At 63.9% G+C, this 53,081-nt stretch carries 63 protein-coding genes and 1 pseudogene (2 of these 64 cut by a window edge); 34 read left to right on the forward strand and 30 right to left on the reverse strand.

The features are described from left to right. From leuC to VIL88_RS09325, 3 genes are all read left to right on the forward strand, one after another. Positions 1-929: the 3' portion of a 3-isopropylmalate dehydratase large subunit gene (leuC, locus tag VIL88_RS09315; RefSeq protein ID WP_331988044.1), read on the forward strand. Its footprint begins 478 nt before the window's first position; the window shows 929 of its 1,407 coding nt (coding positions 479-1,407); the start codon falls outside the window, past its left edge; it ends in the stop codon at positions 927-929. A gap of 160 nt (positions 930-1,089) precedes the next feature. Beyond that, the gene (locus tag VIL88_RS09320) at positions 1,090-1,503 is read left to right on the forward strand and encodes a metallopeptidase family protein (RefSeq protein WP_331988046.1); all 414 of its coding nucleotides are present in this window, start codon (positions 1,090-1,092) and stop codon (positions 1,501-1,503) included. 161 nt (positions 1,504-1,664) lie between these two features. Continuing rightward, entirely contained in the window at positions 1,665-1,973 is a 309-nt protein-coding gene (locus tag VIL88_RS09325; protein ID WP_331988048.1) for a hypothetical protein, read from the forward strand. Between the two features lie 67 nt (positions 1,974-2,040). On the opposite strand, the gene VIL88_RS09330 is transcribed toward VIL88_RS09325, so the two are convergent. Beyond that, positions 2,041-2,448 carry a hypothetical protein gene (locus VIL88_RS09330; protein ID WP_331988050.1) on the reverse strand — a complete coding sequence of 136 codons (408 nt, stop codon included), beginning with the start codon at positions 2,446-2,448 and terminating at the stop codon, positions 2,041-2,043. A gap of 101 nt (positions 2,449-2,549) precedes the next feature. Here VIL88_RS09330 and rimM point away from each other — a divergent pair, with 101 nt between their 5' ends. The 4 genes from rimM (at position 2,550) to VIL88_RS09350 (ending at position 5,665) form a co-directional block, all read left to right on the forward strand. Continuing rightward, a complete protein-coding gene (rimM, locus tag VIL88_RS09335) occupies positions 2,550-3,083 on the forward strand; it encodes a ribosome maturation factor RimM (protein WP_331988054.1) in 534 nt (177 codons plus the stop codon). Next, a complete protein-coding gene (trmD, locus tag VIL88_RS09340; protein ID WP_331988056.1) occupies positions 3,080-3,760 on the forward strand; it encodes a tRNA (guanosine(37)-N1)-methyltransferase TrmD in 681 nt (226 codons plus the stop codon). The genes rimM and trmD overlap by 4 nt, the downstream gene beginning before the upstream one ends. Positions 3,761-4,045: 285 nt before the next feature. Then, entirely contained in the window at positions 4,046-4,597 is a 552-nt protein-coding gene (gene rplS / locus VIL88_RS09345) for a 50S ribosomal protein L19 (RefSeq protein ID WP_331988058.1), read from the forward strand. A 255-nt stretch (positions 4,598-4,852) separates the two neighbouring features. Next, positions 4,853-5,665 carry an exodeoxyribonuclease III gene (locus VIL88_RS09350; RefSeq protein ID WP_331988060.1) on the forward strand — a complete coding sequence of 271 codons (813 nt, stop codon included), beginning with the start codon at positions 4,853-4,855 and terminating at the stop codon, positions 5,663-5,665. A 156-nt stretch (positions 5,666-5,821) separates the two neighbouring features. Here VIL88_RS09350 and VIL88_RS09355 read toward each other — a convergent pair whose 3' ends face one another. From VIL88_RS09355 to VIL88_RS09365, 3 genes are all read right to left on the reverse strand, one after another. Then, a complete protein-coding gene (locus VIL88_RS09355; protein WP_331988063.1) occupies positions 5,822-6,274 on the reverse strand; it encodes a cyclic nucleotide-binding domain-containing protein in 453 nt (150 codons plus the stop codon). A gap of 96 nt (positions 6,275-6,370) precedes the next feature. Next, the gene (locus VIL88_RS09360) at positions 6,371-7,054 is read right to left on the reverse strand and encodes a response regulator transcription factor (protein ID WP_331988065.1); all 684 of its coding nucleotides are present in this window, start codon (positions 7,052-7,054) and stop codon (positions 6,371-6,373) included. 137 nt (positions 7,055-7,191) lie between these two features. After that, positions 7,192-7,872, reverse strand: coding sequence for a YggS family pyridoxal phosphate-dependent enzyme (locus tag VIL88_RS09365; RefSeq protein ID WP_331988067.1), 681 nt, complete (start codon positions 7,870-7,872; stop codon positions 7,192-7,194). Between the two features lie 129 nt (positions 7,873-8,001). Here VIL88_RS09365 and leuS point away from each other — a divergent pair, with 129 nt between their 5' ends. From leuS to holA, 3 genes are read left to right on the forward strand one after another with little or no spacing between them, the layout of a single operon-like run. Continuing rightward, positions 8,002-10,608 (forward strand): leucine--tRNA ligase, encoded by a 2,607-nt coding sequence (leuS, locus tag VIL88_RS09370; RefSeq protein ID WP_331988069.1) that lies wholly within the window; start codon positions 8,002-8,004, stop codon positions 10,606-10,608. Then, positions 10,595-11,101, forward strand: a complete 507-nt coding sequence (locus VIL88_RS09375) for a hypothetical protein (RefSeq protein WP_331988072.1) — start codon at positions 10,595-10,597, stop codon at positions 11,099-11,101. The genes leuS and VIL88_RS09375 overlap by 14 nt, the downstream gene beginning before the upstream one ends. Further along, positions 11,101-12,123 carry a DNA polymerase III subunit delta gene (gene holA / locus VIL88_RS09380; RefSeq protein ID WP_331988074.1) on the forward strand — a complete coding sequence of 341 codons (1,023 nt, stop codon included), beginning with the start codon at positions 11,101-11,103 and terminating at the stop codon, positions 12,121-12,123. The genes VIL88_RS09375 and holA overlap by 1 nt, the downstream gene beginning before the upstream one ends. Here holA and VIL88_RS09385 read toward each other — a convergent pair whose 3' ends face one another. The 8 genes from VIL88_RS09385 to hemE all read right to left on the reverse strand — a co-directional run bounded on the left by VIL88_RS09385 (position 12,124) and on the right by hemE (position 20,771). After that, positions 12,124-12,996: a ParB/RepB/Spo0J family partition protein gene (locus tag VIL88_RS09385; RefSeq protein WP_331988076.1), complete on the reverse strand. Its 873-nt coding sequence runs from the start codon at positions 12,994-12,996 to the stop codon at positions 12,124-12,126. It lies immediately after the preceding gene. Positions 12,997-13,005: 9 nt separating this feature from the next. Next, positions 13,006-13,806: a ParA family protein gene (locus tag VIL88_RS09390; RefSeq protein ID WP_331988078.1), complete on the reverse strand. Its 801-nt coding sequence runs from the start codon at positions 13,804-13,806 to the stop codon at positions 13,006-13,008. 24 nt (positions 13,807-13,830) lie between these two features. After that, positions 13,831-14,478 carry a 16S rRNA (guanine(527)-N(7))-methyltransferase RsmG gene (gene rsmG, locus VIL88_RS09395; RefSeq protein WP_331988080.1) on the reverse strand — a complete coding sequence of 216 codons (648 nt, stop codon included), beginning with the start codon at positions 14,476-14,478 and terminating at the stop codon, positions 13,831-13,833. Continuing rightward, on the reverse strand, positions 14,478-16,340 hold the full coding sequence (gene mnmG, locus VIL88_RS09400) for a tRNA uridine-5-carboxymethylaminomethyl(34) synthesis enzyme MnmG (protein ID WP_331988082.1): 1,863 nt from the start codon (positions 16,338-16,340) through the stop codon (positions 14,478-14,480). The genes rsmG and mnmG overlap by 1 nt, the downstream gene beginning before the upstream one ends. Before the next feature lie 82 nt (positions 16,341-16,422). Next, on the reverse strand, positions 16,423-17,709 hold the full coding sequence (gene mnmE / locus VIL88_RS09405) for a tRNA uridine-5-carboxymethylaminomethyl(34) synthesis GTPase MnmE (protein ID WP_331988084.1): 1,287 nt from the start codon (positions 17,707-17,709) through the stop codon (positions 16,423-16,425). A gap of 51 nt (positions 17,710-17,760) precedes the next feature. Then, positions 17,761-19,026 carry a transcription termination factor Rho gene (gene rho / locus VIL88_RS09410; RefSeq protein WP_331988086.1) on the reverse strand — a complete coding sequence of 422 codons (1,266 nt, stop codon included), beginning with the start codon at positions 19,024-19,026 and terminating at the stop codon, positions 17,761-17,763. A 263-nt stretch (positions 19,027-19,289) separates the two neighbouring features. After that, positions 19,290-19,712, reverse strand: coding sequence for a protoporphyrinogen oxidase HemJ (hemJ, locus tag VIL88_RS09415; RefSeq protein WP_331988088.1), 423 nt, complete (start codon positions 19,710-19,712; stop codon positions 19,290-19,292). 30 nt (positions 19,713-19,742) lie between these two features. Beyond that, the gene (hemE, locus tag VIL88_RS09420) at positions 19,743-20,771 is read right to left on the reverse strand and encodes a uroporphyrinogen decarboxylase (protein ID WP_331988090.1); all 1,029 of its coding nucleotides are present in this window, start codon (positions 20,769-20,771) and stop codon (positions 19,743-19,745) included. Positions 20,772-21,211: 440 nt separating this feature from the next. On the opposite strand from hemE, the gene VIL88_RS09425 reads away from it, so the two are divergent. The 4 genes from VIL88_RS09425 to dnaQ are packed head-to-tail and all read left to right on the forward strand — an operon-like array spanning position 21,212 to position 23,937. Continuing rightward, positions 21,212-21,805, forward strand: coding sequence for a Maf family protein (locus tag VIL88_RS09425; RefSeq protein WP_331988092.1), 594 nt, complete (start codon positions 21,212-21,214; stop codon positions 21,803-21,805). Next, a complete protein-coding gene (locus tag VIL88_RS09430) occupies positions 21,802-22,632 on the forward strand; it encodes a shikimate dehydrogenase (protein ID WP_331988094.1) in 831 nt (276 codons plus the stop codon). The genes VIL88_RS09425 and VIL88_RS09430 overlap by 4 nt, the downstream gene beginning before the upstream one ends. A 1-nt stretch (position 22,633) precedes the next feature. Further along, a complete protein-coding gene (coaE, locus tag VIL88_RS09435) occupies positions 22,634-23,230 on the forward strand; it encodes a dephospho-CoA kinase (protein ID WP_331988096.1) in 597 nt (198 codons plus the stop codon). Then, positions 23,227-23,937: a DNA polymerase III subunit epsilon gene (gene dnaQ, locus VIL88_RS09440; protein ID WP_331988098.1), complete on the forward strand. Its 711-nt coding sequence runs from the start codon at positions 23,227-23,229 to the stop codon at positions 23,935-23,937. Before coaE ends, dnaQ begins: the two co-directional genes overlap by 4 nt. Before the next feature lie 176 nt (positions 23,938-24,113). Here dnaQ and secB read toward each other — a convergent pair whose 3' ends face one another. Both secB and VIL88_RS18110 read right to left on the reverse strand, forming a co-directional pair. After that, positions 24,114-24,635, reverse strand: coding sequence for a protein-export chaperone SecB (gene secB / locus VIL88_RS09445; protein WP_331988100.1), 522 nt, complete (start codon positions 24,633-24,635; stop codon positions 24,114-24,116). Positions 24,636-24,880: 245 nt separating this feature from the next. Continuing rightward, positions 24,881-25,096 (reverse strand): annotated as a pseudogene (locus tag VIL88_RS18110) (FxsA family protein); the annotation flags it as partial. A 220-nt stretch (positions 25,097-25,316) separates the two neighbouring features. Between VIL88_RS18110 and VIL88_RS09455 the strand changes: the two are divergent. Genes VIL88_RS09455 through VIL88_RS09465 form a run of 3 tightly spaced genes read left to right on the forward strand, consistent with a single transcriptional unit; the run spans position 25,317 to position 27,005 of the window. After that, positions 25,317-26,027: a Tim44/TimA family putative adaptor protein gene (locus VIL88_RS09455; RefSeq protein ID WP_331988104.1), complete on the forward strand. Its 711-nt coding sequence runs from the start codon at positions 25,317-25,319 to the stop codon at positions 26,025-26,027. A 25-nt stretch (positions 26,028-26,052) separates the two neighbouring features. Further along, positions 26,053-26,637, forward strand: coding sequence for a Smr/MutS family protein (locus tag VIL88_RS09460; protein ID WP_331988106.1), 585 nt, complete (start codon positions 26,053-26,055; stop codon positions 26,635-26,637). Continuing rightward, on the forward strand, positions 26,634-27,005 hold the full coding sequence (locus VIL88_RS09465; protein WP_331988108.1) for a helix-turn-helix transcriptional regulator: 372 nt from the start codon (positions 26,634-26,636) through the stop codon (positions 27,003-27,005). The genes VIL88_RS09460 and VIL88_RS09465 overlap by 4 nt, the downstream gene beginning before the upstream one ends. A gap of 144 nt (positions 27,006-27,149) precedes the next feature. Here VIL88_RS09465 and hslU read toward each other — a convergent pair whose 3' ends face one another. The 3 genes from hslU to hslV are packed head-to-tail and all read right to left on the reverse strand — an operon-like array spanning position 27,150 to position 29,531. Further along, entirely contained in the window at positions 27,150-28,460 is a 1,311-nt protein-coding gene (gene hslU / locus VIL88_RS09470) for an ATP-dependent protease ATPase subunit HslU (RefSeq protein WP_331988110.1), read from the reverse strand. Further along, a complete protein-coding gene (locus VIL88_RS09475) occupies positions 28,453-28,974 on the reverse strand; it encodes a GNAT family N-acetyltransferase (RefSeq protein ID WP_331988112.1) in 522 nt (173 codons plus the stop codon). Before VIL88_RS09475 ends, hslU begins: the two co-directional genes overlap by 8 nt. Continuing rightward, entirely contained in the window at positions 28,971-29,531 is a 561-nt protein-coding gene (gene hslV / locus VIL88_RS09480) for an ATP-dependent protease subunit HslV (RefSeq protein WP_331988114.1), read from the reverse strand. The genes VIL88_RS09475 and hslV overlap by 4 nt, the downstream gene beginning before the upstream one ends. 282 nt (positions 29,532-29,813) lie before the next feature. Here hslV and hisB point away from each other — a divergent pair, with 282 nt between their 5' ends. From hisB to coaA, 8 genes are all read left to right on the forward strand, one after another. Beyond that, the gene (hisB, locus tag VIL88_RS09485) at positions 29,814-30,401 is read left to right on the forward strand and encodes an imidazoleglycerol-phosphate dehydratase HisB (RefSeq protein ID WP_331988116.1); all 588 of its coding nucleotides are present in this window, start codon (positions 29,814-29,816) and stop codon (positions 30,399-30,401) included. Positions 30,402-30,514: 113 nt separating this feature from the next. Further along, positions 30,515-30,862, forward strand: a complete 348-nt coding sequence (locus tag VIL88_RS09490) for a DUF2628 domain-containing protein (protein WP_331988118.1) — start codon at positions 30,515-30,517, stop codon at positions 30,860-30,862. After that, a complete protein-coding gene (gene hisH / locus VIL88_RS09495; protein WP_331988120.1) occupies positions 30,859-31,509 on the forward strand; it encodes an imidazole glycerol phosphate synthase subunit HisH in 651 nt (216 codons plus the stop codon). Before VIL88_RS09490 ends, hisH begins: the two co-directional genes overlap by 4 nt. Continuing rightward, entirely contained in the window at positions 31,506-32,237 is a 732-nt protein-coding gene (gene hisA, locus VIL88_RS09500; RefSeq protein WP_331988122.1) for a 1-(5-phosphoribosyl)-5-[(5-phosphoribosylamino)methylideneamino]imidazole-4-carboxamide isomerase, read from the forward strand. The genes hisH and hisA overlap by 4 nt, the downstream gene beginning before the upstream one ends. Further along, the gene (locus VIL88_RS09505) at positions 32,237-32,548 is read left to right on the forward strand and encodes a hypothetical protein (RefSeq protein ID WP_331988124.1); all 312 of its coding nucleotides are present in this window, start codon (positions 32,237-32,239) and stop codon (positions 32,546-32,548) included. Before hisA ends, VIL88_RS09505 begins: the two co-directional genes overlap by 1 nt. Next, positions 32,545-33,348: an imidazole glycerol phosphate synthase subunit HisF gene (gene hisF / locus VIL88_RS09510; RefSeq protein WP_331988126.1), complete on the forward strand. Its 804-nt coding sequence runs from the start codon at positions 32,545-32,547 to the stop codon at positions 33,346-33,348. The genes VIL88_RS09505 and hisF overlap by 4 nt, the downstream gene beginning before the upstream one ends. Beyond that, positions 33,345-33,662 carry a phosphoribosyl-ATP diphosphatase gene (locus tag VIL88_RS09515; RefSeq protein WP_331988128.1) on the forward strand — a complete coding sequence of 106 codons (318 nt, stop codon included), beginning with the start codon at positions 33,345-33,347 and terminating at the stop codon, positions 33,660-33,662. The genes hisF and VIL88_RS09515 overlap by 4 nt, the downstream gene beginning before the upstream one ends. Continuing rightward, positions 33,662-34,612, forward strand: a complete 951-nt coding sequence (gene coaA, locus VIL88_RS09520; RefSeq protein WP_331988130.1) for a type I pantothenate kinase — start codon at positions 33,662-33,664, stop codon at positions 34,610-34,612. The genes VIL88_RS09515 and coaA overlap by 1 nt, the downstream gene beginning before the upstream one ends. A gap of 3 nt (positions 34,613-34,615) precedes the next feature. Here coaA and VIL88_RS09525 read toward each other — a convergent pair whose 3' ends face one another. Then, the gene (locus tag VIL88_RS09525) at positions 34,616-34,966 is read right to left on the reverse strand and encodes a VOC family protein (protein WP_331988132.1); all 351 of its coding nucleotides are present in this window, start codon (positions 34,964-34,966) and stop codon (positions 34,616-34,618) included. A 114-nt stretch (positions 34,967-35,080) separates the two neighbouring features. Between VIL88_RS09525 and dapB the strand changes: the two genes are divergently transcribed. Both dapB and VIL88_RS09535 read left to right on the forward strand, forming a co-directional pair. Beyond that, positions 35,081-35,908 (forward strand): 4-hydroxy-tetrahydrodipicolinate reductase, encoded by an 828-nt coding sequence (gene dapB, locus VIL88_RS09530; protein WP_331988134.1) that lies wholly within the window; start codon positions 35,081-35,083, stop codon positions 35,906-35,908. A gap of 23 nt (positions 35,909-35,931) precedes the next feature. Next, positions 35,932-36,546, forward strand: a complete 615-nt coding sequence (locus tag VIL88_RS09535; protein WP_331988136.1) for a 2,3-bisphosphoglycerate-dependent phosphoglycerate mutase — start codon at positions 35,932-35,934, stop codon at positions 36,544-36,546. 162 nt (positions 36,547-36,708) lie between these two features. Here the strand turns inward: VIL88_RS09535 and VIL88_RS09540 are convergent, their stop codons facing one another. Together VIL88_RS09540 and VIL88_RS09545 are read right to left on the reverse strand one after the other, a co-directional pair. Further along, a complete protein-coding gene (locus VIL88_RS09540) occupies positions 36,709-37,578 on the reverse strand; it encodes a bifunctional helix-turn-helix domain-containing protein/methylated-DNA--[protein]-cysteine S-methyltransferase (RefSeq protein ID WP_331988138.1) in 870 nt (289 codons plus the stop codon). 74 nt (positions 37,579-37,652) lie between these two features. Beyond that, positions 37,653-38,138 (reverse strand): DUF2244 domain-containing protein, encoded by a 486-nt coding sequence (locus VIL88_RS09545; RefSeq protein WP_331988139.1) that lies wholly within the window; start codon positions 38,136-38,138, stop codon positions 37,653-37,655. Positions 38,139-38,186: 48 nt separating this feature from the next. Between VIL88_RS09545 and nth the strand changes: the two genes are divergently transcribed. Continuing rightward, positions 38,187-38,876 carry an endonuclease III gene (gene nth / locus VIL88_RS09550; RefSeq protein WP_331988141.1) on the forward strand — a complete coding sequence of 230 codons (690 nt, stop codon included), beginning with the start codon at positions 38,187-38,189 and terminating at the stop codon, positions 38,874-38,876. Between the two features lie 193 nt (positions 38,877-39,069). Here nth and VIL88_RS09555 read toward each other — a convergent pair whose 3' ends face one another. Continuing rightward, positions 39,070-39,519 (reverse strand): DUF2214 family protein, encoded by a 450-nt coding sequence (locus VIL88_RS09555; RefSeq protein WP_331988143.1) that lies wholly within the window; start codon positions 39,517-39,519, stop codon positions 39,070-39,072. Between the two features lie 60 nt (positions 39,520-39,579). Between VIL88_RS09555 and VIL88_RS09560 the strand changes: the two genes are divergently transcribed. The 3 genes from VIL88_RS09560 to VIL88_RS09570 all read left to right on the forward strand — a co-directional run bounded on the left by VIL88_RS09560 (position 39,580) and on the right by VIL88_RS09570 (position 41,687). Continuing rightward, a complete protein-coding gene (locus tag VIL88_RS09560; RefSeq protein WP_331988145.1) occupies positions 39,580-40,143 on the forward strand; it encodes a TetR/AcrR family transcriptional regulator in 564 nt (187 codons plus the stop codon). Positions 40,144-40,207: 64 nt separating this feature from the next. After that, the gene (locus tag VIL88_RS09565) at positions 40,208-41,212 is read left to right on the forward strand and encodes an adenosine kinase (RefSeq protein WP_331988147.1); all 1,005 of its coding nucleotides are present in this window, start codon (positions 40,208-40,210) and stop codon (positions 41,210-41,212) included. A 61-nt stretch (positions 41,213-41,273) separates the two neighbouring features. Further along, positions 41,274-41,687, forward strand: a complete 414-nt coding sequence (locus VIL88_RS09570; RefSeq protein ID WP_331988149.1) for a phage minor head protein — start codon at positions 41,274-41,276, stop codon at positions 41,685-41,687. 28 nt (positions 41,688-41,715) lie between these two features. Here the strand turns inward: VIL88_RS09570 and VIL88_RS09575 are convergent, their stop codons facing one another. After that, on the reverse strand, positions 41,716-42,582 hold the full coding sequence (locus VIL88_RS09575) for a hypothetical protein (RefSeq protein WP_331988151.1): 867 nt from the start codon (positions 42,580-42,582) through the stop codon (positions 41,716-41,718). 334 nt (positions 42,583-42,916) lie between these two features. Here VIL88_RS09575 and VIL88_RS09580 point away from each other — a divergent pair, with 334 nt between their 5' ends. Next, positions 42,917-43,669: a hypothetical protein gene (locus tag VIL88_RS09580; protein ID WP_331988153.1), complete on the forward strand. Its 753-nt coding sequence runs from the start codon at positions 42,917-42,919 to the stop codon at positions 43,667-43,669. Positions 43,670-43,672: 3 nt separating this feature from the next. Here VIL88_RS09580 and VIL88_RS09585 read toward each other — a convergent pair whose 3' ends face one another. The 4 genes from VIL88_RS09585 to VIL88_RS09600 are packed head-to-tail and all read right to left on the reverse strand — an operon-like array spanning position 43,673 to position 46,352. Beyond that, positions 43,673-44,440, reverse strand: a complete 768-nt coding sequence (locus VIL88_RS09585; RefSeq protein ID WP_331988155.1) for a hydroxypyruvate isomerase family protein — start codon at positions 44,438-44,440, stop codon at positions 43,673-43,675. After that, a complete protein-coding gene (pyrF, locus tag VIL88_RS09590; protein ID WP_331988157.1) occupies positions 44,437-45,135 on the reverse strand; it encodes an orotidine-5'-phosphate decarboxylase in 699 nt (232 codons plus the stop codon). The genes VIL88_RS09585 and pyrF overlap by 4 nt, the downstream gene beginning before the upstream one ends. Before the next feature lie 32 nt (positions 45,136-45,167). Beyond that, entirely contained in the window at positions 45,168-45,803 is a 636-nt protein-coding gene (locus tag VIL88_RS09595) for a histidine phosphatase family protein (protein WP_331988159.1), read from the reverse strand. After that, on the reverse strand, positions 45,804-46,352 hold the full coding sequence (locus VIL88_RS09600; RefSeq protein ID WP_331988161.1) for an NADPH-dependent FMN reductase: 549 nt from the start codon (positions 46,350-46,352) through the stop codon (positions 45,804-45,806). Between the two features lie 114 nt (positions 46,353-46,466). Between VIL88_RS09600 and VIL88_RS09605 the strand changes: the two genes are divergently transcribed. After that, on the forward strand, positions 46,467-46,874 hold the full coding sequence (locus VIL88_RS09605; RefSeq protein WP_331988163.1) for a VOC family protein: 408 nt from the start codon (positions 46,467-46,469) through the stop codon (positions 46,872-46,874). Positions 46,875-46,877: 3 nt separating this feature from the next. On the opposite strand, the gene VIL88_RS09610 is transcribed toward VIL88_RS09605, so the two are convergent. The 4 genes from VIL88_RS09610 to dnaK all read right to left on the reverse strand — a co-directional run bounded on the left by VIL88_RS09610 (position 46,878) and on the right by dnaK (position 52,494). Beyond that, the gene (locus VIL88_RS09610; protein WP_331988165.1) at positions 46,878-47,732 is read right to left on the reverse strand and encodes a glycosyltransferase family 8 protein; all 855 of its coding nucleotides are present in this window, start codon (positions 47,730-47,732) and stop codon (positions 46,878-46,880) included. Positions 47,733-47,831: 99 nt separating this feature from the next. Further along, complete coding sequence (gene dnaJ, locus VIL88_RS09615) at positions 47,832-48,968, reverse strand: molecular chaperone DnaJ (protein ID WP_331988167.1); 1,137 nt, start codon at positions 48,966-48,968, stop codon at positions 47,832-47,834. Between the two features lie 178 nt (positions 48,969-49,146). Then, complete coding sequence (locus tag VIL88_RS09620; protein WP_331988170.1) at positions 49,147-50,208, reverse strand: alpha/beta hydrolase; 1,062 nt, start codon at positions 50,206-50,208, stop codon at positions 49,147-49,149. 372 nt (positions 50,209-50,580) lie between these two features. Then, positions 50,581-52,494: a molecular chaperone DnaK gene (gene dnaK, locus VIL88_RS09625; RefSeq protein WP_331988172.1), complete on the reverse strand. Its 1,914-nt coding sequence runs from the start codon at positions 52,492-52,494 to the stop codon at positions 50,581-50,583. Positions 52,495-52,720: 226 nt separating this feature from the next. On the opposite strand from dnaK, the gene pabB reads away from it, so the two are divergent. Continuing rightward, positions 52,721-53,081 carry the 5' portion of an aminodeoxychorismate synthase component I gene (gene pabB / locus VIL88_RS09630; protein ID WP_331988174.1) on the forward strand. The gene runs 1,424 nt beyond the window's last position, so only the first 361 of its 1,785 coding nucleotides appear in the window; its start codon is at positions 52,721-52,723; its stop codon lies off the right edge, out of view.

Genomic DNA, 53,081 nt, shown 5'->3' on the forward strand with positions numbered 1-53,081 from the left:
TGATCCAGCAGAAGGCCAAGAACATGCTGGTGCGTGTGGATGGCAAGCTTCCGCCTCATGTCACCGCCAAGGATATCATCCTGGCGATCATCGGGGAGATCGGCACCGCCGGCGGCAATGGCCATGTGATCGAATTTGCCGGCGAAGCCATCCGCTCGCTTTCCATGGAAGGCCGCATGACGGTCTGCAACATGACCATCGAGGGCGGCGCCCGCGCCGGCCTGATCGCCCCCGACGAGACGACCTTCGAATACGTCAAGGGCCGCGAACGCGCGCCCAAGGGCAAAGCGTGGGACATGGCCGTCGACTACTGGAAGACGCTCTATACCGACGAAGGCGCAGTCTACGACAAGGTGGTCATCCTCGATGCCGCCAAGCTGCCGCCAATCGTGAGCTGGGGCTCCTCCCCCGAGGACGTGATCTCGGTAACCGGTGTCGTTCCCGATCCCGACGACATCCAGGACGAAAACAAGCGCGCTTCCAAGTGGCGGGCGCTCGACTATATGGGCCTCCAGCCCGGCACCAAGATCACCGACATCGCCGTTGATCGGGTGTTCATCGGTTCGTGCACCAATGGCCGCATCGAGGACCTGCGCGCTGCAGCCGCCGTAATCGGCGACCGCAAAGTGGCGCCGGGCGTCAATGCCATGGTGGTGCCCGGCTCGGGCCTGGTCAAGGATCAGGCCGAGGCTGAGGGTCTCGACGTGATCTTCAAGAATGCCGGTTTCGAATGGCGCGAACCGGGCTGCTCGATGTGCCTGGCCATGAACCCGGACAAGCTCAAGCCGCAGGAACGCTGCGCCTCGACCTCGAACCGCAACTTCGAGGGCCGCCAAGGCTTCAAGGGCCGCACCCATCTGGTCGCTCCGGCCATGGCCGCCGCTGCCGCGATCGCCGGCCACTTCGTCGATATCCGCGAGTGGCAGTAACGCACCCGGACCTCATCCTTCGACAAGCTCAGGATGAGGTCCTTGCGCGGTCTAACGCCCCTTTCAATCAAGACATCATCCCCGCGAAGGCAGGGATCCCCCTATGTCTTGGCAGGGAGATTCCCGCTTTCGCGGGAATGACGTGGGGGCTGGTCGTACCATGACCGACTGGACCAAAGCCTTCGCCCCTACACTCGACGACATCGAAGCCCTCGCCAGTCAGGCGCTGAGGGAACTACCCGAACCCTTCAAGTCGCTGGCAGCCAACGTCACCTGCTCGGTGGCCGAGTTTGCCGAGGACGATATCCTCCAGGGGTTTGGGATGGAGAGCCCTTTCGAGCTCATGGGGCTCTTTACCGGCATCGGCCTCACCGAAGACGGCGCCGTGCCTCAGACAGGGCAATTGCCCAACACTGTCTTCCTTTATCGCAGGGCAATTCTCGACTACTGGGCCGAGAACGACGACAACACGCTGGGTGAGGTCGTCACCCATGTGCTGATCCACGAACTGGGCCACCATTTCGGCTTTTCCGACGAAGACATGGAAGCCATCGAGGCCTCGGCGGACGACTGACGCCCGCCGTTATTGGTTCCCGGATCGGTAGAGCTTCGTAGCTGTTAAGGTAAACTCCCGGTAAACCTTGGGATTCCGCGTTAACTCGATATTACTTGCCCTTAATGCGATCCCGCCCGGCGGGAGACGAGCAGGGCAACATCGAATGTGGAAGAACAAGAATGACCACGCGGTCCAAGACAACGACACTGAAGATCGTGCAGCCGGAAATCGAGCAGGTCGAGGCAGTGCTGCAGGAAGCGGCCAAGCAGAGCGCCCCCATGGTACAGCGCCTGGCTACCCATCGCGACCGGATTGACCTCGCGGTCAAGGAACTGGAAAGCGAACGCTTTGACCTGATCTCGCGCCGCGACCTCTTGCGCCGCCAGGTGGAAGCGGTGGAACAGGGCCTTGCCATGCATATCGAAGATATCGAAGCGACCATCCGCCTCTATGAGACGGGCCTCAATACCCTGCCGGCCAGCGCCTGATGCCGGTTGCGTCCGCAGACGGCAGGGCAGAGCCAGTGTTCTGCCGCCGTCTGCCCGCTCTTTGCCGCTAGACAGCGTCCGGCGCGGCGCGATCCTTGCTGTCGGGGTTCTGGATGGTGATGACGGCAGGCTTTTGTGCCGCCCCTGTCGTGCCCTCGCCCTCTTCGCGTGAGGCAAGGTCGCGCGCCACGAACTCGAACTCGTTCTCGTTGCCGCCCGAGGGATCGTCGGAGACGCGGATGGCAAGGTTGTTTTCCTCGAGCGCTGCGAACCAATCGTCCCAGTCGGCGAGCTGGAAGCCAGTCAGCCGGTCGGGGCCTTCATTGTTTTCGCTGTTGAGCGCATGCTGGCCGAAGGTCAGCTGCAGCAGGGTGCGGGTTCCGGTGCCATCGGGCGTGTCCATCAGCATCGGGTAGCCGCTGCGCGCCTCCGTCCACTGGCGGATATCTTCGCGGTTGGTGAGGATCTTGGCCATTGTGGGCTCCTTGAGGGTGTGGGGGGACAATTGCCGCCCGCCGCCCTTGGTTCCCAAGCCCCGCAGGTCCTGCTAAGACGCTCCTTATTGCCGGAGCAAGCATGAGCAACAACAACAAGATCCTCGTCGGCCAGATTGGCGCTGCCCATGGCATCAAGGGGCATGTGCGGATCTCGGCCCATACCCAGGACCCGCTGGCCATCGGCAGCTATGGTCCGCTCGACACCGACCGGCCTGGTCTCACCGTGACCCTGAGCAAGCTGCGCATGCACAAGACGGTGGTCGTGGCGCAGGTCAAGGGCATCAACGACCGCACGGCGGCCGAGGCGCTCAACGGCGTCAACCTCTTTATCGACCGCGACAAGCTTCCTGAGCCCGAGGACGAGGACGATTTCTACCATGCCGACCTGATCGGGCTCGAGGCCCGGCTCGATACCGGCGTGGTGATCGGCAAGGTCTCGGCCCTGCCCAATTTCGGCGCCGGCGATCTCCTGGAAGTGCGCGATCCTCAGAGCGGCGACACTTTCCTCTACCCCTTCACCAAGGCCGTGGTGCCCGAGATCGACATTGCCGGCGGCTACCTGACCATTGTCGTGCCGCTCGATGCCGAAGAGGGCGAGGAAGAGCCCGATTGAGCTTTTCTGCCGCCGTCATCACGCTGTTTCCCGAGCTGTTCCCCGGGCCGCTCGGCGCGTCGGTGCTCGGCCGCGGGCTGGCCGAAGGCTTGTGGTCGCTCTCGGCGACGCAGCTGCGTGACTTCGCCAGTGATCGGCATCGGACAGTCGATGACACCCCGTCTGGGGGTGGCGCTGGCATGGTGCTCAAGCCCGATATCCTGGCCAAGGCCATCGACACCGTCGCGCCGCAGGGCGATCCCCGCCCGCGTATCCTGATGTCGCCCCGCGGCAGGCCGCTGACGCAGCAAAGGGCGCGCGAGCTGGCACTGGGCCCCGGCGCCGTCATCGTCTGCGGACGCTTCGAGGGGGTGGATCAACGGGTGATCGACGGGCGCGCGCTTGAGGAAATTTCCATAGGCGACTATGTGCTGGCCGGTGGCGAGGTCGCGGCCATGGTGCTGCTCGAAGCCGTGGTACGGCTGATCCCCGGCGTGCTGGGCAAGGCCGAGAGCCATGCCGATGAAAGCTTCGAGAACGGGCTGCTGGAATATCCGCACTATACGCGGCCACAGACTTTCGAGGGGGTCGATATCCCCCAGGTGCTGACCTCGGGCGATCACGGCAAGATCGTCAGGTGGCGCCAGGAGCAGAGCATGGAGCTCACGCGGCGGCGTAGGCCGGATCTGCTGAAGTAGCCCTCATGGTGAGCCTGTCGAACCACGAGGGCGTGGCACGCGAGATTCCGTGCGCCCGACCTCGTCCTTCGACAAGCTCAGGATGAGGTCTCATGAGGCCTCAAGCCGTCGCGGGCACTAGACTCCGCGCCTAAAATCCCCTATGGAGCCGCCACTACCGCGGCCGGGGCTTATCGGACTCTGTTCGCACCAACAAGAAGACTGCCAACCTCCGTTATAACCAAGACCGGGCGATCGCGCCTCAAAACGCGAACAGTCGCTCCTTTGAAAAGATCGAGACGGATCATGAATATCATCCAGCAGCTCAACGCTGCCCATGTCGAAGAACTGGCCGCCAAGCGCGAGCTTCCCGATTTCACCCATGGCGATACCGTCAAGGTGTGGGTCAAGATCCGCGAAGGCGAAAAAGAGCGCCTGCAGGCCTATGAAGGCGTCGTGATCGCGCTGAATGGCGGCGGCATCACCGCCTCGTTCACCGTGCGCAAGATTTCCTATGGTGAAGGCGTGGAACGCGTGTTCCCGCTCTATTCGCCCAACATCGCTTCGGTTGAAGTGCTCAAGCGCGGCAAGGTGCGTCGCGCCAAGCTCTACTACCTGCGTGACCGTCGCGGTAAGTCGGCTCGTATTTTCGAATCGACCAACTCGCGCACCAAGAAGATCGAAGCCGGCGAGCGCGAAGCCGCCCAGGCTGCTCGCGAAGCCCGCGAAGCCGAAAAGATTGCAGCCGCCGAGGCCTTTGCCGCCGAACAGGCCGCCAAGGACGCAGAAGCTGCAGCCGCTGCCAAGGCCGCCGAGGCCGCTGCTGCTGCCGCAGAAGAGGCACCCAAGGCCGAATAAGCCGAGGCCAGCGCTGAACACGAAAACCCGGTCGCAAGGCCGGGTTTTTGTTTGTCGCCCAGTCGCGATTGTCACCCTCGGGTCATGCCCGAGGGTGACGCCCGGTGGGTGGCAGCAGCCTCGATGATTCACGTGAAACCCGTTCGCCACCCCTGCGAATGCGTCAACACACTGCCAGCATCGAGGGCGTCACTTCCGGCTTGCAGCGCTGGACCGGCTTGGCGATAAGGAATGCCCCTCCAGCAAAGGCCGAAAATGCCCGTCTCCATCGTCACCTGGAACATCAACTCCATTCGCCTGCGCCTGCCCATGGTGCTCGATTTCATCGGCAAGCACGCGCCGGACGTGATCATGTTCCAGGAGATCAAGTGCACGGATGACCAGTTTCCGCGCAATGCCCTGCGCGACGCGGGCTATCCGCACCAGGCGGTGCATGGGCAGAAGGGCTATCATGGCGTCGCCATCGTCTCGAAGTTCCCGCTGACCGACATTTCCAGCAAGGTCTTCTGCGAAATCCCCGAGTCGCGGCATATCTCGGCACTCACCGATTTTGGCCATGGGCCGGTGACCCTGCATGACTTCTATATTCCGGCCGGCGGCGATGAGCCCGACCCGGAGATCAACCCCAAGTTCAAGCACAAGCTGGGCTTCCTCGACGAGCTTAAGGCCTGGTTCGGCGAGCCGATGTTCAGCCGCGCCCAGCTGATTGCCGGCGACTTCAACGTGGCGCCGCACGAAAACGACGTTTGGAGCCACAAGCAGCTGCTCAAAATCGTCAGCCACACGCCGGTGGAGACCGAGGCGCTGGACGCGCTGCTCAACGGAGGTCATGGCTGGGTTGACCTGGTGCGCAAGCACGTGCCGCATTCCGAGAAGCTTTATTCCTGGTGGAGCTATCGCAGCGCCAACTGGGAAGAGGCCAACAAGGGGCGGCGGCTCGACCATATCTGGGCCACCGCAGATGTCGCGGAACACTGCATCGGCACCGAAATCGTCAAGAGCTACCGCGGCTATGCCCCGCAGCCGAGCGACCATGTGCCGGTAATTGCGCGGTTTGCGGGGGTTTAGGTAACTAACCGCCGATCATGGGCTCCCTCCCCCCTTAAGGGGGGAGGGCTGGGGTGGGGGGATCAGGACCCTCCCCAGCTCTATGCCAGGGGAGAATGCAGAACCCCCACCCCCAGCCCCTCCCCTCAAGGGGGAGGGGAGCCAACGCCCCACTCGTTACTCGCCCTTCATGCGGCGGCGGATGGGTTCGAGGGCGCCGAGATAGTTGCCAAGGTCGCGCTCGATCCGGGCGACGGCGCGTTGCGCCAGGTCAGGGGATTGCTGCACGAGCTTGAGGAAGGCCGAGCGGGGCACGAACAGCGTGTCGCATTCGGTGACGGCGGAAACCGTGACGGGCCGCGGCTTGCTGAGGATCAGCGCCATGGCCGAAACGACACTGCCGGGGGTGGAGATGGCCGAGGGCTTGCCACCGCCATCGGGGAGCGACTTCAGCGTGCCCGAGATCAGGACAAAGGCGCCCTGCGGCACGTCGCCGGACTTGTAGAGCACTTCATCGGGCGCAAAACGGCGCAGGTCGCCGGCAAAGGCGAGCATGCCGCGCTGCTGGTCGTCGCAGATGTCGAAGAATTCGGCCTTTGCCAGCGCCTCGGCCGCTTCGTCCATAATCATTGTGGCAATCCGGATGCCTCGAAACCCGCAAGGGTGTTACACCCTATAGGGCATATTCGGGCGCTTTGTACCAGATTTTGCGACAGGGATCCGGCTTTACGGCACCAGGCGATAGCCGCCATCCTCGGTGACGAGGAGACGGGCATTGGACGGGTCGCGCTCGATCTTCTGCCGCAGCCGGTAGATATGGGTTTCAAGCGTGTGGGTGGTGACGCGGTTGTTGTAGCCCCATACCTCCTTGAGGAGGATGTCGCGGGTGATGGTCTTGGGGCCCTGCCGGTAGAGGAACTTGAGAATAGACGTTTCCTTGTCGGTCAGGCGGACCTTGTTGCCGTCATTGGCCTCGAGCAGCTTGGCCGAGGGCTGGAAGCTATAGGGGCCGATGGTGAAGACCACATCCTCGCTCTGATCGTGCTGGCGCAGGGCGGCATTGATGCGCGCCAGGAGCACCGGGAAGCGGAAAGGCTTGGTAAGGTAGTCGTTGGCGCCTGATTCGAGCCCCTGGATCTGGTCGGCATCGCTGTCATGGCCCGTCAGCATCAAGATGGGGCTCTTGAAGCCCTCCGAGCGCAGGACCTTGACCGCCTCGCGGCCATCCATGTCGGGCAGGCCCACATCGAGGATCATCAGGTCGACATTGTTGGCGCGCGTCGCCTTGAGCGCATCGTTGGCGCTGCCCGCCTCGATGATCTCGAACTCGGGATGGGTTTCCAGCTGCTCGACCAGGGTCTGGCGCAGATCAGCGTCGTCGTCCACCAGGAGGATGCGTCGCTTGTTCATTGTTGTCTCCAGTCCTTTCGCGGCACGGGCCGCGCCACCCGATGCGCCTGGTTTGGGGCCATGCCGCCATGTCGCTGAAGCAACGACGGTTTGCGCCGGAAGTTGCACCAAGCCGCCGCGTCGCGTGGAAATACTGATCAGGCGGGGGTGTTTGGCGGCCGATAACCGAACAGCGCCGAGCCGACACGCACAAAGCTGGCTCCCATGGCGATAGCCGTTTCGAAATCGCCGCTCATGCCCATGGAGAGGTGTTCCACCTTCGCCTCCCGGCCTAGAGCCACCATCTGCGCAAAATAGGGCCCCGGCGGCACGCCGTCTGGCGGGATGCACATCAGCCCGGAGACCGAGAGCCCATGTTCGGTGCGGCAGCGCTCGACAAAGGCTGCGGCTTCGACCGGCTCGATGCCGGCTTTTTGCGGCTCGAGGCCGATATTAATCTGGACAAAGCAGGGCAGCATCCGCCCTGCCCGCTGCATCTCGCTGCTGAGCACCGCCGCCAGCTTGTCGCGATCAACGGTTTCGATGACGTCGAACAGCGCCACGGCCTCACGGGCCTTGTTGGTCTGCAGCGGCCCGATCAGGTGGAGCGACAGGTCAGGATAACGCTCGCGCAAAGCCGGCCACTTCTCCTTGGCCTCCTGCACGCGGTTTTCGCCGAAGACGCGCTGCCCCGCCTGAAGGAATGGCTCGATCGCTTCGGTGCCAAAGGTCTTGGACACGGCGACCAGTTCCACCCGCTCTGGCGGCGGGCCGAAGCGGCGCTGCGCGGCGGCGATCCGCCCCTTGATTTCGGCAAGTCGCTCTGCGGCGGCGTCCATGCTTTCGCCCTGTTGCTGTTGACCTTGGCGGGGATTTCTGGTGATGGTCCGGTAGCCAAAATCCCCCATAAACGCAAGCTGTGCGCCGCCTTGGCGCCGCTTGGCGGCAAATCACCCAAGGACGAAACAGTGAGCGGCGAACGCTACAATCCGCGCGAAATGGAACCCCGGTGGCAAAAGGTCTGGGACGAGAACCAGAGCTTTGTGAGCCGCAACGATGATCCGCGCGAGCCCTACTATGTCCTCGAGATGTTCCCCTACCCTTCGGGACGCATTCATATGGGCCATGTGCGCAACTATGCCATGGGCGATGTCGTGGCCCGCTACCAGCGCGCCCGGGGCAAGAACGTGCTCCATCCCATGGGCTGGGACGCCTTTGGCCTGCCCGCGGAAAATGCGGCGATCGAACGCAAGACCCATCCCGGCACCTGGACTCGGCAGAACATCGCCGCCATGAAAGCGCAGCTCAAGTCGATGGGCCTGGCCATCGACTGGACGCGCGAAATCGCCACGTGCGAGCCCGAATATTACCAGCACCAGCAGTCGATGTTCATCGACATGATGGAAGCCGGTCTCGTCACGCGAAAGCAGAGCAAGGTCAATTGGGACCCGGTCGACATGACCGTGCTGGCCAACGAGCAGGTGGTCGACGGCCGCGGCTGGCGCTCCGGTGCCGTGGTGGAACAGCGCGAACTGACGCAGTGGTTCTTCAAGATTTCCGACATGGCCGAAGAGCTGCTGGCCGGTCTGGACGGGCTGACCGAATGGCCGGAAAAGGTGCGCGTCATGCAGCGCAACTGGATCGGCAAGTCGCAGGGGCTGGCCTTCGACTTCGGCGTCAATGGCGCGCCGCAGGGTTTTGAACGGCTGCCGGTCTATACCACCCGCCCCGACACCATGCGCGGTCCGACCTTTGCCGCCATCGCCGCCGACCACCCGCTGGCCAAGGCCCTGGCCGAAGGCAATGCGGAAATCGCCGCCTTTAACAAGCTCTGCCAGCAGACCGGCACGTCGGCCGAAGCGCTGGAAACGGCGGAAAAGCTTGGCTTCGACACCGGGCTGAAGGTAACGCACCCGGCCGATCCCAACTGGGAGCTGCCGCTCTTTATCGCCAACTTCGTTCTCATGGATTATGGTACCGGCGCCATCATCGGCTGCCCCGCGCATGACCAGCGCGACCTCGACTTCGCCCGCAAATACGGCCTGCCGGTGATCGACGTCTACAAGCCGCTCGACAGCGACGAGGGTGTCGCCGACGAGGCCTATTCGCCCCCCAAGACACAGACGGTGCGCTATGTGCAGTGGTTTGGCGAAACGGGTGCCGAGCTGACCGTCCAGGAAGCCATGGACCAGACGCTGGCGCTGTTTGAGGCCAATGGCTGGGGTCGCGCACAGACGCAGTACCGCCTGCGCGACTGGGGCGTGTCGCGCCAGCGCTATTGGGGTTGCCCCATTCCTGTGATCCATTGCGAGGTCTGCGGCACCATTCCCGTGCCCAAGAAGGACCTGCCCGTCGTGCTGCCCGAGGACGTGAGTTTCGACAAGCCCGGCAATGCACTCGACCACCACCCCACCTGGAAGCGCATCAACTGCCCGCAATGTGGCGGCGCGGCGCGGCGTGAAACCGACACCATGGATACATTTGTCGATTCGTCCTGGTACTATACCCGCTTCACCGCGCCCGATGCCGCGACGCCGACCATTCCGGACGTCGCCAATCGCTGGCTGCCGGTGGACCAGTATATCGGGGGCGTGGAGCACGCCATTCTGCACCTCCTCTACTCGCGCTATTTCACCCGCGCCATGAAGGCCACCGGCCACGTGTCCCATGAAGAGCCGTTCAAGGGCCTCTTCACCCAGGGCATGGTGACGCACGAGACCTACAAGGCGCCCACCGGCGAATGGGTGGCGCCGGCCGACATCCTGATCGAGACCACGGGCGACACGCGCACCGCCAGGCATATCCAGTCGGGGCAGCCGATCACCATCGGCTCCATCGAAAAGATGAGCAAGAGTAAGAAGAACGTGGTCGATCCCGACGAGATCGTCGCCACCTATGGCGCCGACACCGCGCGCTGGTTCATGCTTTCGGACTCGCCGCCGGAACGCGACGTGCAGTGGACCGAAGCGGGCGTCGAGGGCGCCAGCCGCTTCCAGCAGCGCGTCTGGCGCCTGGTGGGCGAGACGGCGGAGCTGCTCAAGCAGGGCGATGGCGCCAGTGGCACGGACGATGCCGAGGCGCTGGCCGTGCGCAAGGCGGTGCATCGCGCCGTCCACAATGTCGGTGCCGATATCGAGGGCCTGCGCTTCAACCGCGCCGTGGCGCAGATCTATGAGCTGACCAATACGCTGGTACGCGCCGCAGGCCTCGTTTCGGCAGCGCCGGCGCAGCGTCTTGCAGCGCTTGCCGAGGGCGTGGAGCGGCTGATCCAGCTCATCGCACCCATGATGCCCCACCTGGCCGAAACCTGCTGGGAAGCGCTCGGCAAGAGCGGGCTCGTGGCTGATGCGCCCTGGCCGGCGGTGGACGCTGCCCTCCTCGTCGACGACACCGTCACAATGCCCATCCAGGTCAATGGCAAGCGGCGCGGCGAGATCACCGTCTCCAAGGGCATGGAGGCCAAGGCCGTGGAGGCGCTGGTCTTGTCAATGGACGAGATTGCCCGCATGCTGGACGGCAAGTCGCCCAAAAAGATCGTCATCGTTCCGGACAGGATTGTGAATGTCGTGGTCTAGAAGCTCGCGCGCCATCATCCTTGCCGCCCTTCTCCTGGGCACAGGCGCCGCCCTCGGCGCCTGTAGCTTCCAGCCGGTCTATGGCGGCGCGCGCGCGGCCCAGACAAACCTGGCGCTCAACTACAGCAAGCCTAACAGCCGGCTTGAGCAGATCATCTATCAGGAACTGGCGCTCCGCCTGGGCAACTCCGACCTACCCTCGGCGCAGGTAGCGACGGTGTCGGTCGCCTCGGGCGGCAGCGGCGTCACCACCATGACGGCCAAGCCCGGTGCGGTGGACAATGTGGACGTCTCTTTGACAGCCACGCTGACCATTGCGCAGCCGGGTGCCACCACGCCGCCGCTGGTGCTGACACGGACAGCCACGGCGCAATACACCACCAGCAACCAGGTGCTCGCCAACACCGAGGCCGCAATCGAAGCCAGCGAACGCGCGGCCAGGGCCGTGGCCGAATCGCTCCGCCTGGCGGTGCTGGCAGCGCTCAGCCGGTAATGACGGCACTGAAGGCCCATGAAGTAGCGCGCTTTCTGGCGCGCCCCGATCTCGATGCCGGCATATTCCTTGCCTATGGCCCCGACGCCGGCCTGGTGCGCGAAACCGCGCAGCGGCTGATCCGCAAGCTCAGCGGCGATGATCCCGATTATGCCAGCGTCGTGACGCTGGACGGCTCGGAAGTGGACGCCGATCCCTCGATCCTCGCCGTGGAAGCCAAGACCATTTCCCTGTTCGGCGGCAAGCGCATCGTGCGGGTGCGTGGCGCCGGCAAGTCGCTGGTCATGCCGCTGAGCGAACTGCGCGACAATCCGGCGGGTGCCGCCATCGTGCTGGAAGCGGGCAATCTCACGCCCAAGGATGCGCTCAGGGCACTGGTGGAGGCGGCCAAGCTCGGCCGGGCCCTGCCCTGCTTCCCCGACAGCGATGAAACCCTCCAGGCGCTGATCAGCGAGAGCTTCAACAAGCAGGGCATTCGCGTCGACAGCGATGTGGTGACGACGCTGCGCGAAATTCTGGGCAATGACCGCGAGATCACCCGGCGCGAGCTCGAAAAGCTGACGCTTTACGCCGCCGCAAGCAAGGTGCTGACGCGCGAGGATGTGCTGCTCCTGTGCGCCGACAACGGCATGCTGGTGATCGACGCCATCCTCGATGCCGCGGGCAGCGGTCATGCCGAACGGCTGGAACTGGCGCTCAACCGCGCCCTGTCATCGGCCGTGGACCCGCAGCGCCTCCTGGCCATGGCGACGATCCACTTCGCCAACCTGCGGCGCTGGCGCACTGAAGTGGATGCCGGCAAGAGCCCGCGCCAGGTGCTGGAGGGCCTCCGCCCCAGGCCGCATTTTTCACGCGCTTCCACGTTGGAACAGCAACTGCGCCTCTGGTCCGACATGGCCCTCGCCGCTGCCTCCGAACGTATCCTCAACGCCACGGCTGAAAGCCGCCGCCGCCCGGCCCTGGCCGAAGCGACGCTGCGCCGGGCGCTGCTCGCCATCTGCATGATGGCGGCGGCGCACTAACTAATTAGCGTAGCCGGTGAGCTTGACGCAGATGCCGTCGAGCTGTTCCAGCGTCTTGTAGCGGATTTCGAGGCGCCCGCCGCGTTCGCTATGGGCGAGCGAAACCGAAAGCCCCAGGGCATCGGACAGGCGGCGCTCCAGCGCCACCGTGTCGGCATCGCGCATGGCCGGCTCGGCTGCCTTTTTCTTGACCGGCAGGTCGCGTTGCTGGCTGAGCGCTTCCGCTTCACGCACGGAAAGGCCGCCCGAAACGATCTGGCGCGCCAGCTGCGCGGGGTCTTCGGCAGTGATCAGGGTGCGGGCATGGCCGGCGGTCAGCGAGCCGCTGGCCACCATGCTGCGCACGTCTTCGGGTAGCTTGAGCAGGCGCAGCGTATTGGCGACATGCGAGCGGCTCTTGCCGATCACCTGCGCCAGATCCTGCTGCGTATAGTCGAACTGCTCGATCAGCTGGCCATAACCCATGGCTTCTTCGAGCGGGTTGAGATCGGCGCGCTGCACGTTCTCGATGATGGCGAGCTCAAGCGCTTCCTTGTCATCGACATCGCGCACGATGACCGGCACTTCGTGAAGCCCGGCCCGCTGTGCGGCGCGCCAGCGGCGCTCGCCGGCGATCAGCTCGAACATGTTGGGATCGTCGCTCGGGCGCACGAGCAGCGGCTGCATCACGCCCTTTTCGCGGATTGAATTGGTCAGGTCCTCGAGCTGCTCCTCATCGAAGCTCCGGCGCGGATTGGCGCGGTTGGCCATGATGAACTCGACGGGGAGCTTCTTGACGCCGCCCGATTCGGTGACGCGGGCGCCCTCGACGGTTGCCATGTCACCGATCAGCGCGGCCAGACCGCGGCCAAGTCGTGTGGGCTTGTCGTTCATCAACAACTCCTATGCCGCCGCGTTGAGCTGGCGCTCACGGCGGATAACTTCGGTGGCAAGCCGCAGATAGGCCTGGCTGCCGGCGCATTTGAGATCGTAGAGCAGCGCCGGCTTGCCATAGGACGGCGCCTCGCTCAGCCGGACATTGCGGGGAATGACGGTATCATAGACCAGCTCGCCCATTTCGCTGCGCACGTCCGCCAGCACCTGTTCGCTGAGATTGTTGCGCTTGTCGAACATGGTCATCACCACGCCCTGAATCGAGAGGTTAGGGTTGAGAGTCGAGCGGATCTGTTCGATGGTCTGCAGCAGCTGGCTGAGGCCCTCAAGAGCAAAGAACTCGCACTGCAGCGGCACCAGTACGGCATCGGCCGCTACCAGCGAGTTGACGGTCAGGAGGTTCAGCGAAGGCGGGCAGTCGATCAGGATATAGCTGACCGGCTTCTCGTTGATGGTCAGCTCATGCAGCTGCTTGAAGGCATTGCGCAGCTTGAAGGCGCGGTCCCCCTGCCCTGCAATGGTCAGCTCCACACCGAGCAGGTCCATGGTCGAGGGTACGATGGCGACGTTGGGCACCGAGGTCATGATGGCCGATTCGGCGACCGTCGCCTCGCCGACAAGGAGGTCATAGGACGACACTTCGCGATCGGTGCGCGAAATGCCGAGGCCCGTGGAGGCATTGCCCTGCGGATCGAGGTCCACGATAAGGACGCGCTCACCAATGGCCGCCAGGGCCGTGGCAAGGTTGATCGCGGTGGTGGTTTTGCCGACGCCACCCTTTTGGTTGGCCAGGGTCAAGATTCGGGGCAAGGCTTCGCCTCCAGCTAGTCGCCGCTAACGCGCTGATTTCTCACGCAAATTCGTGAGCGTGAGCAGGACACCGCTTGCGTCGGTATCACTGTTCTTAACTACCACGTCAAAGTCCCAACGCGTAGCGCTTTCCCGCAGTTCTTCAACATGTTCCCGTCCCTTATGCAAAATCGCTCGGGTGTGGGGCGCGAAAAACGGCTTCATCCAGGCACATAGTTGCGGCAGCGACGCCAGGGCTCGGGAGGTAATCACGTCCGGCGCTGGTGTTTCACGTGAATCAACCTGATCGCTGCGCGCACCTTCAACAGTGACCAGCAACCCCAGTTCGCGCGCGACGGTCCGTAGGAAACTGACCTTGCGACCGTTCGGCTCGATCAGCGTGAAGTGTGCTGGTGAACCCTTGAGTGCAATGGCCAACGGCAGCGCGGGAAAGCCGCCGCCGCTACCCAGATCGATGAATGACTGGTCGCCGGGTCCGAGCAGACTGAGCACCTGCAGGCTATCGGCAAAGTGACGCGACCACAGATCTGGCAGTGTTTCACGTGAAACAAGATTCTGCACCGGCTGCCACTTGTGCAGCAACTGAGCATAGGATTCCAGATCGGCGACGACGGCGTCAACCGGGCGGGCAAAGTCGTTGGCGTAGCGCGCGACAGCGGAATGGTCGGCCATCAGCTCGCCTTGCCGAACTCGCCGCGACGGATCACCGCAAGGATCAGCGTCAGCGCCGCCGGAGTCATGCCGTCCATCGCCTGCGCCTGGGCAATGGTCTGCGGGCGGTAGGCACTGAGCTTTTGCCGCAGTTCCATGGAGAGGCCGGGGATCGTCTGGTAGTCCAGGGCGTCCGGAATGGCCTTGTGCTCATCCCGGCGAACTGCCTCGATGTCGTCCCTCTGCCGATCAAGGTAGACGGCGTACTGAGCGTCAACCACCAGCTGCTCCAGGATCGGGGCTTCAAGAGCGCCGACCTCTGGCCACAGCTTGCTGATTTCTTGCGGAGCGACGTTGGGATAGGACAGCAGATCGAAGGCCGAGCGGGCCTTGCCATCCTCGTTCACGGCAATGCCGGCCTTCCGTGCAGCGCTTGGCGTGGTGACCAGGCTGTGCAGCAGGGTACGGCCGGCAGTCAGCGCCGCGGCCTTGTCGCTGAACAACTCGCGGCGCTCCTCGCCGACAAGACCGTGCGCCATGCCGAGCGGCGTCAGCCGCTGGTCTGCATTGTCTGCGCGCAGGTGCAGCCGGAACTCGGCGCGTGAGGTAAACATGCGGTATGGCTCGGACACGCCACGCGTGACGAGGTCGTCCACCATCACGCCGAGATAGCTTTCGGTGCGGGAAAGGATCAGCGGGTCTTGTCCAGAGGCCGCAAGTGCAGCGTTGGCGCCCGCCAGCAGCCCCTGCGCGCCCGCTTCCTCGTAGCCGGTGGTACCGTTGATCTGGCCAGCCAGGTAGAGGCCGGGTTGCCGCTTCACCTCGAGCGTCGGCCGCAGCTCGCGTGGATCGACATAGTCGTATTCGATGGCGTAACCAGGACGAATGATCCTGACATTTTCGAGCCCCGGCATGGAGCGGAGGAAGGCCTCCTGCACATCGGCGGGCAACGAGGTCGACAGGCCGTTCGGGTAAATGGTCTGATCATCCAGCCCTTCCGGCTCAAGGAAGATCTGGTGGCTGTCGCGATCGGCAAAGCGCACGACCTTGTCTTCGATGGAAGGGCAGTAGCGCGGGCCACGGCTCTGGATGCGGCCCGAATACATGGCGGAGCGATGAAGATTGTCGCTGATGATGCGGTGCGTTCCCGCCGTGGTGCGGGTGATGTGGCAGGAGACCTGCGGCGTGGTGATCGCACGCGTCAGCGCGGAGAACGCCTCCGGCGGATTGTCGCCCGGCTGTTCTTCGAGGCCGGAAAAATCAACGCTGGTCGCGTCGAGGCGCGCGGGCGTTCCGGTCTTCAAGCGCCCAAGCTGCAGCCCGAGCTGCTCAAGACGTATTGAGAGCCCCAGCACCGGCTTCTCGCCCAAGCGGCCGGCGGGCGTTGTCTCCTCGCCGCGATGGATCAGGCCGCGCAGAAAGGTGCCGGTGGTGAGGACAACGGCTTTGGTACCGATGCGGCGGCCGTCCAGGAGACGCACGCCGACGACGGCGCCATTCTCCACCTCAAGGTCGTCCACCTCACCTTCGATGACGTCGAGATTTGGCTGGTAAGTGATGGCATCCTGCATGGCCTGCCGGTAGAGCTTACGGTCTGCTTGGGCGCGCGGACCACGAACTGCCGGACCCTTGCGGCGGTTAAGGACGCGAAACTGGATGCCAGCCTGGTCGGCAACTCGGCCCATTAGACCATCCAGAGCGTCGATCTCGCGGACCAGATGACCCTTGCCCAACCCACCAATGGCGGGATTGCAGCTCATTTCGCCGATGGTGGCGAAGCGATGGGTTACCAGCGCGGTAGCAACCCCAATGCGCGCCGCGGCGGCCGCGGCTTCAGTGCCGGCATGGCCACCGCCCACAACGATAACAGCATAGTCGGTCATGATGTCAGCTCCAGGCGGGCTGTGTAGGGCAATGTTTCACGTGAATCAATTCACGGGTAGGTGGCTCGACGTTTCACGTGAATCATTTTCCGATGCAGAAGCTCGCAAACAGGCGGTCAAGCACGCGCTCGGCATCGAGCCGACCGACAAGACGCTCCAGTACTTGCGAGGCGATTCTCAGGCTTTCCGCTGCCAGTTCAGGCGAAGCAAGATGTGCCTCTGCCCGCGCCACAGCCTCTATTGCGCCTTGGAGCGCTGCGCGATCCCGTTCCCGGCTCAGCAGGGAGGGTTCGCCCTGCATCAGGTCGGTACCCTGCTCCTTAAGGAGCGCCATCAGTTGGCCAATACCCTCGCCTGTCTGGGCTGAGAGGCGGAGGTCAGCATCCGCAGTCGCCTCCAAGTCGGCCTTCGTGGCGATCCTGATGGCACCCGGTGGCGGCGCTTCCGCACTTTCGACATCGGGCGCCTGGAGCCAGAGGACGATATCGGACTGCTCAATAGCTGTACGGGCCCGGCGAACACCTTCGGCTTCAGCCTTGCTGTCAGTCTCGCGCAGGCCGGCCAGATCGAGGAGGATGAAGAGTTGCCCGTCCAGATCGAGCGGCACCTCGCGGACGTCGCGGGTCGTGCCGGCTTCATCGGTGACGATGGCGATATCGGATTTTGCGAGTGCATTGAGCAGACTGGACTTGCCTGCATTGGGCGCGCCGGCGAGAGCCACACGGATGCCTTCGCGGACTAGCCGTCCATGCTCAACAGAAGCCAGGGCGGCATCCAGGTCTTGCTTGAGGAGAGACAGATCCGCAGCAAAGCTTTGAGGAAGCGCCTCGTCCACATCGCCTTCATCGGAAAAGTCGAGCCGTGCTTCGATCTCGGCGCGGAGGTCTAGCAGTTGGTGGCGCCAGTCGTCGATACGTTGCGTCAGCCCGCCCTCGAACCGTGCCAGCGCCTGGCGGCGCTGGTTCTCGGTTTCGGCCTCAAGCAGGTCGCCAAGACCTTCAACTTCGACGAGGTCGAGCTTGCCGTTCTCGAAGGCGCGCCGGGTGAATTCACCGGCTTCGGCCAGGCGAGCGCCCTGCTGGACGAGGAGCTTCAGGATTGCCCGGACGCCAGCGGGAGAACCGTGCACCTGCAGCTCAGCGCAATCCTCGCCGGTGAAGCTGCGGGGCGCGGGAAACCATGCGACGAGGCCACGGTCGAGCGCGGAATCGATGCCAATCTGACGGAGGGTCAGGAGCCGCGGCTCCGGAAGGACGCCGGTCACAGCCTGAAGAATGTCCCGGGTCTTCGGACCGGAGAGCCGGATAACGGCTACGCCTGATGGCGGTGCGCCCGAGGACAGGGCGACAATGGTATCGCCTGACCGCATGGATCAGGCGACAAAAGCCGGCCGGAACTGGTGCGTCGGGCCGGCCATGACTCAGGTATTCATCGAGTCGAAGAAGTCTGAATTGGTCTTGGTCTGGCGGACCTTGTCCATCAGGAATTCCATGGCATCGATCGTCCCCATCGGGTTGAGGATACGGCGCAGGACATACATCTTCTTGAGAATATCGGGCTCGACCAGCAGCTCTTCCTTGCGGGTGCCGGACTTGGTGATGTCGAGCGCGGGGAAGATGCGCTTGTCGGCGACCTTGCGGTCGAGGATGATTTCGGAGTTGCCGGTGCCCTTGAACTCTTCGAAAATCACCTCGTCCATGCGCGATCCGGTATCGATCAGCGCGGTCGAGATGATGGTCAGCGAGCCGCCATCTTCGATATTGCGGGCGGCACCGAAGAAGCGCTTGGGGCGTTGAAGGGCATTGGCGTCCACGCCACCGGTAAGCACTTTGCCCGAGCTCGGCACCACAGTGTTGTAGGCGCGGCCGAGGCGCGTAATGGAGTCGAGGAGAATGACCACGTCGCGCTTGTGCTCGACCAGGCGCTTGGCCTTTTCGATCACCATTTCGGCGACCTGCACGTGGCGCGATGCCGGTTCGTCAAAGGTAGAGGAGATCACCTCGCCGCGCACCGAGCGCTGCATGTCGGTCACTTCTTCCGGGCGCTCGTCGATGAGGAGGACGATCAGGTAGCATTCGGGGTGATTGGTCGCGATCGACTGTGCAATATTTTGCAACAGTACCGTTTTACCAGTACGAGGCGGAGCAACGATCAGGGCGCGCTGGCCCTTGCCAAGGGGCGCCACCAGGTCGAGCAGACGGGCAGAACGATCCTTGAGCGTCGGATCCGGAAGTTCCATCCGCAGGCGCTCTTCGGGATAGAGCGGGGTCAGGTTGTCGAAGTTGACCTTGTGGCGAACCGCCTCGGGATCTTCGAAGTTGATGGTGTTTACTTTAAGCAGCGCGAAGTAGCGCTCGCCATCCTTGGGAGACCGGATCTGGCCTTCGACCGTATCGCCGGTCCTCAGACCAAAGCGACGTATCTGCGAGGGGCTGACATAGATGTCGTCCGGACCGGGCAGGTAGTTGGCGTCGGGCGAGCGCAGGAAGCCGAAGCCATCGGGCAGGACCTCGACCACGCCCTCGCCGGTAATGTCGACCTCCTGGGCCGCCAGTTCCTTGAGGATGGCAAACATCAATTCCTGTTTGCGCATGGTCGAAGCGTTTTCGACCGCGTGTTCTTCAGCGAACACCAGGAGTTCGGCCGGGGATTTGGCCTTGAGCTCGCTGAGCTTCATATTCTGCATGTAGCGGGAAACCCTATTGGGAAACTTTGATCGTCGTGGAAGGCGATAATTTGGGAGGGGTAGGCACCGCGCGGCGACCGGGGAGGTCAGCCAGAGATTGGGATGCGTTAAAGCCCATGTAACCCGATCCCGCGCCGGATTCAAGACTTCGATCCGGCGCCACGCGCAAAATCGCTGCAGCGGCGCGATTTTAGGTGAGAAGGCCATGAGGGCTGAGCCCGAATGGCTGTCTCAGCTCCCGGATTCACGTGAAACCGTGGTGCTCAGAAGGGTTTGACCACGACCAGAATGACGATGAGGATCATCAGCACGGTCGGCACTTCGTTGATGATGCGGAAGAACTTCTGCGGCTTTGTGTTCCTGTCCTCGGCAAAGAGGCGCGTATGTTTGGCCAGAATGCCATGACAGGCGGTAAGCAGCAGGACCAGCGCGATCTTGGCATGGAGCCAACCGTCGGACAGGCTGGCATAGCCCCCGACCACCAGCCAGATGCCGAAGATATAGGTGGCGATCATCGCCGGATTGATGATCGCCTTGAGGAGCCGCCGCTCCATGACCTTGAAGGTTTCCGACTGCGCCGAGCCGATCTCGGCCACCGAATGGTAGACGAACAGCCGCGGCAGATAGAGCATGCCCGCCATCCAGGCGATCACCGAGATGATATGCAGCGCCTTGACCCATTGCATGGGACCAACTCCTCAACAGTTGCGGCTGAACTAGCCATTCTTGATCCGCCTGACCAGTTGCTCGACATGCGCGATCGGGGTTTCCGGAACGATGCCATGGCCGAGATTGAAGATATGCGGCCGGTCGGCAAAGGCGGACACGATGGCGTCGATCCGCCGGTCGAGCTGTTCACCCCCCGCCACCAGGCGCAGGGGATCGAGATTGCCCTGAACCGGAAGCTGCGCCGGCAGGTGCTGGGCGGCAAAATCGAGCGGCGTGGCATAGTCGAGGCCCAGGGCGTTGACCCCGGTCCCTGCGGCATAGCGCGCAAGGTTGCCGGCCGCGCCGCGCGGAAAGCCGATGATCGGCGCGTTGGGAATTCGTGCCCGAACACCCTCGACGATGCGGCGATTGGGCTCGATCACTTGGGCAGCAAAGGCCTCGTCATCGAGGTTAAGCGCCCAGCTTTCAAACAGTTGCACCACATCGGCACCGGCCTGGAACTGGGCGACCAGGTACTCGATGCTGGTTTGGACCAGCACATCGATGAGCCTCGCGAAAGCCTCGGGGTGGCGCAGGGCAAAGAGGCGCGCCGCGGCTTGGTCCGACGAACCGCGGCCGCCGATCATATAGGTCGCAACCGTCCAGGGAGAGCCGCAAAAGCCGATCAGCGTCTTTTCGGCGGGCAGGGCCGCACGCAGGCGACGCACCGTTTCAAGCACCGGCGCCAGGTGATCGAGCGGCGCCCTCTCCTTCCCAAGCCCGGCGATGGTTTCCACCGTCACCGGCTCAAGGATCGGCCCCTCGCCCTGTTCGAAGCGCACGCTTTGTCCCAGGGCATCGGGAATGACCAGGATGTCGGAGAACAGGATTGCCGCGTCGAGATCGAACCGGCGCAGGGGCTGCAGCGTTACTTCGGTCGCCAGATCCGGCGAATAGCACAGATCAAGAAAGTTCTTCGCCCTGGTTCTGATCTCCCGGTACTCGGGAAGATAGCGGCCCGCCTGGCGCATGATCCAGACGGGTGGCCGGGCCTGCTTCTCGCCCAGAACGGTTGCCAAGAGAGGCTTGTGGGTCACGTCCTTCTTCCCTTCCAAACCCCTAAAGAGTCTTTCTTACTTCGTATCAGTATTATCATTGCGGTGTTTTGAGCCAATTCACGACCGTCCACAATGACCTCGTCGGCGGCAGAAGGGCGCAGCCAGAGGTAAACGAGAGGTTAATGCCTGCTGTGGACGACGTCCGGCAGCCGCTGACCCGAAATAGTTAACGCGGCGTTAACGCGCCGACTCCCGAGTCAACGATTCGAATCGGCATGTGCAAAAGCGCTTGGTGCAGCAAGATCGCCCACCAAGGGTTTTCCCCAGAGCTATCCCAAGGGCCCGCAGCCGCCTTGCCGGAGTCGAGCTGTTAATCTTTTGCTAACCAAGTCGAACAAGTCGGCGCCTCGGCCAAAGTCATGAGTCATTGTCACAAGCCGGGCTTGAGCTGGGGATGACAGTGTGGAAAACATGGGCCCATGTTGATCCTTGCCAGCCAAAGCACCACGCGCAAAGCCTTGCTCCAGCAGGCCGGATTGCGCTTTTCCGCCGAACCCGCCGTGCTCGACGAACGCCAGCTCGAAGAGGCGAGTCTTGCGGCCGGCGGCGATGGCCGCGACGTCGCCCTGCTCCTCGCCCAGCGCAAGGCCATGGCCGTTTCCGCACTCCATCCCGACGCCTGGGTGATCGGTGCCGACCAGACGCTGAGCCTGGGCACCGTGCTTTTGCACAAGCCCCTGTCGCGCCAGGACGCAGAGGCGCAGCTCGACCAGTTGCGCGGCAAGACCCATCGCCTCCATGCCGGCGTGGCGCTGGCCCGCGGTGGTGAGCTCATATGGTCCGACCTTCAGAGTGCCGAGCTCACCATGCGCGCCTTTACCGAAGCCGAGCGCGACGACGTGCTCGACCGCGAGGGCAACGACATCCTGAGCTCTGTGGGTGCCTACCGCCTGGAGGGCCCCTCCATCCGCTTGTTCGAAACGGTGACGGGCGACTATTTCACCATTCTGGGCCTGCCAGTGCTGCCCCTCCTCGCCGCCTTGCGCAGTTTTGCCCCCGAGACGCTTCAGTGACCACGAAGGCCTTTGTGATCGGTCATCCGATCAACCATTCCCGCTCCCCGCTGATCCACGGCACCTGGCTCAAGGAGCATGGCATCGATGGCAGCTACGAGGCGGTCGATGTGGCGCCGGGTGAGCTCCCGGCCTTTTTCGAGCGGCTCCGGCGGGGAGAGTTTGCCGGCGGCAATGTCACCATCCCGCACAAGGAGGCAGTGTTCGCGCTGTGCGACGCGGTCGATCCGCTGGCGCAAACCATTGGCGCGGTGAATACGCTGGTGGTCGAGAACGGCCGGGTGCTCGGACGCAACAGCGACTATCTGGGTTTTCTGGGCAATCTCGACGCCGAGGCGCCCGGTTGGCCGGAACAGCTTGAAGAAGCTTTGGTGATCGGGGCCGGCGGCGCCGCACGGGCCGTGCTGGTGGCGCTGCGCGAACGGGGTGTTGGCTGCATCCATGTGCTCAATCGCACCCTGGGCAATGCCGAAGCGATGGTCAGCCAGATCGAGGGCCCGTTCGAAGCGCATGGCTTTGACGCCTTTCCCGCCTTGGCCGCGAGGGCGGGCCTTGTGGTCAATACCAGTTCGGTGGGCATGCATGGCGGTCGCTTCGACTGGCTGGACATGGGGCTGCTGCCCCAAACGGCGCTTGTGACCGATATCGTCTATACCCCACTCCAGACGCCACTGCTGATCGATGCGGCGCGCTATGGCTTGAAGACCGTGGACGGCCTGGGCATGCTGCTGCATCAGGCGGTTCCGGGGTTCGAGGCTTGGTTTGGTGTCAAGCCAAGTGTCAGGCCCGCCCTGCGCCAGTGCATCGAAGCGACGCTGGATCACTAGGATGTGGCGGATCGGCATAACCGGCTCGATCGCCACGGGCAAATCTACGGTGCTGAAGGCCTTTGCCGATCTCGATGTGCCGGTTCTCTCAGCCGACGAGGCGGTGGCCGAACTCTATCGCGGCGAGGCCGTGGCTCCCGTGGAGGCGGCTTTCCCCGGCGTCACCCGCGATGGCCATATCGACCGCACCGTGCTGTCGCAGCGGCTGGCGGAGGATCCAACGGGCTTCAAGCGGCTCGAGGCCATCGTTCACCCGTTGGTGCGAGGACATATCGCAGAATTTCTCGCTGAAGCCGAGCGGGCGGGGCATGCGCTGGCGGTCGTCGAAGTGCCGCTGCTGTTTGAAAACGGCCACGACTATGGCTTCGATGCCGTGGCCGTCACCTGGGTCGATGAAGCGACGCAGCGCCAGCGGGCCCTGGCCCGGCCCGGCATGAATGTGGAAAAGCTCGACGCCATCCTTGCCCGGCAGATGCCACAGGCCGACAAGAAGGCGCGCGCCACCTATCTCTTCGACACCGGCGAGCCGCCGGAGACAATCGCGGAAATGGTTGGCGCCCTGGTAGACAGCATCCGAGCCAAAGGCCCCCGACAGTGAACCGCGAGATCGTGCTCGATACCGAAACCACCGGCCTCTCGCCCCAGCAGGGCGACCGGCTGGTCGAGATCGGCTGCGTCGAGCTGATCAACCACATCCCGTCCGGGCGGCACTACCACGTCTATATCAACCCCCAGCGCTCGATGCCGGAAGAGGCGTTTCGCGTCCATGGGTTGAGCGACGAGTTTTTGGCCGACAAGCCGCTGTTCAGCGCCGTTGCCGACGACTTCCGCAACTTCATCGGCGATGCCCAGCTGGTTATCCACAACGCACCCTTCGACATGGGATTTCTCAATGCCGAACTGGAAAAGGCCGGCAAGCCGCGGCTGACCAACCCGGTGCTCGATACAGTGATGCTCGCCCGCGAAAAGCATCCCGGCGCCCGCGTCAGCCTCGATGCGCTTTGCAAGCACTACGGCATCGACAATTCCCGCCGCACGCTCCATGGCGCCCTGCTCGACAGCGAGATTCTGGCCGAAGTCTATCTCGAGCTGCTGGGTGGCAAGCAGGTGAGCCTGGCGCTGATTGCCGAGACGCAGGTGTCGGGTGCGGCAGGTCTCGCGACGCGCATTCCGGTCGCCCCGCGTCCCGTGCCGCTCCGCCCGCGCCTGACCGATGCCGAGGCGGCAGCGCATGCGGCCTTGGTTGCCAAGATGGGCGGTGAGGCGATCTGGGCGCAGTACACAGTGGCAGAAGCGGCCGAGTAGCCCTCCCGGAACTCCGTCACGTCCACAGCGTCATTCCCGCGAAAGCAGGAATCTCCTTCGCCTCACGAAAGGTGGATTCCCGCCTGCGGGAACGACGTCGTGTGTCGGGCAGGATGACGCGGTGGGTGAAATCCACGTAAAAAGAGCCCCGGTCTCCCGGGGCTCTGTCGCCTCAACTAGTTGAGCTTTTCCGGCTCGGCCGAGGCAGCGCCGGGAGAGGCGGTGCCCTGCTGGGCGGCGAGCTTTTGCAGGTTCTGGCGATAGATCGCGGCGAAATCCACCGGCTCCATCATCAGCGGCGGGAAGCCGCCCTGCTGGGTAACGCTGGCCAGGACCTGGCGCGCGAACGGGAAGATCAGGCGCGGGCACTCGATCATCAGCAGTTGGCTGAGCTGCATGTCGGGCACGTTCTTGACGCGGAACACGCCGCCATAAACCAGCTCGACATTGAACAGCACCGTTTCGGCGCGGTTGGCCTTGGCGTTGAGCGTCAGTTCGACGGCATACATGTCGTCGGACTGCTTCTTGACGCCGACCGAGATCGAGACGTTGAAAGCGGGATTGCCGCCGCCGGCCATGATCGAGCCGGGTGCGCCCGGATTCTCGAAGCTGAGGTCGCGGATATACTGGCCGACCAAGTTCATCGAGGGCGGATTGGCAGCCTGCGGCGCAGCGCTGTCCTGGGTGTCGTCAGCCATGGGAGTATCGTCCTTTGCGAGGCATTTCTTGTGGGCTGGCTAGCATCTTTGCGCCGGAGCGACAAGGCTCGGGCCTAGCGCGGGCGGTAGTCGTCATCGTCCAGATCGATGGTGCCGCTGATCCGGCCCGCCGCCGGATCGTGCCGGCGATAGGTGGTGCTCGTGGTGCTGACCACCGTAACGCGCTTGGCAAGGTTGCCATAGATCCAGCTGCGCACCGGCGGCAGCAGCAGGGCCAAGGCAACAATGTCGCTCAGAAAGCCCGGCAGGACCAGGCACAGCGCCGCGACGCCGATCATCATTGCGTCGGCAATGTCGCGGGCCGGCATGCGCCCGGCGCTGATATTGCCGCGCAGCTGGCCCAGCACTGCCAGGCCCTGCTGGCGCAGCACCAGGCCCCCCAGCAGCGCCGCGCCGATGATCAAGGCCAAGGTGGGCAGGAGGCCGATGGTCTGCCCCACCTTGATGAAGATGGCGATTTCGATGATGGGCAGGGCGATGAGGCCGAAGGCGAGCAAGCGTGCCAAGGTGTATTCCTTTGTGCCACTAGGACAAAACGCCTCTTGCCCCCATCGTGAACTGGTTTCGGGGTGAGGCTTTCCCTATATATAGGTCAAACCAGTCGCTCAACGAGCGTCGTCGCGTCGATTTTCCGGCGCCCTCGCCAAGGTGCAATGCCCAATGGATGAATTCTTCGATCTGCCCACCCTCATCGTCATCGGCGTCGCCATCTTTGTCCTTTTCCGCCTGCGCTCCGTCCTGGGGACCCGCACGGGCCACGAACGGCCGCCGGTCGAGCGGCGCAGGCCCCAGGCGGCAACCGAGGAAACGGTGGTGCCGCTGCGCTCGCGGCCCGCGGCTCCCGTTGCTGACGCCGACAACGAATACCGTGCCCGCAAGGTAGAGGCCGAGATCGAACAATTCTCCAAGGGCAACGACACTCTCGCTTCGGGGCTGAAGGCAGTGGCCGAGGCCGACCCGACCTTCACCCCCAAGAGCTTCCTTGAAGGCGCCAAGCAGGCCTATGAGATGATCGTTACTGGCTATGCCTCGGGCGACCGGCAGACGCTCAAGAACCTCCTCGACAAGGAGGTCTATGACGGCTTCCACCGCGCCATCAGCGAGCGCGAGGGCCTCGGCCAGACTGTCGACTTCACCTTTGTCGGCCTGCCCAAGATCGAGATCACCGACGCCGAATACGACAAGAAGAACGTCCTGGTGACGGTGCGCTTCCAGGCCGAGGTGGTGTCGGCCACGCGCGACAAGGATGGCACGCTGGTGGAAGGCAATGCCGACCAGGTGCAGTTCATTGCCGATGAATGGACCTTTGCCCGCAATCCCAAGTCGCGCGATCCCAACTGGAAGGTTGTGACCACCAGCCAGCTCGACTGATCCCCGAACCGGTTGCGGCACCCTTATGTCCAAGCGTGACTTCAAGCGCCTGCCGCACGACTTCCACCTGTGGACCACCGTGGCCGCCACGGTGGATCCGCTGCGGCGCAAGAAGCTCCTGAAGATGGCCGCCGGGCCCTTGCCCCTGCCGCCCAGCGAGCCCGAACCCGCGCCGAACAAGGCGCCGCCGGGCAGGAAGCCCCCGCGCCAGCCCTTTCTGCCCCCCTACCAGGCGCCCCTGCCGCCCGCTGCCATGCAGGACAAGGCGGTGGACCCCGCCATTCGAAAAAAGGTCGGCCGTGGCCGCATCGAGATCGATGGCCGCATCGACCTTCATGGCATGACCCAGGTCGAGGCGCGGGCGGCGCTCCATCGCTTCATCCATGCGCGCTTTGCCCGCGGCGACCGCACCGTGCTGGTCATCACCGGCAAGGGTGCCAAGACCGACAGCGACTACATCGCCGCCATGACCGAGCGCGGGATCCTGCGAACCATGCTGCCGATCTGGCTCAACGAGCCGTCGCTGTCGCCAATGATTTCGGGCTGGAGCGTCGCTTCGCGCGGCCATGGCGGCGAGGGGGCGTGGTATGTCCGCCTGAGGCGCGCATGACCCCGCTTGGCGCCAAGATCCGTGAATTGCGCGAACAGCGCGGCGTCTCACTCAAGGAAATGGCGGCGGCGCTCAACGTCTCGAGCGCCTATCTTTCGGCGCTGGAGCACGGCAAACGCGGCCGGCCCACGGGGTTTCTCCTCCACCGCATCATCGCCTTCTTCAACGTCATTTGGGACGAAGCCGAGGAACTGCAGCGCCTGGCCGACATCAGCGATCCCAAGGTCACGATCGATACCGGCGGCCTCGTCCCCGAAGCCACCGAGCTCAGCAATCGCCTGGCCGCCGATATCGGCAAGCTGGAGGTGGAGGACCTGCGCTTCCTGCACGATGAGCTGGTCAGGCGGAGCGGGCGGAAGAAAGCTTAAGGTGGCCGCACTCACAAAGCGGCACCTCCCCCTCGACGGGGGAGGTTGGGAGGGGGTGTAGTTTAGCCCCGATATCGTGGCTTCCAAACCCCCACCCTTGATCCCTCCCCGCAAGGGGGAGGGAGACGACTGAAGGCTTAGCGCCTACAGCACGAACTTGCTCAAGTCCGTATCCTTGCTCAGCTCGCCCACCTTCTCGGCGACGAACTGCGCGTCGATGCGGATGGTCTGGCCCTGCTTGTCGGGCGCGTCGAAGCTGATGTCTTCCACCAGCCGCTCCATCACCGTCTGCAGGCGCCGGGCGCCGATATTTTCCACCGAACTGTTAACCCGCACCGCCGCGTCGGCAATCGCCTCGATGGCGTCCTGGGTGAAGTCCAGCGTTACGCCCTCGGTGCCCATCAGCGCCACATATTGCTTGATGAGGCTGGCATCGGTGTCGTTGAGGATGCGGATGAAATCCTCGCGCGTCAGGGCCTTGAGCTCCACCCGGATCGGCAGGCGGCCCTGGAGTTCGGGCAAGAGGTCTGAAGGCTTGCTGACATGGAAGGCGCCGGAGGCGATGAACAAGATATGGTCGGTCTTGACCGGACCATATTTGGTCGAAACCGTCGTGCCTTCGATCAACGGCAGGAGATCGCGCTGCACGCCCTCGCGCGACGGGCCGCCCTGGGCGCCGCCTTCGCGGTGGGCCACCTTGTCGATCTCGTCGATAAAGACGATGCCGTGGTTTTCTACCAGCTCGATGGCTTCACTCTTAAGCTGTTCCTGGTCCAGGAGCTTGTCGGCCTCTTCGGCGATCAGCGGCTCATAAGCGTCCTTGACCTTGATCTTGCGCTTGACGCCGCGTCCGCCCATCGCCTGCTTGAACATGTCGGACAGGTTGATCATGCCGATGCCACCATTGGGCATGCCGGGGATTTCGAACCCACCGGTATTGGCCGAGGGCTGCATCTCAAGCTCGATCTCGCTGTCGTCCAGCTCGTTGTTGCGGAGCTTCTTGCGGAACGAGTCGCGGGTCGACGGCGTGGCGGACGTGCCCACCAGCGCGTCAAGCACGCGGTTCTCGGCATTGGCATGAGCCTGCGCCTGCACATCGGCGCGGCGCTTGTCGCGCAGGACGGCGATACCGGCCTCGACCAGGTCGCGGATGATCTGTTCCACGTCGCGGCCGACATAGCCCACTTCGGTGAACTTGGTGGCTTCCACCTTGATGAAGGGCGCCTGGGCCAGACGCGCCAGGCGGCGCGAGATCTCGGTCTTGCCGACGCCGGTCGGCCCGATCATCAAAATGTTCTTGGGAGAAACCTCGCGGCGCAATTCGGGCGGCAGCTGCTGGCGGCGCCAGCGGTTGCGCAAAGCCACGGCCACGGCGCGCTTGGCGTCGTTCTGGCCCACAATGTTGCGGTCGAGTTCGCTGACGATCTCGCGCGGGGAGAAATTGGTCTCAGTCATGTTCCGTCTTTCCTGGTGCCTCGTCGAGAAAGCGCACCATCATGTGTTCGTCGATATAGCGACCGTTCACGTAGAGGGACCGCGGTTCGGTCCCGTAGATCTGGAAGCCGGCCTTTTCGTAGAGCCGGATGGCGGGCGCGTTATGCGCGCCGACGCCCAGATGCAGCTGCAGGACATGCCCACGGGCGTGGTCCACGACCGCTTCCATCAGCGCCAGGGCCGCGCCCGTGCCGCGCAGACGCGGGGCGACATAGACCTGGTAGACCCAGCCGATATGCTTTTGCCGCTCACCCTCGGTCTGGCCGAAGGCAACGATGCCGCCCAGCTGCCCATCGGCAAAGGCGCCGAAGAAGGCCATGCGGTCGAGCAGCGCGGCATTGTCGGCTCGGCCGGTCTGGGCGAAGCTTTTGGCCGAACTGCCATAGCTTTCCGGATGATCGCGCAGGGCTTCCAGCCGGACCAGGCGATAGGCATCGGCATCTGCCCCTGTCAGCCGCCGGATCGCGTAGCTCACCCGTCGATCTCAATGGTTTCGACGGTCACATTGCCATTGGTGTAGACGCAGATTTCCTCGGCGATCTTCATGGCGCGGCGGGCGACGTCCTCGGCATCGAGGTCGGTGGCCTGGTGCAGGGCCAGCGCGGCCGAATGGGCATAGTTGCCGCCCGAGCCGATCGCGATCACGCCATGGTCGGGAGTCAGGACGTCGCCATTGCCGGTCAGCACCAGGGTGTCGGTCTTGTCGGCCACGATCATCATGGCTTCGAGCTTGCGCAGGTAGCGGTCGGTACGCCAGTCCTTGGCGAGTTCGACGGCGGCGCGCATCAGCTGGTCGGGATATTGTTCGAGCTTGGCTTCGAGCCGCTCGAACAGGGTAAAGGCGTCAGCGGTGGAGCCGGCGAAGCCGCCGATCACCTTGCCGCCCGCCAGGCGTCGGACCTTTTTGGCGCCATGCTTCATTACTGTCTGGCCCATGGAGACCTGGCCATCGCCAGCCACCACGACCTTGTTGCCACGGCGCACGGACACGATCGTCGTTCCGTGCCAGCCGGGAAATGCACTATCACTCATAGGGGGAGGTACTCCGAACTGTTGAGTACTATTTAGGAGCGGTTGGGGGGATTGCAATGTCGCCACAGCCGCTGCGCCAAAGCCCCTCCCCCTTGAGGGGAGGGGTTGGGGTGGGGGTTCTGCGGCCTCCAAAAACTCGGTGTATGGGCGTGTTCAGAACCCCCACCCTCGATCCCTCCCCTCAAGGGGGAGGGAAGGACGACTGCACCACCTCGCCCCTAACCCAATCTTCACGCGGCCATGCCTATCTGCTAGGGAGCCGCCGACTTTCCGGAGACCGCCATGCGCAAAGCTACTATTGCCCGCAAGACCAACGAGACCGAGATCGCGGTCGCGATCGATCTCGACGGCACCGGCGCGCACAAGATGGCCACCGGCGTCGGTTTTTTCGACCACATGCTCGACCAGCTCTCGCGCCATTCGCTGATCGACATGGACATCTCCTGCAAGGGCGACCTTCACATCGACTTCCACCACACGGTGGAAGACGTCGGCATTGCGCTGGGCCAGGCAATCCGTGAGGCGATCGGCGACAAGAAGGGCATTCGCCGCTATGCCTCCTGCGACCTTCCGATGGACGGCACGCTAACCCGCGCCGCCGTCGACGTCTCGGGCCGCGCCTTCCTCGTCTTCAAGGCCGAGTTCTCTCAGGGCAAGATTGGCGAGATCGACACCGAGCTCTTCCGCGAGTTCTTCCAGGCGCTGGCTATCAATGCCGGCATCACGCTCCACATCGAGAACTTCTATTTCGACAACAACCACCATCTGGCCGAGTCGATGTTCAAGGCGGTAGCCCGCGCCCTGCGCGACGCGCTGGAGATCGATCCGCGCGCCGCCGACCGGGTGCCCAGCACCAAGGGCACGCTCTAGCTGTAGCCCTCTTGGTGAGCCTGTCGAACCGCTAGGACGTGGCACTTTCCCTTCCACCGGCAGCCAATTTCCTCTAAGTGCTGCCCGATCAGTGCCTATGGCAGGACGCCGCCATGACCCTTTACGCCATCTATGACCCACGTCCGGACCAGAGCGACCTGCCGGCCGCCGTGCCGGAGCGCTTTTCCTGGTTTGCGGTCCTGCTGCCGCCGGTCTTCCTTTTGACCCATGCCCTCTGGCTGGCACTGACCGGCTGGCTGGCGGCCATGCTCGTTCTGGTTACCCTGAGCGTCTTTCTCGGCGGTGGCGCGGCGCTGGCGCTTTATCTCCTGTCGGCCCTCTGGCTCGGTCTTGCCGCACCTTCCCTGCGTGGTGCAGCGCTTGGGCGGCGCGGCTGGCGCCACCGCGGCGACCGTGTCGCTTCCGGTCCCGATCTCGCACAACTGGCGGTGCTGCAATGAGCCTTCTGACCATCATCGACTATGGCGCCGGCAACCTTCACTCGGCCGCCAAGGCCTTTGAGCGCATGGCGCAGATCGTGGGCGACGTTTCGGTGGAAGTGACCGCCGACCCGGAACGAGTCCGTGACGCCGATCGCATCATGCTGCCCGGCGTTGGCGCCTTTGCCGATTGCAAGAGCGGGCTCGATGCCGTGGAGGGCATGGTGGACGTGCTCAACGAGCGGGTAATCGATGGGGGCACGCCCTTTATTGGCGTCTGCGTCGGCATGCAGCTGATGGCCGGCGAGGGCCGCGAAAAGGCCATCACTCCGGGTCTGGGCTGGATCCCCGGCGCCGTCGAGCGCATCCAGCCCTCCGATCCGGCGCTCAAGATCCCGCATATGGGTTGGAACACGCTGAGCTTCCGCACGGCGCATCCGGTGCTGGCCGGCATTCCCGATGGACCGGACGGGCTCCATGCCTATTTCGTCCACTCCTATCACCTGGTGCCCGAGGATCCCGCCATGCAGCTGGCGACCACCGACTATGGCGGCCCCCTCACCGCCTGCGTCGGCCGTGACAACATGTTCGGTGCCCAGTTCCACCCGGAAAAGTCGCAGGCCCTGGGGCTGAAGCTGATCGAAAACTTCCTGAGGTGGACGCCATGATCCTCTTCCCCGCCATTGACCTCAAGGACGGCCAGTGCGTTCGCCTCAAGCTCGGCGACATGGCACAAGCGACCGTGTTCAACGACGATCCCGCCGCCCAGGCCAAGGCGTTCGAGGACCAGGGCTTTGAATATCTCCACGTCGTCGACCTCAACGGCGCCTTTGCCGGCGAAAGCGTCAATGGCGCGGCCGTCGAAGCCATCCTCAAGACCGTCCAGTTCCCCGTGCAGCTCGGCGGCGGCATCCGCACCCTTGCCCATATCGAGTCCTGGCTGGGCAAGGGTTTGGCGCGGGTGATCCTGGGCACCGTGGCCGTGCGGAATCCGGCGCTGGTCAGGGAAGCCGCCCGGAAGTGGCCGGGACAGGTCGCCGTCGGCATCGACGCCCGCGCCGGCATGGTGGCCGTGGAAGGCTGGGCCGAAACCTCCGAGCTTTCGGTGATCGAGCTGGCCAAGCGTTTTGAAGGTGCCGGCGTTGCGGCCATCATCTATACCGACATCGACCGCGATGGCGTGCTGGCCGGCATCAACTGGCCGTCGACGCTGAGGCTCGCCCGCGCCACCTCCATCCCGGTGATCGCCTCGGGCGGCCTTGCCTCCATGGCCGATATCGAGCGGTTGACCCAACCGGATGCCCAGGTGCTGGAAGGCGCCATTTCGGGTCGCGCGCTCTATGACGGCCGCATTGATTCACGTGAAGCACTGGCCCTGCTCAAGGCCACAAGGTGATGGAGCGGCGGCGCTTCGGCATGAAGTGGTACTGGATCGCGCTGGTGGCGATCGTGCTTTTTGCCAGCTTTCCTTTCATCTCGGTGCTGATCGCCAGTTCTTTGGCGGAAAGCCATGGCTGCGTGCTCAACGAGGGCAGCGTTCACCCCTGCATCATCGCTGGTGCCGACTGGGGCTCGGCGCTTTATACGATGGGCGTGCTCGGCTGGCTGATGCTGGCCACCTTCCCCATCGGCTTTGTCCTCTTTCTTGTCTGGTTGGTCATCCTTGCCGTGCACCGCGCGGCGTGGGGCCGAAAGGAACGCGTATGACGCTCAAGACCCGTCTCATCCCCTGCCTCGACGTCATGAATGGCCGCGTGGTCAAGGGCGTGCAGTTTGTCGACCTGCGCGACGCCGGCGATCCGGTGGAGGCCGCCATGGCCTATGACGTGGCCGGCGCCGACGAACTAACCTTTCTCGATATCACCGCCAGCCACGAAGGCCGCGACACCATCTTCGACGTGGTGGCGCGTACAGCTGAGCACTGCTTCATGCCTGTCACCGTCGGCGGCGGCGTCCGTACCATCGAGGACATCCGCAAGCTCCTCCTGGCCGGCGCCGACAAGGTGGCGATCAACTCCGCTGCCGTGAACGACCCCGATTTCATCTCCCGCGCCGCCGACAAGTTCGGCAACCAGTGCATCGTCGTTTCGGTCGACGCCAAGCAGCGGCTGACCGAGGCAGTGGGTGGCGATAATCGCTCCGAGTGGGAAATCTTCACCCATGGCGGCCGCATTCCGTCGGGTCTCGACGCGGTGGAATTTGCCGCCCGCATGGTGGAGCGTGGCGCCGGCGAGCTGCTGGTCACCTCCATGGACCGCGACGGCACCAAGTCGGGCTTCGACCTCAAGCTCACCCGCGCCATTGCCGATGCGGTAGAAGTTCCCGTCATCGCCTCTGGCGGTGTCGGCTCCTTGCAGGACCTGGTCGATGGCGTGACCGAAGGTCATGCCAGCGCCGTCCTCGCCGCCTCGATCTTTCACTTCGGCACCTTCACCATTCCCCAGGCCAAACAGTACATGCGCGAGCATGGCGTGGCGGTCAGAATGGATGCGGAGATTGCAGCATGACCCTGGACGACCTCGAACAGCGCATCGCGCAACGCGCCGCTGCTTCGCCCGATGAAAGCTACACGGCCAAACTGATCAGCCGGGGCATGGAGAAATGTGCGCAGAAGGTCGGTGAAGAAGCGACCGAAGCCGTGATCGCCGCTGTCACCGGCAATCGGGCCGAACTGGTCAAGGAATCGGCCGACCTCCTCTACCACCTCCTGGTCGTGCTCAAGGCTGCCGATATTCCCTTAGGCGAGATCATGGCTGAGCTCGATCAGCGGACGGGACAATCGGGCTTGGCCGAAAAGGCTGCACGCAAGGAACAGAACTGATGGCCAAGAGCAAGTCGGTCCTGGCGCCGTATCATTCCTTCACCAAGGCGCAGTGGAGTGCCCTGCGCGCCGACGAGCCCATGACCCTGACGCGCGAGGACATCGCCCGGCTGCGGACGCTGAGCGATCCCATTTCGCTGGAGGAAGCCGAGGAGGTCTACCTGCCGCTGACCCGCCTCCTGAGCTTTTACGTGGAGGCGATACAGGGCCTCCACAATGTCTCGACGCGTTTTCTTGAAACACCCGACCAGCGCGTGCCTTTCATCATCGGCGTGGCCGGGTCGGTAGCGGTGGGCAAATCCACCACGGCGCGTATCCTCCAGGCGCTGCTGCAGCGCTGGCCGTCGAGCCCCAAGGTCGACCTCGTCACCACCGATGGCTTCCTTTATCCCAATGCCGTTCTGGCCCAGCGCGGCATCATGGAGCGCAAGGGTTTCCCCGAAAGCTATGACCGGGCGCGCTTCGTCCAGTTCCTCTCCGATATCAAGTCGGGCAAGGGGCAGATGCCGGTGCCGGTCTATTCCCACCTCGTCTATGACGTGGTGCCCGGCAGCGAAGTGGTGATCGACCGCCCCGACATCCTGATCGTCGAGGGGCTCAACATCCTCCAGCCCGGCGAACTGCCGCGCGACGGCAAGCCCATTCTCTTTGCGTCGGACTTCATCGACTTCTCGATCTATATCGACGCCGAAACGGACGATCTCGAAGCCTGGTTCATGGAGCGCTTCTTCCGCCTGCGCGAAACTGCCTTCAAGGACCCCACGTCCTTCTTCCGGCGCTTTGCCGAGATGAGCGAAACGGAGGCGGGTGAATTCGGCCGCATGGTCTGGCGCACCATCAACCTGCCCAACCTCATCGACAATGTCCTGCCCACCCGCGGCCGCGCCGACCTGATCCTCAAAAAGGGCAAGAGCCACCTGATCGAGGACGTGCGCCTGCGGCGAGTCTAGGGACTAATACGTCCCCGGCTGCGGCTGGCTGAGCACGATCTGGTTGCCGTCCGGGTCGCGGAACTTGGCCGTCTTGAAGAAATCGCCGATCGCCTTGGCGACGGGCTTGAGGCCATAAAGGTCGAGCCGCGCCAGTTCGGTCGCCAGCTCGTCCACCACCAGGGTCAGCGATGACGCGCCGGCGCGGTCGGCATCGGTGGCCACATGCACCCAGCCGCCACCGGGTAGCTTCCATTCGGCTACATCATTCATCGGCCGCGCATCGGCGGGCCGCCCGAACAGCCGTTCATAGAAATCGATAGCCTCGTTGATGTCATCGACCGCGATGCCTGCCAGCGCATTGGTGATGGTCAAATCAGCCCCCCATTCTCCGCGATAGCTCAACCTAGCATGTTGACGGCAATGGGGCACCGCTGTTGGCACTTGCCCGAAGCGCTGCTATAGCCCACCTGAATAAGGGGACGGGCGATGGCAGATCTCAAGGTCGTGGTGGCAGGCGCGGGCGGACGCATGGGCGTCGCCAATATCCGCGCGGTTGCCGGGCTCAAGGGCGTCGCTCTCCATGGCGCGGTGGCGCGCCTCCATGCGGCGGTGGATCGCCCCGGCTCCGCCGCCATCGGCCAGGATGCCGGTCTCTTTGCCGGCATCGAGGCGCTGGGCATTGCCATCACCGATGACATTGACGCCGCCCTCGTGGGCGCCGATGCCATCATCGATTTCACCGCCCCCGCGGTCAGCGTCGCGCTGGCGCGCAAGGCGGCGGCGCAAGGCCTTGTCCACGTCATCGGCACCACCGGCTGCTCGGCGGAACAGGACGAAGAGATCGCCGCTGCCGCCAGGGCCGGCGCGCGTATCGTCAAGTCCGGCAACTTCTCCATGGGCATGGTCGTCCTCGCCAATCTCGTCGAAAAGGCCGCAGCGGCGCTGGCCGACTACGACATCGAAATTCTTGAAATGCACCACAACCAGAAGGTCGACGCGCCCTCGGGCACCGCACTGCTTCTGGGTGAGGCCGCCGCCAAGGGTCGCGACATCGTCCTTCAGGACCATTCGGTCCGCGTCCGCGATGGCCATACCGGCCCCCGCCAGCCCGGTACGATCGGCTTTGCCACCCTGCGCGGCGGCAATGTCATCGGCGACCACATGGTGATCCTGGCCGGTCAATCGGAGCGCATCGAGCTCACCCACCGGGCGCAGGACCGCACCATCTATGCCAATGGCGCCGCGCGTGCCGCGCTCTGGGCCGCAGCGCAGCCTGCCGGCCTTTATTCCATGGTCGACGTGCTCGGCCTCTGACCCATCAAGCAAGGACTGCAACCATGACCGGGACCCTGATCCTCGTGCGCCACGGCGAAAGCGAGTGGAACCTCAAGAACCTCTTCACCGGCTGGCGCAATCCGGACCTGACCGAGAAGGGCATCGGCGAAGCCCGCGCCACCGGCAAGGCGCTCAAGGCCAGGGGCATCGTGCCCGACCTCTACTACACCTCGGCCCTTCGTCGCGCCCAGCACACGCTCGACCTGATGCTCGAAGAAATGGGCATTACCGACGTCACCATCGTCCGCAACCAGGCGCTCAACGAGCGTGACTATGGCGACCTGTCCGGTCTCAACAAGGATGATGCCCGCGAGAAGTGGGGCGAGGAGCAGGTGCTGATCTGGCGCCGCTCCTATGACGTGCCGCCGCCGGGCGGTGAGTCGCTCAAGGACACCGCCGCGCGCACCCTGCCCTATTACGAGCGCGAAATCCTGCCCCAGCTCAAGGCCGGCAAGACCGTGCTGATTGCCGCCCATGGCAATTCCCTGCGAGCCCTGGTCATGGCCATCGAGGGCCTGACGCCGGAAGAAATCCTCAAGCGCGAAATCGCCACCGGCCAGCCGACGGTCTACAATATCGGGACCGAAGGCCAGCTCGAAGCGCGCATCGAGCTTTAGGCTGCAGCTACCACCCCCCAGCCGTCATCCTCGAACTTGACCCGAGGACACTGCACTTGGGAGCGTGCAGCAAGTGCAACCCCCTCGGGTCAAGCCCGAGGGTGACGCCCGGCTAGAGCCGCAAGTTCCCGATTCACGTGAAACTTCGAACCCGCCAGGGCTTCACCCCTGCCGGGCCAAAACCCCCGCTTCCCAGCCCAGGATCGCCCGCTTGCGCGGCACGCCCCAGTGGTAGCCGGTCAACGCCCCTGATGCCCCCACCACGCGGTGGCAGGGCACGACGAAGCTGATCGGGTTCTTGCCCACCGCCGCGCCCACCGCGCGCGAGGCGCTCGGCCGGCCGATATCCTGGGCGACCTTCTGGTAGGTCGTGGCCTGCCCCACCGGGATCTTGAGCAACGTTTCCCAGACCTTGACCTCGAAGTCGGTACCGATCAGCACCACCCGTACCGGACGCTCGGGCGACCAGTGCGCCGGGTCGAACGCTTCTGTGATCATCGGCGCCAGCCGCGTGTCGTTGCGGCTGAAGCGCGCATTGGGCCAACGCTGGGCCAGATCCGCGAAAGCCTGTTCAACCGTCGTATGCTCGTCGGCAAAGCCAAGGCCCGAGATCCCGTAGTCGGTCGCCGTCGCCACGGCGAGGCCGAACGGCGATGGTGCCACGCCCCAGTCCATGTCGAGCCCGGCGCCTCCCGAGCGGAACAGGCCCGGCGGCATGGCTTCATAGGTGACAAAGAGGTCGTGCAACCGGGACGTGGAGCTCAGCCCCACTTCATAGGTGGTATCGAGCACGCTTTGCTGCGCCCGCAGCAGCCGCTTGGCATGGTCCAGCGCCACCGCCTGGGCAAAGCTCTTGGGGCTGAGGCCGCACCAGCGGCGGAACAGGTCCGTCAGCTGCCGCTCACTGCGGCCCAGGGCGCGGGCGAAGCCGGGCAGGTCGAGCACATCCGGCCCATTCTCCGAAAGGTAGCGGATCGCGGCCTGGATGGCGTCGTAGTCGCTCTGCGGCGTGAGTTTGGCAATCTGGTTCATGGGACAACCCATCGTCTGCTGGGGGATAGTCCTAGCCTCTCCCACACGTGGGCGCGACCCGCTTTTGACGCTGGTCAGTCGGTACGGCGGGCCCGGCGCAGCGCCGTGCCGAAAGCCTTGGCAAAGCTTGCCCTGTCCTCGACGCTCAGAAAGGCGCCGATCTCCAGCTCGCTCTGTCCCTGCCGCAGGCGCATGGCCACGGCTTTTTCGTTGCTGTCGCGCTCGAGCACCAGGCGCACCGTCTTGGGATCGAAGCGGCGCAGCTTGCGCTCGCCCTTGCCGTGGCTGGTAACCACTTCCAGCTGGTCGGGCCAGAGCGTCACCTGCTGCCGCATGCTGCGCCGGCGCGACTGCCGCACCGAAAGCGCCGTCATCCCGGCCGAGCCCGCGAGGAACGCGGTACCGGCCGGCAGGAGCACCTCGGGCACCAGAACGGCGAACGGTAGGGCCATAAGCGTTGCGGCTCCAAGGCCGACCCAGCCGCCCACGATGCCCGGCGCCCGGTCGGGCCGGAGCGCAGCGGAAAACAGCGGCGTTGTGGTTGTGGCTTGCATCGGCATGGCGAACTCTTCGACACTGACTATAGGCGCAGAATCAGCGGAGAGAGAATGGCCCCGCCCGAAAAAGTGAAGAGCCTGCCAAGGGCCGATGTGGAGGCGATCTTTCGCCGTTTCCACGAGATCGAACCCGAGCCCAAGGGCGAGCTCGACTACAGCAACGCCTTCACGCTTCTTGTGGCGGTGGTGCTGTCGGCGCAGGCGACAGATGTGGGCGTCAACAAGGCCACCAAACACCTCTTCGCCCTCGCCACCACGCCCGCCGAGATGGTGGCGCTCGGTCTCGATCGCATAACCGAGCTGATCAAGACCATCGGCCTTTATCGCGGCAAGGCCAAGAACGTCTTGGCGCTAAGCCAGATTCTCCTGGACCAGCATGGCGGCGAGGTGCCTTCAGACCGTGAGTCACTTGAAGCCCTGCCCGGTGTCGGCCGCAAGACCGCCAATGTGGTGCTCAATATCTGGTTTGGGCAGCCCGCCATCGCCGTCGACACCCACCTGTTCCGCGTTGGCAACCGCACCGGCCTCGCGCCCGGCAAGACCCCCCTGGCGGTCGAGGAAACCCTCCTTCGGGTGATCCCCGAGCAATACCTGCTCCACGCCCACCACTGGCTCATTCTCCATGGCCGGTACGTGTGCAAGGCGCGCAAGCCCGAATGCTGGCGCTGCGTCATCCGCCCATGGTGCCGCTTTGAACCCAAGACCCCGGCGCCGGATGGAACGGTGAAGCAGCGGGCCTGATGGCGCATCGCGTCCACCCGGTCCAATGCCAACGCCCAAGCTCGCGCCATCCACGACGTCATTCCCGCGAAAGCGGGAATCCACCTTTCCACGCGCCGAAGCAAAGAATGATTCCCGCCTTCGCGGGAATGACGCCGTAGGTAGCACCGTGGAAATGTGAACACCACTCCTATGGGCAGGGTCATATGGGAGCTCAGCTCCCATAGCCCCGCGCCATCGCGGCGGCGAAGACCGGAATGAACACGAACACCCCGGCCTGGAGATGAAGAAAGCGCCGGCTCGCCGCAATCTCGGCCACGGGAACTTGATAGGCGGGTTCCGCCGCAGACTTGAGCCACCGCCGCATGGCCAGGGTCGGCGGAACGGTCAGGAGTCCCATGATGGCAAAGGCGATCATCTTGCCCCAGAAGGCAAAGTTGCCGACGTAATATTCCCAACCCATCGCACCGAACACCACGCGCACGATGCCCACCACCACCACCAGCCCCGCCACGCCGCCATAGGCCGCATCAATCCGCGCCAACTGCCCGATCCGGGCTGTCTCCAATCCCGGCCGCAGCAGCGCAAGCTCGGCGGCAAACAGGGCCAGCAGGGTAAACACCGCCAGATGATGGGCAATCGCCAGCGCCAGATCGATATCCATTTGCCTGCTGTCCCTTGGTGATGTAACCCCTGCTTACATATCAGCATGGCAGTGTAAGCAGTGTCAACATCTACCCCGAACGCGCCCTATCATCACGGCAACCTGCGCCAGGCGCTGCTGGAGGCAGCTTTGGTGATCCTTGAGCAGCAGGGGGAAGCTGGACTTGGCCTGCGCGACGTGGCCCGCGCCGTTGGCGTTTCCCCGGCCGCGCCCTATCGCCATTTCGACAGCCGCGCCGCCCTGCTCGAAGCGTTGGCGGTGACGGGCTACCAGCGCTTCACCGCGGCCATGGAAGCCGTCGCCGCCGGCGACGTGCTCGACCCGCTTGCGGCCATGGGCAAGACCTATGTCAAGTTCGCACTGGACAATCCCAACCTGTTCCGGCTGATGTTTTCGCCGCAACTGCGCCGCGACAACCGCCCGGGCCTGCGCATGGCGGCCGATGCCGCTTTTGGAACGCTGCGCCGGGTCACCGGTGGCGACACCGGCACCGGGCGCCTCGCTGCCCTCTCCGCCTGGGCCCATGTCCATGGCCTCGCCATCCTCCTCCTCGACGGGCAGATCGCGCTTCGGGCCGGCGAGGACATGGAGGCGCTGGTCGCCGATATCATCGAAGGGCACTAGCTTGGTTGCCTCCGCTGGGGTGATCCTCTAAACCGGCTGGCGGTTTCAACCGCCGGACCCTCTCATGACCCAGACCCGCTTCGACGTCCTCACCATCGGCAATGCGATTGTCGACATCATCGCGCCGGTGGAAAAGGGCTTCATCGAAGCCGAGGGCATGAAGGAGGGCATCATGCACCTGATCGATACCGATCGGGCCGAAGACCTCTATCGCAAGATGCCCCCCGGCCGGCAGCAGATCTCGGGTGGTTCGGCCGCCAATACCGCGGCCGGCGTCGCCTCGCTGGGCGGCCGCGCCGCCTTTGTCGGCAAGGTGGCAGATGACCCGCTGGGCGATGTCTTCGAGAACGACCTCAACGATATCGGCGTCCACTACAGCACCTCGCGCCTCAAGAACGGGGCGCTGACCGCCCGCTCCATGATCTTCCTTTCCGAAGACGGTGAGCGCACCATGAACACCTATCTCGGCGCCTGCCACCAGCTGACCGAGCAGGACATCAAGCCCGACGAGATCGGCGGCGCTGCCATCACCTATATGGAAGGCTTCCTCTGGGATCCCGTCGAGGCCAAGAAGGCTTTTGTCCTGGCTGCCCACTATGCCCACAAGAACGAGCGCGCCGCGGCCTTTACCCTTTCCGATCCCTTCTGCGTCGATCGCTATCGCGCCGAATTCCTTGACCTCATGCGCTCAAAGACCATCGACTATGTCTTTGCCAATGTGCATGAGCTGAAGTCGCTCTACGAGACCGATGACCTGGGCGAAGCCGTGCGCCAGGTCGCCAAGGACACCGAACTGGCCGCCATCACCATGGGCGCCGACGGCGCTATGGCCATCTACAACGGCGAAGTGACTTCGGTCCCTGCCTTCCACATCGACAAGGTCGTGGACGCCACCGGCGCCGGCGACCTCTTTGCCGCCGGCTTCCTCCTCGGCATGGCCCGCGGCCAGACCCTGGAGTCCGCCCTTAAGACCGGCTGCCTCGCCGCCTCGGAAGTCATCTCGCACATCGGCGCTCGCCCGCAGCTCGATCTGGAAGACCTGAGCCGCCAGCACGGACTGGTGGGGTAGCACTTATCCCCGTGCTCTGAAGCAGTGAGACAATCGCCTCCGATATCATTCGGAGCGGAACATGGATTCTCGGTCAGGCACGTCCGATCTGTTGGCGACTGCGCGCCAACGGTCGTTTGAAACCTATCTGCGCTTTGGCCGACACCCGGCCACCGGCGCGTCGGCCTTTAACCAAAAGGCGCTCGAACCGCTGGCGCCGCTGCCCCCTGAAGCTAGGCGCCCGACGCGCTTCTATGTCTGGCGCACGGCTGACGATGCCCGCGTTCGCCACAGCCATGCCGCACGGGATGGCAAGATCTTCGGCTGGGCCGAAGCACCTGGCGGTGGTCACCCCGGCAGCGAACCCAACTGCCGCTGCTGGGCAGAACCCTACTACGGCGACCCTTTGATACCCGATGCGCTTGTCCTAAGCGGGCCTTGTTCAGATGCGAGCCGCGAGTGGCGCTTTGGAGAAAGAGGTGAACATCCGGAATAAACTAAGTCGGGAAAGTTCACGGCGGCCTTTATGCTGCGATGCCTGGCTGCGATAGGGGTGGCGCACCTTGCGCTAGAATAGTGACTTTCGATCCCGCCCAAGCAATTCCTGGGATCGTCCGCGGCTCCTCCCAAGTCTCCACTTGAACGAGCACGTGGTAAGGGTCTGGCCTGCTGCTCTTTAGCTGTATCAGCATCTGGTAAGTGCCAGCCTGACCAAAGATTTGCTGATACTCAAAGGGCAGTCCATGAGCCTCCCGGAACACCCACATACATCCATTGGGATGTACCAAGCTAATGAAGATGCGCTTGCGCTCACCGGCGTCCAGTTGCTCTGCAAAGCTCGGGCGGGAGAGATCGCTGCTCCAGCTCAACTCAATTGCTTCGTACACCTCTAGGCGCTTCATGCCTTCGGGTCCTTTGCGCCAAGCAGCCATTAGCTTCGCACTACAAGGCCAAAGGCTATCGAGCCCCGTGTTCTCACACAGCAGCCCGACTACCTGATAGCCTCGGCGCGACACAGACTGCCGAGTTCCTGCCAGTGAAGTGGTAGTTGTGCCTTCTAATAGATGGAACGGCTTGTCGCCTTCCAACGAAACCTTGAAGTGCGGTTCTTGCCGTTGCTCAAGCAGCCGCGCCTTTTGCCTCTCCTCATGGTAGAGATGATAGGGCGCAACAATTAGCCCGAACAGAACCGTCGCAACGAAGATGGTCAAGAAGAACCAAAGAGGAAGCGAGGCGACCAACTTGTCGCCCTCGCGGTTAATCGGCCAGAACAATGCGAAAAGGCCAGCGAGAACGCTCAGCCCTCCTGACAATCGCTCCGCCTTCCAGAACTTGCCGCTGAAAGCGCGGCGGATGCACATCCAATAGAATCTGAGCAGTTCTTTGAGCATGCATTGATGAGAGCAGGAATAAGCATTTGAGTGGTGGAGTCACTTAATGACTCCATCCACATATCCGCGCCAATCTTGGTGCGTTTGAGACATGAGGCCGCGGCAATGAAGAGGCGGTACCCTACGGCACTAAGGGATCAAGCCGGCTAGATATTCTGGAGGATCGTAGAAGCGACATGGGTGCAATTTGCGTCTATGACTTGAAGACTGGGATGGAGGGGCTAACTCTCAGGCGCCTTGCGCGCATTGGCAGGTTGGTTACGAGCGTTTTTCCAGGCGCAGCCGCGTTCTACGTTACTCAGGTGGGGCCGATGGCCGGCGGCGGCGCCTCGCGGTGACAACAGCGGCCGAAATCCGCAAGTGGACGCGTGCCATTGCCTCCAGCCGCGACGACGTGGTGTTGCGGGGCCGGTTCTTGTTTATGATCCCGATACGGCATGTGATCCGCGGCGTTGCCTTCCCTGGTTCTTGGGACAAGACGCTGCCGCGACCCTATTGGTTTGTCGCTACGACTGTGACCCCGCCTGCCGGTAGCTTTGGCGGCAAGTGGCGGGGCAACCTGGACGTAGGGAGATCAAATGAGCCAGGTTTCTCAGAGATCCTGGATTTTCATCTGAACCGCGCTATCGAAGAAGAGTTGGCGCCGCTTGAAACCATCGAGGCGTTCTATGCCGCTGCCGCCACGCGAAATCGCCCCGCTCCTGTCCATGGCAACTGGGAACGGTTGCAGCATTTCCCTGCCAACCATGCCGCTGTGCTGGCGGCATTAGGTCGGCTTGAGGAGGCCGGCTCCGAAGCTTCCGCCTTCGTTGATAAGTACGAGCTGCTCTGGCAGCAGCGCCTCCTCACAGGTGAGGCAATGATGGCAAGCCGGAGGACGCGCGGCATGGGCCGGGATGAGGTGGAGTTTGCGAGCCATCAACTGGCTCTGGTTGATTACGCGAAATCCCTGGCGAGTCTTGCCGCCAGCGGGAAAAAGGCTGAAGTCGTTTCGCTGCTGCGTGATTGGGAGCGAACAAATATCCACCGCTGGAAACTTGAACTGGCCTGGGAGCCGACCCCTTTCCCGCTCGAGCGGGACCTCTGAGGCTCAGCGCAAACTCCCCCGCATTACCCGCAGCGCATCGGTAGTCGTGCCCGTCGGCCGGAATTCCAGCCCCACCGCGCCTCGGTAGCCCTGCGCCTCCAGCCATCGGAGCTTCTGCTTGAGCGGCAGCCGCCCGCTGCCCGGTTCGTTGCGGCCGGGATGGTCGGCGATGTGGACATGGGCAATGTGGCCGATCCGGCGCGCCACCACCTGCTCGGGCTCCTCGTCCATCACCATGGAATGGTAGAGGTCATAGGTGATGCCGATTTCGGGCCGGTTCACCCGGTCCATGATGTCGAGTGCTTCCGCCGTGCTGGTCAGAAAATAGCCGGGATGGTCGACCCGGTCGTTGAGCGGCTCCAGCGCCAGGCGCACGCCCGAGCCGTTGAGCACATCCGCCGAACGGCTCATCGCCCGCGTCAGCGCCTCGTACTGGCTGGCGCGATCCACTCCCGCCAGCAGCGGGCCCGACTGGCAGATCAGCACCGGCGCGCTGAGGCGAAGCGCCACGTCGCGGCTCCGTTCCAAGCCGGCCAGGAAGCGCTCGTGGTCGCTTGGGCGCGTCAGCTCGGCGAAGGGCTCGGCGACGATACCGGCCAGCTTCACCCCCGTTTCCCCCAGCGCCCGCTCCACCGCATCGAGGTCCTTGTTCGACCACATCCAGAACTCGACCAACTCGAACCCGGCCGCCTTGGCCAGATGGATGCGCTGGGCAAAGTCCGCTGTTTCGGGCGCGAACAGCATCTCGATGCAGGCGGAAAAGCGGTTCATGCCAGGCGCGCTCCGCCGTTCATTTCGGCAAGGATTGCCCGCGCCGCCGCGGCCGGATCGGTGGCCTCGATGATCGGGCGCGCCACGACGAGGTGGCTGGCCCCCGCGGCAAGGGCCTCGGCCGGACCCATGATCCGCTTCTGGTCGCCGGCGGCGCTGCCCGCTGGGCGGATGCCCGGCGTCACGATGGCCAGGCGCGGCCCCACAATGGTGCGCACCATTTCCGCCTCGTGCGGCGAGGCCACCACGCCACCGATCCCTGCATCGCGCGCCTGCTGCGCCCGCAGCGCCACGAGGCCCGCGGCATCGCGCTCGTAGCCGGCTTCCTTGACGTCGGCGTCGTCCATCGAGGTCAGCACGGTGACACCGAGTACAGTCAGCCCCGAACCCGCGGCTGCCTTGGCCGCAGCGCGCATGGTCTTGGGATAGGCATGGACCGTCAGCATCTGGGCGCCGGTCTCGGCAAAGGCGGCAACGCCCTTTTCGACCGTATTGTCGATATCGAGGAGCTTGAGGTCGAAGAACACCTTCTTGCCTGCCGCAATCAGCGCCTTGCCCAGGGCAAAGCCATCGGCGCCGTAAAAGCACTGATAGCCGATCTTGAAGAAGTCGACGCTGTCGCCCAAGAGCGCCACGATCTCCTCGGCCCGCGCGCGTGTGGAAACGTCGAGGCCCACGATCAACTGGCCAGCCATGAGTGTTCTCCCGATGTTGGTATCGCTTCGAACTAGAGCAATTGTCCGGGCGCGGCAACCGGCGCGACAAACCAGTCGGGCGCAAAGGCCTCCATCAGCGTCCACTCGCTGCCCAGCTGCTTGCGAAAGAGATCGAAACTGAAGCAGTTGCCGCCCCCGCTATGGGCCTGGCGCCGCTGGTCCTCGCCGCGATGGATCGGCCTACCCGCCACATGGCACTTGAGCAGGGTACCCACCGCGCCATGCCCGCAAAAAACCACCGGCACGTCATCGGGCACGTTGCCCAGCGCCGCCGCGACAGCGCGGACGATGCGGCTTTGCGCGTCAATTGCTCGCTCCCAGCCGCCGACGCTCACCTCGGGCGCGGCGAAGAAGCAGTCGGCATGCGCCTCGAACTCGGCGGGTGGAAGAAAGCCCGTGGCGCTCCGGTCATTCTCGCCCATCAGCGGATCGGTGCGCACCACGCCGCCGATGGTTGCAGCCAAGATATCCGCCAGCTCCATCGCCTTGCGTTCGTCGGAAGAAAAGATCCAGGCGCCCTCCGGCACCACGCCTCGTGCAGCAAGGGCCTCCGCCCGGCCCCTACCCTCCCCGCTCAGGCCCCACTGCGGCACCGGAACATCGGGGTCGAGCTGCACCTGGGGATGGGTGACATACAGCGCGCGCATTCACGGGCCCCGGCTGAACTGGGTCATCTCGCCCACGATCTGATCGACCTTGCGGATGATCGCCGGTTCCACCGGCCTGCCTTCCCCATCGAAGGCCGTGTCCGCCGGGCCGATGCCCAGCAGCGTCGGCACCACCAGCGCGCCAATCTTGCTCAGCGAGTCGCGCAGGTGGCTGAGCGCGAAGATGGTGCCATACTTACCCGAGCTGACGCCGCCAATGCCGAAGACCGGCTGGCGGAACGGGCTCGGCTTCTGCCGGCTGAGCCAGGTGATGGTGTTGACCAGAAGCGGCGGCAGGCCGCCATTATATTCGGGCGTGGCGATGAAGACGATGTCGTGCCGCCGCCACAGCTCGGCCAGCCGCCCAGCCGCCTCCGGCGCGCCATCGGCTTCCAGGTCCTCGCTAAAGATCGGCAGTGGGAAGTCCGCGAGTGTGATCGCGGTGACCGCCACACCAGCCGCCTCGAGTTTTCGGCCCATATGGGCCTGGAGCATCTGGTTAACCGAGCCCCGCCGGATCGATCCCGAAAGCGTCAGTGCGGTCTTCATGCTGTCTCCGTGCTCAACTATGTCGAAAAGTGCGATGCTCGTGCGTCGGGGTAGCAGGATCGGCCTCAAGACGCCAATCTTCAAGAATCGAAAACAGTGCTTAGGGAGACAGCCATGGCCACCTCAATCTTCATCAACCTGCCCATTCGCGATCTCGACGCCTCGATGCGCTACTACAAGGCGCTGGGCTTCGACCACAACCCGCAGTTCACCGACGACACCGCCGCCTGCATCGTCATCAGCGACACCATCTATGTGATGGTGCTGACGCATGAAAAGTTTGCTCAGTTCTCGTCCAAGCCCATTCCCGATCCGCAGCAGCAAACGCAGGCGCTTTATGCCCTGTCGCGCGACAGCCGGGCGGAAGTCGACGCCATTGCCGAGGCAGGGCTCCAGGCCGGTGGCAGCGAGACGCGCCCGGCGCAGGATTATGGCTTCATGTATTCGCGCGCCATTGCCGATATCGACGGCCATGTCTGGGAATATGTCTGGATGGACATGACGCAGATGCCCACCGAGTAAGCCTTAGCCGATGCGCAGCAGGCGCTTGAAAAGGCGCCTGATGCGCTCGCGCCGGTACTGGTAAAAATAGGCATTGGTCATCAGGTGCCGGTAGGTGCGCTTATAGGCCACGCGCGACCAGCTGAGCCACGGCTTGGGATTGGCCGAATAATGGACGATGGCAGGGTTCAGCACTTCATGCGCCGGCTCGGCATTCTGGAGGTTCCAGCGGTTCTCAAGTTCGAGGATGCGGCCGCGGAAGCAGAAATTGATCATGTCCTGGTCATAGTAGAACATGGCCAGTTCCTCGGCCGCCAAGCCTGCCAAGGTCGCCAAAAAGTCCATGGCCCGATACTGCGCCATGTCGATCAGCATCACCCCGGCATTGAAATAGGGCTCGGCCATGGAGAAGGCCTTGCGGGCTTTGAGGTCGCGGCCGGCGATCACATGCATGCGGTCGGGCTGCAGCACGGCGGCAATGGCGTGGCCCTTCATGTCCATGCCATAGAGCGGATCGAGCGCCGTCCGGATAAAGAGGTCGCTGTCGAGATAGAGCACGCGCTCTATCGCAGGATCGAGCAGATCGCCCAGAAACAGCCGCGCATATACGATGGGGTTGAGCCGCCGCAGCCGGATGCGCGGAAAGGCGGCGATCCGGTCGGCCAGGATGTTGCGCGCGTCGAGATCGATGAAGTTGAGCGTCGCGCCATAATCGCGGGCGATGCTGGCAATGGCGTCCTGGTGCTCTGCCGTCAGCGGGCGGTGCAGCAAGTGGAACCGCAACTGCTCGGGATGGTGCGTGGTCAGGCAGATCGAGCGCATCGTGGCATAGGTCGGCGCCCAGAAGGCGTCGTCGAAGGCCATGGCGATCTCGATCATGCTGGGTTCCTGGTCAGTTGGGCCCTACCTGCCATTCGACCGTAGGTCTCATGGCCTTGAGGCGGGAAATCGCTCCACTGGAGCGATTTCTCTTCCGCCTCAAGCCTCAAACATTTTCTTGAGTTTGCCGAAGAAACCGTCCGAGGTCGGGCTGGTTTCCTCGGTCTGCAGGCGGGCGAACTCTTCCAGCAGTTCCCGTTGCCGGCGGCTCAGCGCCTGCGGCGTCTCGATGTCGAGCTGCACATAAAGGTCGCCGACATCCTTGGAGCGGAGCACCGGCATGCCCTTGCCCTTGAGCCGCACGCGCTGGCCCGGCTGGGTGCCGGCCGCCACCTTGACCTTGGCGCGGGCATTGTCGAGCGTCGGCACTTCGAACTCGCCGCCCAAGGCGGCCGTGGTCATGGCGATCGGCACGCGGGCATAAAGGTCGGCGCCGTCGCGCTGGAATAGCTCGTGCGGGCGGATGGAAATAAAAATATAAAGGTCGCCCGGCGGGCCGTTGCGCAACCCCGCTTCACCCTCATTGGCGAGGCGGATGCGGGTGCCGTCCTCGATGCCCTTGGGGATGTCGACCGAAAGCTTGCGGTTTTCCTGGCGGCGGCCCTGGCCACCGCAATCGGTGCAGGGCTGGTCCATCATCTGGCCGCGGCCCTGGCAGACCGGGCAGGTGCGCTCGATGGTAAAGAATCCCTGGGCCGCCCGCACCTTGCCATGGCCGTTGCACTGGCGGCAGGTATGGGTACCGGTGCCTGGCTTGGCGCCCGAACCGTCGCAGGTGGTGCAGCCCACAAGTGTCGGCACGTCGATCTCGACCGTGCGGCCCTCGAAGCTCTCTTCGAGGCTGATTTCAAGGTTGTAGCGTAGGTCGGCGCCACGCAGCTTGGCGGCATTGCCGCCGCCGCGCCGGCCGCCGCCGCCGCCCATGAAGTCGCCGAAAATATCCTCGAAGATATCGGACATGGACGAGTTGAAGTCGCTGCCGAAGCCGCCGCCACCACCACGGCCGCCATTCTCGAAGGCGGCATGGCCGAAACGGTCATAGGCGGCGCGCTTCTGGCCGTCTTTGAGCGTATCATAGGCCTCGTTGATTTCCTTGAACTTGGTCTCGGCCTCCGCGTTCCCCGGATTGCGGTCCGGATGGTGCTGCATGGCGAGCTTGCGATAGGCGCTCTTGAGCGTAGCCTCGTCGGCGCCCTTCTGAACGCCGAGCACCTCGTAGAAATCCCGTTTGGACAAAAACCAGTCTCCAATGCGCTGCGGGTCGCGTCAGGCGCGCCCCGGCAAATCTGTGCTCCAGCCCACCCCTAGATGGCAATCGACCCCGCGCACCACAAGGGGCTGGGGCCGCCAAAGGCAAAACATGGGCCGCTCATAGCAAGAGCGCCCCTTGGCATCAACAACGGTCTAGCTGCGGCTAGCTGCGGCGCGCCGGCGCGTAGGCCTTGCTCAGCGCGTCTGCCACGTCGCCTTGGGCAAAGAGCGCCCTGGTCACGACGAGGCCCAGGCCGAAAAAGCCCTGCGTCACCCCTTCATAGGTCCAGCAGTTGACCGGCACATGCGCGCGGTCGAGCGCCTCGGCCAAAGCCTCTCCCTCTGAGCGCAGCGGGTCGATTTCAGCAAGCACAATGGTGGCGGGAGCAACGCCCGCAAGATCGCCGCGCGCCAGGAGGTCGAGGCGCGGATCCTTGAGCGTGTCGGGCTCTTCCACGAGGTTGTGGAAGCGCCAGCGCATGCCGGAAAGGCCCACCGGCCGCGCCCGCAGCATTTCGCCATAGGACGGCGTGGAGAGGTCGGCCCCGGCAATGGGATGGATCAACACCTGGTGCAACAGCGTGCCGCGGCGCCGGTCGCGCGCCAGGAGCGCTACGTTGAAGGCAAGGTTTGCCCCCGCATCTTCCCCGGCCACCGCCAGCCGGCGCGGGTCGATGGCCAGTTGCTGGGCCTGGTCCAGCAGCCACGACCAGGCGGCCCAGGCATCCTCATGGGCGGCGGGAAAGCGATGCTCGGGTGCCAGGCGATATGCCACCGACAGGACGACGGCGCCGGTCCGCCGCGCCAGCGCACGGGCCGAAGCATCACCGCTGTCGAGCCCGCCCGTGACGAAGCCGCCGCCGTGGAAATAAAGAATCGCCGGGTTGAGGCGGCTGAGCAGACCCGCCGGGCGATAGAGCCGCGCCGGCAACTCCCCTTCGGCGCCGGCAATCGAAATGTCCTCGGCTTCCACGCCATCGTCGGGCCGCTCGCGGCGCTGGTGACCCAGGATGGCCGCGATCGCCTCTCCCGGCTGCGGCTGCCGCCGCGCCATCTCCGGGGTCAGATGCTCCAGCGGCCTGGCGCCGAGCGCCGTCAGCCGGTCCAGCACATGCTTCATGTCGGCATCGAGCCGGCTCGACGGATCGCCGCTGATCAGCTCGGCCAGGCGGCCGATGGAGTCGGATGGCCGCGGGTCCGGGGAAGAATGGGACTGATCGCTCATGGTCGCCTCGCCTCTCTTTGTCCCAGGATGATCGATGATCGGGAACGCAGTGCGGCACCAATAGGCTCATTTTGCGGCAATGATTCACGTGGAACTCTTCGCGCCGTCCCGCAGGGCAAATCACTCCAGTGGAGCGATTTGAGGCAAGAAGGCCATGAGGGCTATGCCCGAATGGCACGAAGGTCCCCCAACCACGATCGTCATCCCGGGCTTGACCCGAGGACGTTTCACTCGGCGCAACTACCGCAAGTGCAGAGCCCTCATCTCAGCCCCGGGCTGACGCACCGTGGCTGTGCGTGGCTCAGATCAAAGACCCCAGAATCAAAAAGGCCCGGCGCAAGGCCGGGCCTCTTCAATCATCTGGCCTAAAGCTTAGGCCGACTTCTTGTCGTCGTCGTCCTTGACCTCTTCGAAGTCGGCATCGACCACGTCGTCGTCATTGTCGTCGCCCGTACCATTGGCCTTGGCTTCGGCTTCCGCCTGCGAGGCCTTGTACATGGCTTCGCCCAGCTTCATCGAGGCCTGCGCCAGAGCGTCGGTCTTTTCCTTGATCGCTTCGGCGTCTTCGCCATCGATCACGCCGCGCAGGTCGGTGATTGCCGTTTCGATCGCCGTCTTGTCCTCGGCCGAAACCTTGTCGCCATATTCTTTGAGCGACTTCTCGGTCGAGTGGATCAGCGACTCGCCCTGGTTCTTGGCTTCGACGGCCTCGCGCTTGCGCTTGTCGGCTTCGGCATTGGCCTCGGCTTCCTTGACCATCTTCTCGATGTCGGCGTCCGAAAGACCACCCGAGGCCTGGATGCGGATCTGCTGCTCCTTGCCGGTGCCCTTGTCCTTGGCCGACACGTTGACGATGCCGTTCGCGTCGATGTCGAAGGTCACTTCGATCTGCGGCACGCCGCGCGGTGCGGGCGGAATGCCGGCCAGGTCGAAATTGCCCAGGAGCTTGTTGTTGACCGCCATTTCGCGTTCGCCCTGGAACACGCGGATGGTCACCGCGCTCTGGTTGTCCTCGGCGGTCGAGAAGGTCTGCGACTTCTTGGTCGGAATGGTCGTGTTGCGGTCGATCAGGCGGGTGAACACGCCACCCAGCGTCTCGATGCCCAGCGACAGCGGGGTGACATCGAGCAGCAAGACGTCCTTGACGTCGCCCTGCAGCACGCCGGCCTGGATCGCAGCGCCGAGCGCCACCACCTCGTCAGGGTTGACGCCCTTGTGGGGTTCCTTGCCGAACAGCTGCTTAACGACTTCCTGCACCTTGGGCATGCGGCTCATGCCGCCCACCAGCACCACTTCGTCGATCTGCGAAGCCGAAACGCCAGCATCCTTCATCGCCTGCTTGCAGGGATCGATGGTCTTCTGGATCAGGTCATCGACCAGCGACTCGAGCTTGGAGCGCGAGAGCTTGAGCGTCAGGTGCTTGGGACCAGAAGCATCGGCCGTGATGAAGGGCAGGTTGATTTCGGTCTGGGTCGAGCTCGAGAGTTCGATCTTGGCCTTTTCCGCAGCTTCCTTGAGGCGCTGCAGGGCAAGCTTGTCGTTGCGCAGGTCGATGCCCTGCTCCTTCTTGAACTCGTCGGCCAGGTAGTCGACCAGGCGCATGTCGAAGTCTTCACCACCCAGGAACGTGTCGCCATTGGTGGACTTCACTTCGAAGACGCCGTCGCCGATTTCGAGAATCGACACGTCGAAGGTACCGCCGCCAAGGTCATAGACCGCGATGGTGCCGGTGTTCTTCTTGTCGAGGCCATAGGCGAGCGCAGCCGCGGTCGGCTCGTTGATGATGCGCAGCACTTCGAGGCCGGCAATCTTGCCTGCGTCCTTCGTGGCCTGGCGCTGCGAATCGTTGAAATAGGCAGGAACCGTGATCACCGCCTGGGTGACGTTTTCACCTAGGTAGGATTCGGCGGTTTCCTTCATCTTCTGCAGGACCATGGCCGAGATCTGCGACGGCGAATACTTGTCGCCGGAAGCCTCGACCCATGCGTCGCCATTGTCGGCCTTGACGATCTTGAAGGGCACCAGGTTCTTGTCCTTGGCCACCACGGCGTCGTCAAAGCGGCGGCCGATCAGGCGCTTCACCGCAAACAGGGTATTTTCGGGATTGGTCACAGCCTGGCGCTTGGCCGGCTGACCGACCAGGCGTTCGCCGTCCTTGGAAAAGGCGATCATCGAAGGCGTGGTGCGCGCACCTTCCGCATTCTCGATTACCTTGGGATTGGTGCCGTCCATCACAGCGACGCACGAATTGGTAGTGCCCAGGTCGATACCGATGACTTTAGCCATTACTCTAGCCTCTCTTTCAGCGAACCCGTGGTGGAACCCCTCTTGCGAGGCAGTTCCGTGGCCGCAAGGCCGGGTTCCTTGCAACTGGAATGTGCCCATTGCTGGGCTTGCTGGCTATATAGGGGGGTGGCTTGGGGGCTTCAAGCGCCCACAAGACAGTTTTGCGATGGTCCCGACGCTGTTTTGCACCCGTGACGGCCGGGGGAAATCTGCCTAGAACAGCGCCATGTTCACCCCCGGCACCGTGCTGCTTCACGATACGCTCGACAAGGACGGCTCCAACTTCTGGTTCGAGGCGCCCGAGGCGGTTCTGCGCGCCCATACCGCGGCCGAACTCCACCATTGTCTCGCCGAACTGGAGCGCGCCAACCGCGCCGGTCTCCACGCCGCCGGCTACCTCAGCTATGAGGCCGGCTTCGCCTTCGAGGAGCGGCTGGCCCCCCTCCTTGACGGCACGGTGCCGCTGCTCTGGCTCGGACTCTACCGCGCGCCGGAGCAGCTGTCGCTTGCCGAGGTGGACCAGCGCCTCGCCCAACATGCCGCCGATAAATCCGGCGCCGCCCTCGACATCCAGCCGCGCTGGGACC

This window comes from Devosia sp. (assembly GCF_036563435.1).
Taxonomy (GTDB): domain Bacteria; phylum Pseudomonadota; class Alphaproteobacteria; order Rhizobiales; family Devosiaceae; genus Devosia.

Excerpts from the sequence above, each read along its gene's own strand:
- VIL88_RS09600 (WP_331988161.1), bottom strand. The coding sequence starts at position 46,352 with ATGAAGACCGCACTGACGCTTTCGGGATCGATCCGGCGGGGCTCGGTT.
- hisF (WP_331988126.1), top strand. The coding sequence starts at position 32,545 with ATGACGCTCAAGACCCGTCTCATCCCCTGCCTCGACGTCATGAATGGC.
- VIL88_RS09330 (WP_331988050.1), bottom strand. The coding sequence starts at position 2,448 with ATGGCCAAGATCCTCACCAACCGCGAAGATATCCGCCAGTGGACGGAG.
- VIL88_RS09505 (WP_331988124.1), top strand. The coding sequence starts at position 32,237 with ATGGAGCGGCGGCGCTTCGGCATGAAGTGGTACTGGATCGCGCTGGTG.
- rsmG (WP_331988080.1), bottom strand. The coding sequence starts at position 14,478 with ATGGCCGACCATTCCGCTGTCGCGCGCTACGCCAACGACTTTGCCCGC.
- nth (WP_331988141.1), top strand. The coding sequence starts at position 38,187 with ATGGCCCCGCCCGAAAAAGTGAAGAGCCTGCCAAGGGCCGATGTGGAG.
- VIL88_RS09365 (WP_331988067.1), bottom strand. The coding sequence starts at position 7,872 with ATGGACGCCGCCGCAGAGCGACTTGCCGAAATCAAGGGGCGGATCGCC.
- coaA (WP_331988130.1), top strand. The coding sequence starts at position 33,662 with ATGGCCAAGAGCAAGTCGGTCCTGGCGCCGTATCATTCCTTCACCAAG.
- VIL88_RS09320 (WP_331988046.1), top strand. The coding sequence starts at position 1,090 with ATGACCGACTGGACCAAAGCCTTCGCCCCTACACTCGACGACATCGAA.
- hisB (WP_331988116.1), top strand. The coding sequence starts at position 29,814 with ATGCGCAAAGCTACTATTGCCCGCAAGACCAACGAGACCGAGATCGCG.
- VIL88_RS09385 (WP_331988076.1), bottom strand. The coding sequence starts at position 12,996 with ATGAACGACAAGCCCACACGACTTGGCCGCGGTCTGGCCGCGCTGATC.
- rho (WP_331988086.1), bottom strand. The coding sequence starts at position 19,026 with ATGCAGAATATGAAGCTCAGCGAGCTCAAGGCCAAATCCCCGGCCGAA.
- coaE (WP_331988096.1), top strand. The coding sequence starts at position 22,634 with ATGTGGCGGATCGGCATAACCGGCTCGATCGCCACGGGCAAATCTACG.
- dnaK (WP_331988172.1), bottom strand. The coding sequence starts at position 52,494 with ATGGCTAAAGTCATCGGTATCGACCTGGGCACTACCAATTCGTGCGTC.
- VIL88_RS09570 (WP_331988149.1), top strand. The coding sequence starts at position 41,274 with ATGGATTCTCGGTCAGGCACGTCCGATCTGTTGGCGACTGCGCGCCAA.
- VIL88_RS09425 (WP_331988092.1), top strand. The coding sequence starts at position 21,212 with ATGTTGATCCTTGCCAGCCAAAGCACCACGCGCAAAGCCTTGCTCCAG.
- VIL88_RS09490 (WP_331988118.1), top strand. The coding sequence starts at position 30,515 with ATGACCCTTTACGCCATCTATGACCCACGTCCGGACCAGAGCGACCTG.
- VIL88_RS09565 (WP_331988147.1), top strand. The coding sequence starts at position 40,208 with ATGACCCAGACCCGCTTCGACGTCCTCACCATCGGCAATGCGATTGTC.
- pyrF (WP_331988157.1), bottom strand. The coding sequence starts at position 45,135 with ATGGCTGGCCAGTTGATCGTGGGCCTCGACGTTTCCACACGCGCGCGG.
- mnmG (WP_331988082.1), bottom strand. The coding sequence starts at position 16,340 with ATGACCGACTATGCTGTTATCGTTGTGGGCGGTGGCCATGCCGGCACT.
- VIL88_RS09545 (WP_331988139.1), bottom strand. The coding sequence starts at position 38,138 with ATGCCGATGCAAGCCACAACCACAACGCCGCTGTTTTCCGCTGCGCTC.
- VIL88_RS09540 (WP_331988138.1), bottom strand. The coding sequence starts at position 37,578 with ATGAACCAGATTGCCAAACTCACGCCGCAGAGCGACTACGACGCCATC.
- VIL88_RS09375 (WP_331988072.1), top strand. The coding sequence starts at position 10,595 with ATGTCGTGGTCTAGAAGCTCGCGCGCCATCATCCTTGCCGCCCTTCTC.
- VIL88_RS09535 (WP_331988136.1), top strand. The coding sequence starts at position 35,932 with ATGACCGGGACCCTGATCCTCGTGCGCCACGGCGAAAGCGAGTGGAAC.
- VIL88_RS09465 (WP_331988108.1), top strand. The coding sequence starts at position 26,634 with ATGACCCCGCTTGGCGCCAAGATCCGTGAATTGCGCGAACAGCGCGGC.
- hisH (WP_331988120.1), top strand. The coding sequence starts at position 30,859 with ATGAGCCTTCTGACCATCATCGACTATGGCGCCGGCAACCTTCACTCG.
- hslV (WP_331988114.1), bottom strand. The coding sequence starts at position 29,531 with ATGAGTGATAGTGCATTTCCCGGCTGGCACGGAACGACGATCGTGTCC.
- VIL88_RS09620 (WP_331988170.1), bottom strand. The coding sequence starts at position 50,208 with ATGAGCGATCAGTCCCATTCTTCCCCGGACCCGCGGCCATCCGACTCC.
- rimM (WP_331988054.1), top strand. The coding sequence starts at position 2,550 with ATGAGCAACAACAACAAGATCCTCGTCGGCCAGATTGGCGCTGCCCAT.
- VIL88_RS09360 (WP_331988065.1), bottom strand. The coding sequence starts at position 7,054 with ATGAACAAGCGACGCATCCTCCTGGTGGACGACGACGCTGATCTGCGC.
- rplS (WP_331988058.1), top strand. The coding sequence starts at position 4,046 with ATGAATATCATCCAGCAGCTCAACGCTGCCCATGTCGAAGAACTGGCC.
- hisA (WP_331988122.1), top strand. The coding sequence starts at position 31,506 with ATGATCCTCTTCCCCGCCATTGACCTCAAGGACGGCCAGTGCGTTCGC.
- dapB (WP_331988134.1), top strand. The coding sequence starts at position 35,081 with ATGGCAGATCTCAAGGTCGTGGTGGCAGGCGCGGGCGGACGCATGGGC.
- VIL88_RS09605 (WP_331988163.1), top strand. The coding sequence starts at position 46,467 with ATGGCCACCTCAATCTTCATCAACCTGCCCATTCGCGATCTCGACGCC.
- secB (WP_331988100.1), bottom strand. The coding sequence starts at position 24,635 with ATGGCTGACGACACCCAGGACAGCGCTGCGCCGCAGGCTGCCAATCCG.
- VIL88_RS09595 (WP_331988159.1), bottom strand. The coding sequence starts at position 45,803 with ATGCGCGCGCTGTATGTCACCCATCCCCAGGTGCAGCTCGACCCCGAT.
- VIL88_RS09575 (WP_331988151.1), bottom strand. The coding sequence starts at position 42,582 with ATGCTCAAAGAACTGCTCAGATTCTATTGGATGTGCATCCGCCGCGCT.
- hslU (WP_331988110.1), bottom strand. The coding sequence starts at position 28,460 with ATGACTGAGACCAATTTCTCCCCGCGCGAGATCGTCAGCGAACTCGAC.
- VIL88_RS09350 (WP_331988060.1), top strand. The coding sequence starts at position 4,853 with ATGCCCGTCTCCATCGTCACCTGGAACATCAACTCCATTCGCCTGCGC.
- VIL88_RS09610 (WP_331988165.1), bottom strand. The coding sequence starts at position 47,732 with ATGATCGAGATCGCCATGGCCTTCGACGACGCCTTCTGGGCGCCGACC.
- VIL88_RS09585 (WP_331988155.1), bottom strand. The coding sequence starts at position 44,440 with ATGAACCGCTTTTCCGCCTGCATCGAGATGCTGTTCGCGCCCGAAACA.
- VIL88_RS09460 (WP_331988106.1), top strand. The coding sequence starts at position 26,053 with ATGTCCAAGCGTGACTTCAAGCGCCTGCCGCACGACTTCCACCTGTGG.
- VIL88_RS09325 (WP_331988048.1), top strand. The coding sequence starts at position 1,665 with ATGACCACGCGGTCCAAGACAACGACACTGAAGATCGTGCAGCCGGAA.
- holA (WP_331988074.1), top strand. The coding sequence starts at position 11,101 with ATGACGGCACTGAAGGCCCATGAAGTAGCGCGCTTTCTGGCGCGCCCC.
- VIL88_RS09355 (WP_331988063.1), bottom strand. The coding sequence starts at position 6,274 with ATGATTATGGACGAAGCGGCCGAGGCGCTGGCAAAGGCCGAATTCTTC.
- hemJ (WP_331988088.1), bottom strand. The coding sequence starts at position 19,712 with ATGCAATGGGTCAAGGCGCTGCATATCATCTCGGTGATCGCCTGGATG.
- mnmE (WP_331988084.1), bottom strand. The coding sequence starts at position 17,709 with ATGCGGTCAGGCGATACCATTGTCGCCCTGTCCTCGGGCGCACCGCCA.
- VIL88_RS09455 (WP_331988104.1), top strand. The coding sequence starts at position 25,317 with ATGGATGAATTCTTCGATCTGCCCACCCTCATCGTCATCGGCGTCGCC.
- VIL88_RS09515 (WP_331988128.1), top strand. The coding sequence starts at position 33,345 with ATGACCCTGGACGACCTCGAACAGCGCATCGCGCAACGCGCCGCTGCT.
- VIL88_RS09555 (WP_331988143.1), bottom strand. The coding sequence starts at position 39,519 with ATGGATATCGATCTGGCGCTGGCGATTGCCCATCATCTGGCGGTGTTT.